Below are 57671 nucleotides of genomic sequence, written 5' to 3' on the forward strand. Positions count from 1 at the left end.
GCCGCGATGGGTGGCCAATATGGGGCTGGAATGGCTGGTGCGCCTGATGCGTGAGCCGCGCAGGCTGTGGCGGCGCTACGTGCTGGGGCTGCCGGTGTTCGGCTTCTATGTCCTTGTCTATCTGCAGCGCAGGCTCCGCCTGCGGGCAGCCTCCCCCCTCTCACGGAAACTCGCCGGGTAAACAGCATGAATTATGTTTCCATCCAGGGACGGAACCCTTCAATGTCATGGACCGCACAGGATGTCGGCCTCGTCATTCGCCAGACATGCCGCGCCTTCCTGCGGCACCGGATGCTGTTTGCCCTGACCGTGCTCGGCGTGGTGGGGGTAGGGGGCGCGGTCACGCTCTCGCTCAAGCCGCGCTACACGGCCACGGCCACGGTCGTGGTGGCGGGCCATGCGCAGCAGGATCCGCTCGCCCCCAACGGCCAGCAGCAGAACCAGGCGCCGCCAGATGATGAACTGGTCTCGACCGAGGCGGCGATGATCCATTCACGCGATGTGGCCACCGCCGTGCTGGCGCAACTGCCGCCGCCAGCCCAGCCTGCCCATGTCGGCCTGCGTGACCGGCTGTGCCATATGGGGCTGGGTTTTCTGTGCCATGCGGCAAAACCGGTGGACCCGCAGGTGCAGCGCATGCATGAGGAGGATGCCTTCCTCAACAGCCTGACCATAACACCCGAGCCGCGCACCCAGATCCTTGACATCAGCGTGGTCGATGGTGACCCGGTGCGGGCGGCGGCGCTGGCCGATGCGGTGGTGACGAATTACCAGCGCATTGCCCTTGCACGCCAGACAGCGGACATCAACCGCGTGGCGGCATGGCTCGACAGCCGCACCGCCGCCCTGCGCCAGCGCTGGCTCGATGCGGTGCAGAAGGCCAACGCCTTTGATAACGCCCACGGCCTGACCAACACGAACGAGGGCAGCACCTCCAGCCCGCTGATCGAGCGCCAGATTGCCGATACGGCCTCCAACCTCAGCCAGGCGCAGGGTCGCCTTGCCGCGGCCCAGGCCCGTGCCGATGCCCTGAAGGATGCGGCGGCGCGGGGCGATGCGCGCGCAGCCGTCGCCCTGTCGCAGGAGCCGATCCTGGTGGCGACCGCCAATTCGCTCATGCAGCTTGAAAGCACCCGTCAGGAGGAAGCCGCGACCTACGGCCCCCAGCACCCCCGCCTGCGCGCGCTTGATCAGCAGATTGCAACGACAAAGGCAAGCCTTGCCGCCGAGACGCAGGCCGCGCTGAACACCATCCGCGAGGACCAGATCTCCGCCCGCGCCGAGGTGGACCGCCTGAACGAAAACCTTGACCTGCTGCGCCAGAAGGCAGGCGGCCAGAGCGGCCCGCAGGCGGAATACCGCACCCTCGACCAGGAGGCGCAGAGCGCGCGCACGGTGTATGAAACCTTCCTCGAGCACGCCAAGGAAGTGGTGGACCGTGCCGCCCTGCTGCAGCCGCCCATCGCCATGGTGTCGCATGCCTCGGCGCCTGACGTGCCCAGCTTCCCCAACCGCAAGAAGCTTGGCATCGGGCTGTTTGCCGTAGCCCTTGCCGCCGGTGCGGGCGCGGTGCTGCTGCGGGACTATTTCACGGCGGGCTTTACCGAGATCGAGCGCCTGCGTGCCGCCATTCCGCTGCCGCTGCTGGCCGTGGTGCCCAAAGTGGGCGGCCGCAGCGAGCAGACCGTGCGCCGCCATGTGCTTGACCACCCCTATTCCCGCGCGACCGAGGCGGTGCGCAGCCTTGTCATGCAGCTTTCCATGCGGGTGCATGAAGGTGGCCAGCCGCTCTGCCTGGCCATTACCTCGGCCGGGCCGGAGGAAGGCAAGAGCACACTGGCGCTGTGGATGGCCGCCGTGGCCCGGCGTGGCGGGCAGAAAGTGCTGGTGATCGACGCCGACCACCGGCGCGGCATGCTCGACCATTACCTGACCGATGGCACCACGGGCCGCCCCTCGCTGGGCATGAGCGACCTGGTGACGAGTGGCGCGCGGGTGGCGGACGTGATCCGCACCGACCCCGAGGCCGGGTTTGATTATATTCCGGCGGGCCGGACCATCGAGCACGCCTTCAGCCCCGTCGAGATCCGCCGCCTGCGCGCGATGCTCGTTGAACTCAAGCATTCCTATGAACTCATCATCATCGACTGCCCGCCGCTGCTGGGGCTGAGCGATGCGCTGGTGCACGCGAACATGGCCGATCAGGTGATTTTCGTATGCCGGTGGAAGAGCACGGCCCAGCGTGCCGTCATGACCTGCCTGGAGCGGCTTGAGGCCTGTGGCGCGCACCTCGCCGGCGTGGTCGCCACCATGGTGGAGGATAACGCGATGGACGTGATGGGTTACAGTTACGGCAACAGGGATATCAGGATCCTGAGCCGTTTTGACGAACAGTAAGAAACGGGGGGATGAAACATTGAAAGTCCTGCATATCTGCCGCCAGTTCAGCCCTTCGGTCGGTGGGCTGGAAGACTCCCTGCTCAACCTTGCCCGCAGCCAGCGCCAGAGGTTGGGCATCGACGCCGAGGTGCTGACGCTCGATACCGTGTTCGGCCGCCCCGGCAAGCTGCCGCACAGGGATGTGGTCGATGGCATACCCGTTACCCGGCTGGCGTGGCGGGGTTCGACCAAATACCCGCTGGCGCCGCAGGTGCTGCGGCATATCGGCGGGTTTGACCTCCTGCATGTGCATGCGATCGACTTCTTCTTCGATTTCCTGGCCTGGACATGGCCGCTGCACCGCAAGACCATGATCGCCTCGACCCATGGCGGTTTCTTTCATACCGGCGCGCTGAGGCGGCTCAAGGAGGTCTGGTTCCGCACCATCACCCCCATCTCGGTGCGGGCATACAGGAAGATCGTGGCGTGCAGCTACAGCGATGCCGACCTGTTTCGCAATGTGGCGGCGGGCCGCCTGCTCACCATCGAGAACGGCATCAACCAGACCCGCTTCCGTGATGCGGCGTCGCGCACGCCCAACCGCACCATTCTCGCTTTTGGCCGCTTTGCGGTGCACAAGCGCCTCAAGCTCCTGTTCCAGCTTGTGGCCCTGCTGCGCGCCTATAACCCGGGCTGGAAGGTGATCGTGGCGGGGCAGGATTCCAACCTCACGGCTGATGACCTGCGCCAGCAGGCCCGCGCCTGCGGCATAGAGGACAGCCTGCGCATCGTGCCCGGCCCGTCGGATGCCGAACTGCGCGACCTGATGGGGGAGGCCAGCTTCTTTGGCTGCCTGTCCGCGCATGAAGGCTTTGGCCTTGCGGCGGTGGAGGCGATGTCGGCGGGGCTTGTGCCCATCCTGAGCAACATCACCCCCTTTGCCCGGCTCATGCAGCAGGGCGCGGCGGGTGTCATGGTGGACCCTGACAACCTTGCCCCCGGCGCGCGAGAGACCGAGGACATGGCCGCCGCCCTGCCAGAGACGGCGGATGCCCTGCGGGCGCGCAACATGGATGTGGCCAGCCGTTATGACTGGCACAGCGTGGCGCATGAATATGCGCGGCTGTACCAGCAGGTGCTGGGCCGGGCGCGGCCGGAAGCCAACATGGCCACGGCAGGGGCGGAGTGATGGCCAGGAGCAAGTTTTCCACCAATTTCCTGTTCAATGTCTTTGGCTCCATCTTCCCCATTATCGTCTCGCTGGGCACGGTGCCGTTCTACCTGCACCTGATCGGTACGGACCGGTACGGCATTGTCGCCATTTCATGGATTCTGCTGGGGTATCTGGGGTTTCTTGATTTCGGGCTGTCGCGCGCCTCGGCCAATGCGCTGGCGCAGCTGGGGCATGCCACCTCACGCGAGCGCTCGCCCGTGCTCATGACCGCGTTTTACAGCAACCTTGGCCTCGGTGCGCTGGGCGGGCTGATCCTGTACCCCATTGGCGATATGGTGCTGCTGCATTTCGTGCGCATACCGCCCGACCTGATGGCCGAGACAAGGCATGCCTATCCGTGGATGGCGGTGATGCTGCCGCTGGGCATGATCAATGGCGTGGCCACGGGGGCGATGGAATCACGCGAGCGCTTCCTGCTGTCCAACATGCTCAATTCCTCCACCACCATGGCGGGGCAGATCATCCCGCTGATCTGCATCCATATATGGGGGCCACAGCTTACGGTTGTGCTGCCTTCCATCGTGTTGTCACGGCTGGGCATGATCATGCTGTCCTACTGCGTGGTGATGGCGCTGGAATGGCCCATCCGCCCGCTTGACTTTGACGTGACATGGCTCAAGCGCCTGCTGGGCTATGGTTCGTGGGTCAGCATATCCAGCCTGATCAATCCGCTGCTTGATACCTCCAACCAGCTCATCATCGGTGCGACGCTGGGTGTTACATCGGTGGGGCAGTATACCGTGCCGATGAACCTGGCCATGCGCTCGCAGGTTGTGGCCACGGCGCTGGCCCGCACGCTGTTCCCGCGCCTGTCACGCGCCGAGCGGGGCGAGGCGGTGGATCTGACGCGGCGGGCCACGTCGTCGCTGACCTATGGCTTCGGCATGATCTGCGCGCCGGGAATCGTGTTTTCGGGTGCGTTCCTGCATATGTGGGTGGGCGGCAACTTTGCCGATGTTTCGCGCCCGGTGGCCGAGATCCTGATGTTCGGCGCCTGGACCAACGGTATCGCCTTCCTGCCATACGGGCTTTTGCAGGGGCAGGGGCGGCCGCATATCACGGCCAAGGTGTCGATGGTGGAGATCCTGCCGTTCTTTTGCGTGCTGTGGCTGTTCATCAAATGGTGGGGGCTGCCAGGGGCTGCGGCGGCGTGGACCCTTCGGGTCACGATTAATTTAATTGCACTTTACCTGCTGTCGGATTGCCTGTCACGGCAGACTTGGCGCCTTGTGCCAGGTATGATGATTATGACAGGGGCATTGATTGTGAGTCTGCTTGTTCCCATGACCTTGCTGGTCTCGGCGGGTGCTGCCGCCGTGGTGGGGCTGGCAATGGCCTTTGCCGCCTACCGGCTGGACCCGGGGCTGCATGACATGGTGCACCGGTTGGTCCCACGCGCGGAGGAAAAACCCCGCGTTACGATTACAGGTTAGGTTAGGGCAGGGTATGAAGGTAGTGTGGTTGCGTGGTCGCGGCGGGGTGCGGCGTGGCCTGCGGTATGGGTCGGTGGGGAGCATGGTGGCGCTGGGGGTGGGGCTGCATGCGCAGGCGGCCCATGCCCAACTGATCCAGCAGCTTTTTCCCTCTGATGTGCCGGGTTATTCCACCGACCTGACCGGCTCGGTCGTGACCCACCAGATGATGGGCCAGCAGAGTGACGGAATCGGCATGGGAAGCTGGCTGCTCAGGCCGAGTGCATCAGAAAACGTGGGTTACAACACCAATACGCTGGGCATTCCCGGCTCGGGCAGCCCGGCGGTGCAGACATCGGCCAATGTCAGCGCGAGTTCACGCTGGCGGCGCCATGCGCTCGGAGCCTCGGTGGGGATGGATGACCACCGCTATCCCACCCAGTCCATCGCCAGCTACACCAACTGGCATGGCAGCATTGGCGGCTCGCTCAACCTTGGCCGTGACACGCTTAGCGCTGCCTTCTCGCACTATCAGTACCACCTTTCGGCCACCAATCTGGGCGTGTACGGGGTGGTCTATCCGGTGCCTTACCAGGTCAATGACGGGCGGCTGAGCTATACCAAGGTGTTCGGGCGCTTCAGCCTGATCCCGGCTTTTGACTATCAGGATTTCTCGTTCGGCACGGCGCCTGGGCCGATTTCGATTGATTATGATTCGATCAGCCACAAGGTCGAGACCGGATCACTGACCTCGCGCTACGAGTTCTCGCGCGGGGATGCGCTTGTTGCCGTGCTGCGCGGATCGGCCGCGCAGTTCGACCAGGCGGTTCAGGCATCGACCAACAACTACGCCGATGGGGCGGGGTTTGTCGGGGTCGATTTCCGGCGTGGGCAGGTGTGGCAGTACCGGCTGCTTGTCGGTGGCGAGACGCGCAGCTTCAAGAATGGGTACAGCCCCTCGGTCAGCACGCCCACGTTCGAGGCCAATGTGGCGTGGATGCCGCGCCGGATCGATACCGTGACCCTGACCGCAGCACGGCATATCAGCGACCCGGAAACCCCCTTTGCCCGCAACCAGGTCATTACCGACGTGCGGCTGCAATGGGATCATGAACTGCGGCATAATGTGTTCGTGCGCGCCTATGGCGAGTTCGGCGAAAGCAGTTCGCAGTCCGGCCAGCAGGCGCAGGGCACGGCCGTGACGAGCCTTGAGGGTAGCCGGCTGCAAAAACAGATTCATTTTGGCGGAACGGTGTTCTGGAACATCGACCGCCATGTGCGTGCCTCACTTACCTATAACTATGTCAATAACGCCACATCAGGCGGAAACGTGAATTACCTGAACATCCCGGGGCGTCTTTCGACGTTTACGAGCAATACGGTACTATTGGGTTTTTCCATCTCCGGCTAAGGGGCCACATGGCCCCACCCCCGGAAAGAAGAAAAACAGCATTGAATGATTTGGGAGTGGCCATGTTTGCAATGATACGGAAAACGTGTCGGCCTGGAATACTGCACGCAATCGGTGCCACGGCTCTGCTGGCGCTGGGCTCATGCGCATCAGGGCGGGAACAGTCCTTTGCCCCGGTGGATGGCCGGGCCTATCACCTCGGGCCGGGCGACCAGGTGCGTGTCATTACCTATAATGACCCGCAGTTGAGCAATACTTTTACGGTGAGTGACAACGGCAATATCGACTTTCCGCTGCTTGGGGTCGTGCCGGCGGCAGGCGCGGCGCCGGGAGCGCTCGCGCAGCGCATTGCCGATGACCTGGCCAAGAAGGGCATTCTGTACCAGCCCAGCGTTTCGGTCGAGATTGCGCAGTACAGGCCCATCTACATCCTCGGTGAGGTCAATCATCCCGGGCAGTATCCCTACCAGCCGGGCATGACCATGCTCACCGCCGTGGCCCTTGCGGGCGGTTTTACTTACCGCGCCGTGACAGGGCACGCGACCGACGTGCGCCATGAAGACCTCGATACCCCCGCGCATGAAGGCCGCATCTCACGCGAGACGGTGCTGCTGCCCGGTGATGTCGTGACGATTGAAGAACGGTTCTTCTAGGCGCGTGCAGGCTGTTTCCGGGGGGTGGTTCAGGCTGCCCGGAAGCACCGCGTCAGTATAAATCAGTTTTTTTTTGTGAAGTTCGTGCCGCAAGGCTTCAGGGTATGTCGCCTGATTTAAAATAAAGGCGGCATCCGGAAACTTTTATTGTTTTTGTGTTGATGAATTGCTGTTCAGGCAATCTCTGAAGGGGGAATCTCATGCCCAGGGCCCGTTCCATCCCCAGCCTGACAGGAGTGCGTGGTGTTGCGGCGCTGTGGGTTTTCACCACCCATTTCTATGGTCTGGCTGCCGATATACTGCATATGCCATGGCTGTTGCACTCACTGTTCCTGTTCAACGGCTTTCGGGGCGTTGACCTGTTCTTCGTGCTGTCGGGCTTCATTCTCATGCATGTGCATGAGGCGCAGTTTCGCGTGCCCACATGGCGCGTAATACGGGACTTTTTTATTGTCCGTTTCTTCCGTGTCTATCCGCTCAATACAGTCGTGCTGCTGGCCATCGTGCCGCTGGTGCTGTTCGCGCCGGGTTACGTGGCCATGCAGCGTGCCTATACCGATCCCGCTTTTGCCTACAGGGCGCATAACCTGTCCTGGCCCGGCTTCGTGCAGACGCTGCTGCTGGTGCAGAGCTGGACGGTGCTGAAACTCGGGGAGTGGAATATCGTATCATGGACGCTGAGCGCGGAAGTGCTGGGGTATATCCTGTTCCCCATGCTGGCCATGGTGGCGATGCGCGTCACATCGGTGCGCAGTGCCGTGGCCCTGTGCACGGCCAGTCTGGTGGCGCTGGTGGTGATCCTGTTTGCCGCCCACCACGCCAACAACAATCCTACCGGCACGTTTGGCGCCATTCGCATGTTCTTCTGCTTTACGGCCGGGGTCGTGCTGTACCGCGTCTATCATCTGGCGCCTGACAGCACGGAGCGTTATGCGGCGGCCCTTACGCTGGGGGCGGTGGGGTTCATTGCCGCAACCCTGTTCTTTCCGGTTGTGCCGGTGTTTGACGTGTTCGGGTTTACCGCGCTGGTATTGGGCCTGGCCTATCAGCGTGGCGTGGTCAATACGCTGCTGGCCTCGGCGCCGGTCGTGTGGCTGGGGCGCATATCATTTTCGTTTTACCTTACGCATTACCTCATCATAGGCATTCTGGCCTGGTGCATGGGGCCGTGGCTGCGGCAGCTGGATTTTGCCGCGGGGCTTGTGGCGGTGGTGGCCATATTCGTCCTGTGCCTGCTGGTGGGGGTAGTCTGTTACCATCTGGTCGAGCGTCCGTCGCAGCGCCTGGGGCGGCGCATCATGCAGCGGATTGATGCGCGTGAAGCCCTGCTGCCCGCGCGCCATGTGGCCTGAACCGGCGCTGCGCCAGCCTTCTGCAGGGGAGGGCATGGTTAAAGGGATTTTGTTCATATTTATGACATATAAGCCCCCTTAACTGTAGCGTTAAGTAGTGATGGGGCTGATATGATTGCCAATATTTCCATCCGGCATGTCCATGCAAAATAATTGGCCTGCCGCACGGTTCCGGGTGTCTGGCCCGGTGGTCGCGGCAAGGGGAGGGAGTAGGAAATGCGAATACTGATAACGGGTGGCTGCGGGTTCATCGGCTCGGCGGTCGTGCGGTATCTGGTCCGGAATACCACGCATGAGATCGTCAATGTGGATGCGCTGACCTATGCCGCAAGTATAAAGGCAACGGAAGATGCCGCCGAGAGCGGCCGTTACCGGCTGGAGGTGGCCAATATTACCGACCAGCAGGCCATGGATCGGGTCTTTGCCCAGTTTGAGCCCGATGCGGTCATGCATCTTGCAGCCGAAAGCCATGTGGACCGGTCCATAGACGGACCGGGCACGTTTGTCAGCACGAACATCGTGGGCACCTATACGCTGCTCGAGGCCGCGCGGCGGTGGTGGACACAGCAGGATGAAGCCCGCCGCAGGGCCTTCCGCTTTCACCACATCTCGACCGATGAAGTCTTTGGCGCGCTCGAGATGGGTGATCCGCCGTTTAATGAACACACGCCCTATGACCCGCGCAGCCCGTATTCCGCCTCCAAGGCGTCATCCGATCATCTGGTGCGGGCATGGTACCATACATACGGCCTGCCTACTTTCGTTACCAACACCACGAACAATTACGGCCCGTGGCACTTCCCCGAAAAGCTGATCCCGCTGGTGACCATCAACGCCATCGAAGGGCGTGAACTGCCGGTTTATGGCAGCGGGCAGAACGTGCGCGACTGGCTGTTTGTCGAGGACCATGCCGAAGCGCTGGTCCGTGCGGTCGAGCGCGGGCTGCCCGGCGAGACCTACGCCATTGGCGCCCGCCAGCCCCGCACCAACATGCAGGTGGTCGAAGCCATCTGTGCCATTCTCGATGAACTGCGCCCCGACCTTGCAGGCCCGCATGCGCGCCTGATCCGGCATGTGCATGACCGTCCGGGCCATGATTTCCGTTACGAGATCGACCCCACCCATGCCGAGCAGGCGCTGGAGTGGCGGGCGAAGCATGATTTTGAGCACGGTATCCGCCGCACGGTGCAGTGGTACCTCGATAACCGCGCCTGGTGGGAGGGCATCCGTGCCGCCCGCTACGATGGCAAGCGCCTTGGGCAGACAGGTGACAAGATGGGAACAGCAGCATGAGCGAACAGGGTACGGCAAAGCCGACCAAGGGCATTCTTCTGGCAGGCGGATCGGGCACCCGCCTGCACCCGATGACGCTGGCGGTGAGCAAGCAGTTGCTGCCGGTCTATGACAAGCCGATGATCTTCTACCCGCTTTCCACGCTCATGCTGGCGGGGATACGCGATATCATGATTATTTCCACCCCTGTCGACCTGCCGCTGTTCCGCCGGCTGCTGGGCGATGGCGCGGATATGGGTGTGACCTTCACCTACCGCGAGCAGCCTGCGCCCGATGGCATTGCCCAGGCTTTTGTCATTGCCGATGACTGGCTTGATGATTCACCATGCGGGCTCATTCTGGGTGACAACCTGATCTTTGCCGACCACCTGGGCAAGCAGATGCGCGCCGCCGCCACCCGGCCCAGCGGGGCCACCGTATTTGCCTACCAGGTGCGCGACCCCGAGCGTTATGGCGTGGTCAGCTTCGGGGATGACGGGCATGCCATCGACATTATTGAAAAACCCACCAGCCCCAAATCCAACTGGGCGGTGACAGGGCTTTATTTCTATGATGGCCGCGTGCGCGAATATGCGCGCAGCCTCAAGCCTTCAGCACGCGGCGAACTCGAGATTACCGACCTCAACCGCCTTTACCTGCAGTCTGATGAACTGCATGTGCAGCGTCTCGGTCGCGGCTGTGCCTGGCTTGACGCGGGCATGCCCGACAGCCTGATGCAGGCCGGGCAGTTCGTGCAGACCATCCAGTCTCGCCAGGGGCTGCTGGTTGGCTCGCCACATGAGGTGGCCTTCCGCATGGGGTTCATTGATGCTGCAGGACTTGAAGCCTATGCCAAACGCATGATCAAGACCGAACTGGGTCAGGCGCTCATGGCCATCGCCCATGGTGAGGGATAACGCCTGGGCCGGGCCTCACATGCACATATCTGGCGGGGAATGACGGCCGTCTCTATCAGATCATAAAAGTTTCCGGATGCCGCCTTTTTGCAAAAAAAGGCGGCGTTCATATTTAAAAGAGCCTGATGCGCGTCATTGAGGCATGAAGGCGGATTCGGCAAGATAAAGAAAACCTGGCGGACTGGGCGGCTCGATTGCTGGGGCGCCTGTGTGCAGGTTCATGGAAGCAGGAGAGTATTCATGGGACGCGTATCGGGAAAAGTCGCGCTTGTCAGCGGCGCAGCACTCGGCATTGGCCGCGCCACGGCCCAGCTTCTGGCCCGCGAGGGGGCGAAGGTTGTCATCGCCGACCTCAAGGAAACCGAAGGTGAGGCCGTAGTGGCTGAAATTGAAGCCGCTGGTGGCGAGGCGATGTTCGTGACCCTCAACGTAACCGATGAGGCAAGCTGGCAGCAGGCCATGGCAGCCGTGCAGGCGCGTTTCGGGCGGCTGGACATTGCGGTCAACAATGCTGGCATCGCCTATAGCGGCACGGTCGAGCAGACCAGCCTTGAAGAGTGGCGGCGCGTGCAGTCGGTCAATCTCGATGGCGTGTTTTTAGGCACGCGCTACGCCATCGAGGCCATGAAGCCGCATGGCGGCGGGTCGATCATCAACCTGTCTTCCATTGAGGGGCTGGTGGGTGACCCCACGCTCGCGGCCTATAATGCCAGCAAGGGGGGCGTGAGGCTGTTCACCAAGTCCGCGGCGCTACACTGCGCCAGGGCGGGCTACAAGATCCGCGTCAACTCCGTTCATCCCGGTTATATCTGGACCCCCATGGTGCAGGGCCTGACCGCCGCGACCCCGGACCAGCTTGCCGCCCGGCAGAAGCTGATCGACCTGCATCCGCTTGGCCATCTTGGTGAGCCGGATGACATTGCTTATGGCATCGTGTTTCTGGCATCGGACGAATCAAAGTTCATGACCGGCAGCGAACTCGTTATTGATGGCGGCTATACCGCGCAGTAAAACGCGCGCGTCATAAAATAAAAGAAATCGGGTGCCGCTTTTTTTAAAGGCGGCATTCTTTTGCCATGCGCTCAGGGGCACCGCCGGGGCACGTAAGAAACCACGCGGTCAAGCATGATATCCATCTCGGGCCTCAGAACGGGGTCGATGCAGGTGGCCACATAGGCCCGCGCGCGCTGCTTTATGGTATTGGCGGAACGCAGGTTGATGGCCAGCATGTCGCTCTCCTCAATCAGGTCAGCAACGGTCATGCGCCGCTGGAAGGCAGTCTGTGCCAGGGTAAAGGCCAGGCGGTCGGCTACGGTTTTCATTTCCGCACGGCCAAAGGCTGACTGGCAGTTGGAAAGCTGCGCCTGTGCCTGCGCATAAAGCTGGATGAGCGGCAGCTTGCGGCTGCGGTGGAAGTGCTGCTGGTGCCAGCCGCGCGCCCACATATGCTCGCGCTGCGCGGTCTCGAATTCATGCATGTTCGCGCTGTCATCGCAGACGAGCGCATGCACCGCGCGCGCTGCAAGCCACGCGGAGGCAAAATCAGGGTAGGCCTGTCCGTTCCATAAGGGCTCGGCCCCATGCGAGCCGGTTGCAAACCGGAATGCACGCTGCCCGTCCACGCCATATAAAATGGAAACCGTGGGATCGGTCAGCGGATCATGCCCGAGTATGACGATGTGACCCCCATCGCCTGCATGCATGTAACGCTGCGCGGTAAAGGCATCGAGCAGGCTTTCATCATCCACACTGCGTTCGGCATGGTTCTTGACGTAGGTGAGGAACAGCGGGTTGTTCACCCCCGTCACCCCGCGCGGGCAGAAATCAAACCGCCACCACCGCGACAGCTTGATCAGATGGAACGCCAGCGCATTGCGCAGCCGGGTCAGCGCGGGGGTTGCCTCGCCGCTGTCGCACAGGGCCTGCACATCCCTGAAGCGCCGGGCCAGCACATTGGCCTGCCTGGCAAAAGGGTAATGGGGGTCAAGATAATGCAGCAGTTGTTCTGGGGTGGAATGTTCAAGGTGCCAGTCGGCCGTGCAGCCTGTTGTCTCGCTCATGGCATGGTCCCTGCGGGAAAGAAAAAGGGGCGGCATCGCCGGAACGCGGTGGCGATGCCGCATGAGTTTTCACGGCCTGTGCTGGGAAATCGACGGTTGGGAAAACTGCCTGATAACGCCGTGAGTAAGCTGATTGATAATGCAAACGAATATCAATTGCAATACGAAAATGGCAGGCATGAACCCTCTCACCTCCCATGCGTTGAGGGACGCAGGGCCCTGCCGCAGCCCCTGCGGCAGCATGGCGCTCGTGTCCGGCCCAGTGACAGACCACGGAGATCATGATGACAGACAAGGCAGTCGCAGCAGGTGTAGCCCACGTGCGGACCTATCTCGGCACGCCAACCGACCTCGCGCATGAGGCGGTGCGTGACATCGCGGCAGGGCTGAAGGCGGTTCTGGCCGATGTTTTTGCGCTTTATATCAAGACCAAGAACTTCCACTGGCATATGAGCGGCCGCCATTTTCGGGATTATCACCTGCTGCTTGACGAGCAGAGCAGCCAGATATTCGCCATGACCGACCCACTTGCCGAGCGTGCGCGCAAGATCGGCGGCAATACCCTGCATTCGGTGGGCGAGATCGCGCGCCTGACCAGGGTGGCCGATAACGATGCTGAATATGTGACACCCGAGGACATGCTGGCTGAACTGCGCGAGGATAACCTGGCCCTGACCGCCCGCCTGCGCGCCGTTCATGCCGTGTGCGACGAAGGCAATGACGTGGCGACAGCCAGCCTGCTCGAAAACTGGATCGACGAGACCGAGCGCCGCACATGGTTCCTGTTCGAATCCACCCGCCCGGCCTTTGGCGCAAATAGCTGACGGCCCTGCGCCCCATCTCCGGCGCGACAGGCAGGCCTGCATGACCTGCCTGCTTTCGCCGCCCGCAGGCAGATGGCGCGGGCGGCCCATGGCATAGTTTGGCTGTGGCTAAAGTGCACTCCGGATTATTGGTATCTTGAAGGAGCAGGTGTATCCGCTATCGTAACGTTTGAACGGAACGGTACAGGATAACAGGCACATGGCGGCAAATCGCTGGTTTATCGACAGTGAAACAGGCGAACTCGCTGACGTGCTGCTCTGCCCCCCCGATCATTATGCGTGGATACCGAGCAATGACATCGCCATCAGCAGCATGGCGCGTGGCGCGCGCATCGACCAGGCCGCGTTGGGCGCGCAGTTCCGTGAACTCATGGCAGTGCTGGAAGGCGAGCAGGTCGCCTGCCACTACCTGACCCCGCATGAGGGCATGCCCTACGAGGTCTATACCCGCGACAGTTCACAGACCACGCCATTCGGCACCGTGGTCACCCGCCTTGCCCGCCCCGAGCGCAGGGCCGAGATCAGGCCGGTTCATGAATTCTATGCCCCCGGCGAAATATGGAAAACCTGCACCGCAGGCCATATCGAAGGCGGCGACATCCATATCATCCGCCCCGGCCTGCTGGCGGTGGGCGTAAGCGGCGGCCGCACGGACGAGGCGGGTGCCGCCGAGTTCATAAGCTGGTTCGAGGCAGCAGGCTGGACATGCCGCATGATCCACTTCCCCAGGCACTTCCTGCATCTTGACGTCATCTTCACCATGGTGGCCGAGAACCTTGCCATCGCGGTGGTGGATGTGCTCGCCGATGAAGACCTGGACTGGTTCCGCGCCCAGGGCATCCGCCTGCTGCCGGTCAGTTACAAGGAGGCGATGCGCGACATGGGCTGCAACGTGCTGGCCCTTGGGCGCGAGCGCGTGGTCAGTCCGCGGCATTGCACGCGCATCAACCAGATGCTGCGCGCCGAGGGGCTGCGTGTGCTTGACCCGGACCTTGACCAGTTTTCACAGGGCGGGGGCAGCATTCATTGCATGACCATGCCGTTGCGCCGTAAATCTCTCCTGATGGCCTGAAGGGCCGCAGGACATGGAATGGGAGAAGAAATGCCAAGGCTTGTCATCAGTTCGGACGGACCTGCCGCCATGCCCGGGTGGCGCGCGGCCTTTCAGCACGTAGCCCCCGATCTGCCCCTTGCTGCCTGGCATGACCCGGCGCTGGAAATCACGGCGGACGATTACGCGCTGGTATGGGACCCCACGGCAGATGACCTCGCCCGCATGGGGGGCATGCGGGCCATTATCTGCACGGGGGCCGGGGTCAATCATCTGCTCGACAATCCGGCCTTTCCGCGGCATGTGCCCCTCGTGCGCATGGGGGGCGAACAGACTGCATCGCTGATGGCTGATTACGTGTTGTGGGCCACGCTCGGCCTGCTGCGCGGAGCGCGGACATGGGCCGTGCAGCAGAATGCGCATCGATGGCATAACCCGTGCACCAGCCCGCGCACCAGCAGCGAGACCCGCGTGGGCATAATGGGCATGGGCCACCTTGGCACCCATGTGGGCGGCGTGCTGCTTCAGGTCGGCTTTCAGGTTTCGGGCTGGCGGCGTTCGGCACAGGTGGTGCCGGGCATCCGCACTTTTGCCGGGCCGGAGCAACTGCCCGATTTTTTGCGTGATGTGGATATTCTGATCAACCTGCTGCCCAGCACGCCGCAGACGCGCGGCATGATCGATTATGCCCTGCTGGCGCAACTGCCGCGTGGGGCGGCCTTTATCAATGTAGGGCGCGGCGACCATGTGGTGCAGGCCGACCTGCTCCGCGCGCTTGATGAGGGCGTGCTCGGCGGCGCGGTGCTTGATGTGATGGAACCCGAACCCCTGCCACCCGATGATCCGTTATGGGCCCATGAGCGCGTGACCATTACCCCGCATGTGGCCTCCCATGCCTCGCAGGAGGCGCAGGCGCGTTATGTGGTGGAGGTGATCGGGCAGATGGAGCGTAACGAGCGGCCCGCCCTGCTGTGCGACCCCCGCAGGGGGTACTGATGGCGGCGCGAAACCGGCAGAAGATGTCTGGCAGGGAATGAAAGTTTTCGGGCACCGCCTTTTTTCAAAAAAGGCGGTGTTCTTCTGAAGCCTCTTGATGATGAGCGGTCGGATCACGGATTCCCGGAGTTGACCCTCATGCCAATACGGGCTTTTTTAAACGAACACGGCAATGGATTCTGCCGGACCATGCTGGTCGAACCGCTGCCCGCAAGGGCGCTGATGATTCCTGCCCACTGCCTTCAAGGCAACAAGGGGAGGAATCCGTGTAACGCATCGCACAGTCATGATCCACGGGCAGGCCAACACGCCTGTCATTCCATCCTGAATGCCGGATTTACCGAAATATCATGAATATTGCTGCACTTGCGCGGGCTGTGGCCCGCCAGTCGGGGGGGCTGCTCAAATGGGCCAGCCTGCTGCTGCCCATGGCGGCCTGCGTGGGCACGCTGTGCGCCGTGTTCCTGTGGCTGCTCGACCGGGCGGCGCAGACACGTCTGCTGCACCCGTGGCTGCTTTACGCCCTGCCGGTGGCGGGTGTTGCCGTCGGGCTGCTCTATCACGCCTTTGGCCGCACGGCGGAAGGGGGCAATAACCTGATCGTGGACCAGATCCACGAGCCCGGTGGCGGCGTGCCCCTGCGCATGGCGCCGCTGGTGCTTATGGGCACGGTAATCAGCCACCTGTTCGGGGCCTCGGTCGGGCGTGAGGGCACGGCGGTGCAGATGGGCGGCAGCATTGCCAGCACGGTGGGGCGGGCGTGGCGCCTGCGCAACCCGTACGAAATCCGGGTTCTGCTCATGTCCGGCATCGCGGCGGGGTTTTCCGCCGTGTTCGGCACGCCGGTGGCGGGCGCGGTGTTTGGCATGGAAGTGATCCGGGTAGGACGTATTGACTATGATGCCCTGGTGCCCGTGGCCGTAAGCGCCATCGTGGCGGACTGGACATGCCATGCCTGGGGCATGGAGCATGTGCCCTACCATCTGGCCTTTCAGGGCTATGCCGGGGCGGATGGGCATTTTTTCCATGCCGACCTGCTGCTGCTGGCCAAGGTCATGGTGGCGGCGGTTGCCTTCGGGCTGGCCAGTCTCGTGTTTGCGGAATCGGTGCACCGGCTGGCGGCCTGCCTGCGACAGGTATGCCCTGTTGCGTGGCTCCGGCCTGCCCTTGGCGGTATCGCGACCATAGCGCTGGTGTGGCTGTGTGGCTCGCGTGACTATCTGGGGCTGGGCATTGTCGCACCCGAGGCGGGCGGGGCGTCCATCAGCGCTTTCTTTGGCGGCGGGCACTACCCGCTGGCATGGGCGTGGAAACTGGTCTTTACGGTGGTGGTGCTGGCCGCGGGCTTCAAGGGGGGCGAGGTGACGCCGCTGTTCTTCATCGGGGCGGGGCTGGGCAATGCGCTGGCGCCGTTACTGCACGCCCCGGCGGACCTGCTGGCAGGGGTGGGCTTTGTGGCGGTGTTTGCAGGCGCAGCCAACACGCCACTGGCCTGCACGCTCATGGGGGTGGAACTGTTCGGCTCGGCGGATATCGTCTATTTCGCCACCGGGTGTTTCGTGGCCTATATGTGCTCGGGCCATTCAGGCATCTATCTGGCCCAGCGTATTGCCGTGTCCAAGTGGCACAAGGATGCCGCCGTAAGCGGCATGGCGCTGCGGCAGGCCCGCATGAAGGGATCAGGAACATGAACGCGATGCGTTGCCTGTGCGCCGGGCTGGGCCTGCTGGCCATGCTGCGCCCGGCCTGTGGCGCGCCTGTGGTGGCAGGCCCTTCACCCGCCGAGAGGCGGATCATCGACCGGCAGATCAGCCGCATTGCCGATCCCGCCACGCGCCGCGCGGTGCAGGGGCAGGACATGGCGTGGCAGATGACCACCTTTTTGTGCGAGAACGCGGCGCGCGCGGTGCTGGTGCGCATGGGCAGTCAGCCGCACCGTTTTTTCCTGCAGGATGCGGGGCCGGGCAGCCAGGTCGTGGCCAGCGCCGCGCTGGTGTCGGGGCGGGGGCAGTTCCTGCGGGCGGGCAATGGCATTGAGTGGGTGGGCTTTACATGGGCCTGCCATCTTGATCCTGCCACCGGGCATGTGGTGCGCCTTGACGTAACGCCCACCGGGCCAGTGCAGGCCGGGCCATGAAGGGCGGGATCGCGGGGCTTCTGGCTCTCACGCTATGGAGCCTGCCGCTACAGGCGCGGGCCACGGCAGTGCCCGACTGCAAGGCGCGGCAGATGGCTGTCAGCCTTGATGACGGGCAGGGCGCGTTCAATGGCATGATGCATGGCGGTACATGGCTTGTCGTGCGCAACACCGGCGCGCGGGCCTGCTCTGTTGCGTGGATGGGGCCGCTCTCGTTCGCGGATGGCCGCCACCACCGCGTTGCCGTGACATGGCGGCAGGCCGTGCCCGCGCCGGTAATGGTGCTGCCTGCGGGCGGGCAGATGAAAACCGCCCTGCGCTGGGTTTCGGGTGATGTGTTTGACCCCGGTGCCTGCACGACACCGGCAACGCTTGTGCTGCCCTTTCGGCACGGGCAGGTGCGGCACGCTTTTGCCCATGCCCTGTGCGGCCCCGCCAGCAGCGCCCCTGCGATCGAGCAACAGCCCTGGACCGAGGGGGCGCCTGAAGGCGGATAAAAGCTTCAGAAGAACGCCGCCTTTTTAAAAGAAGGCGGCACCCAAGAAACTTTTATGCTCTTACCCTCAGCGCGTCAGGGCCTTGAAGTTGCGGGTCTGCTCGGTCAGCGCAACCTCGACAGGCAGGCGCTCCATGCTCGATGCACCATAAAAGCCGTGGCAGCCCGGGCAGGCGGAGAGCACTTTCTGGGCATCGGCCGGCATGGCGATCGGCCCGCCATGGCACAGTATGATGATGTCGGGGCGCACGCTGCGCGCGGCCTCGATGATTGCGTTGATCTGCGTAATGCAGTCATCCAGCGTCAGCGCCGTCTCCGCGCCGATGGCGCCGCCCGTGGTCAGCCCCATATGGGCCACCAGCACGTCAGCGCCCGCCTTGGCCATGTCCACCGCCTGGGCGGGGTCGAACACGTAGGGCGTGGTCAGCAGGTCTTTTTTATGGGCGCGGGCCACGACATCCACCTCAAGGCTGTAGCTCATGCCGGTTTCCTCAAGGTTTTTGCGGAAATTGCCGTCAATCAGCCCCACGGTGGGAAAGTTCTGGATGCCCGAGAATCCGACCCGCTTCACCTCATCCAGAAACACATCAAAATCCACGAACGGGTCGGTGCCGTTCACTCCGGCCAGCACGGGGGTGCTGGGCACGACGGGCAGCACTTCGCGCGCCATGTCCATCACGATCTGGTTGGCGTTGCCATAGGCCAGCAGGCCCGCCAGCGAGCCACGGCCCGCCATGCGGTAACGCCCGGAGTTGTAGATGACGATCAGGTCGATGCCGCCCGCCGCCTCGCATTTGGCGGACAGGCCGGTGCCCGCGCCACCGCCCACGATGGGGGTGCGCGCAGCGATCATGCTGCTAAAGCGGGCCAGGATTTCACTACGGGGAATACGGGGCATTATTGGGGATCTCCATAAAGATGCGAAAATTCATGCGCCAGCGCTGCGGCAAAAGCCGGGTCGTTGATCGCATGGGGAAGGCGGATCAGCCGACGCCGCGGGGTCTGCTCCAGTGTTTCGGCCAGGGCTGCATAAAATGCCTCGTCAGCAGCGGGGTCATGAAATGGGCCGCCGGGCTGGTCCAGCACCGAAAACCCGCCCTCAGGGTAGAGAAAGCGCACTTCGCCGGGGCAGCGGTTGAGCTGGTGGCCGATCATGTGGCCCATCGCCCGGCATTCCGCTTCATTCGTGCGCATCAGCGTGATCTGTGGGTTGTGCTCGACAAACACGCGATCTCTGTAGTGGGTGGGCACGGTGGCGCGGGCGCCGAAATTGACCATGTCCAGCCCGCCGCAACTGCCCACGTAAGGCAGCCCCGTGCGGATGACGGCGCCGAGCCGGTCGGCATCGCACGCAAAGATGCCGCCTGCCACGTAATCGCAGAACTCGGTCAATGTCGTGTCGATGAAACCGCTTATCATCCCGTCATCGGCCAGCCGTTCCATGGCGCGGCCGCCGGTGCCGGTGGCGTGAAACACAAGGCAGTCAAACCGCCGTGAAAGCTGGCGCACGACCTGCTCCACGCATGGTGTGGTCACGCCAAACATGGTCAGGCCAATGGCGGGGCGCGGGTCGGGCATGGGGTGGCAGGGGGTACGCGCCATGCCCGCCATGGCATGCGCCGCATTGCCCAGCACCACGCGTGAGATGCGGTTCAGCCCCTCCATATCCGTTACCGGATACAGCATGGCGATGTCAGCCCCGCCCACATAGGGCGCGGTATTGCCCGAGGCCACGGTCGAGACCACCAGCTTGGGCAGGCCAATGGGCAGCGCCTGCAGGGCCGGGGCCACCAGCGCCGTGCCGCCCGAGCCGCCAATGGCCAGCACGCCGCGCATGTCGGTGCGCGTGCATAAAAACAGGCGCAGCGCCTCGGCCATGGCCGCAATGGCCCGCCCGCGGTCGCCACAAAAGACGTATTCTTCTCCTCGTGGATGATGGCGGGCGACCGCACGGGCGCTGATATCCGCCTCGTGCCCCGCATGCCGCGTGCCGATATCGACAATCAGCGCCGTGACCCCGCTCTCGCGCAGGGTCTGGCGCAGATAGGTCAGTTCGGCCTGCTTGGTGTCACAGGTGCCCAGAATGTAAACATGGCCTGCACTCATGTCATGCCTCCGCCCGCTGGCCGCTCAGCAGCGCCAGCACAATGCCCGCGCCCAGCGTGGCGCATGCCCCACCCAGCACGAACACCACCGGGTAGCCGCACCGGTCGGCCAGCAGGCCCGCCAGCGGACCGGTGGCGCCATAGGCCAGATCCTGAAATGCCGCGAAGCCACCCAGCGCGGTGGCCCGCATGGCCGGCGCGACCAGCCGCACTACCTCGACCCCCAGGGCGGGAAAGACCATGGAGCACCCCGCCCCGGTCAGTAATGCGCCCGCCAGCGCCAGCACGGGCGAGGGGGCAAGCCAGAGCAGGTACTGCCCCGCCGCCTCGACCACCAGCGAGAGCAGCGCAACACGCAGTCCGCCAATCCGGTCAGGCAGGTGCCCGCACATGAAGCGCCCGGCCACGAAGGCTGCGCCAAAGCAGGTCAGCCCCAGCCCGGCTCCAGGCCAGTGCGCCGCAATGAAGCGCAGCGGCAGGAACGCGCCCAGTGCCGCAAAGCCCACACCCTGCAGGGCCACCGCCATGCCCTGCCAGCGAATGGTGCCCAGCACCTGCCAGAACGGCGGCCTGCCGCCCGCATGGGTCGGGGTGGCGGGTATGGTGTGCACCAGCGCCAGCCCCACCAGCGGCAGCAGGGCGGAAACCCCCATGAGCGCGCCTAACCCTGCCTGCTGGTACAGCGCCAGCCCGATCGGGCCGCCCACGGCAAAGGCGCCATACATGGCCGCCCCCGTCCAGGCCAGCACGCGGCCCGCGCGCGCCTGCCCCACCAGGCCGATGCCCCAGCCCAGCATGCCAACAATGGTCAGGCTTTCACCCACGCCCAGCAAAAGCCTGCCCACGATCACGATGGCGTAGCGCGCGGCGTTGCTCAGGCCAGGGAGTGCCGCCAGCACGCAGATCAGGCTGGCGGCCACATACACCATCAGGCCCGTGCGCATGCAGGGCCTGCCGCCTTGTGTATCGGCCATCTGGCCCGCATGGTTGCGGCTGAGAATGGTGGAAAAAAAGGCGATGCCCACCGCAAGCCCCGCCAGCCCGTTGCCATAGCCCGGCCAGTGCAGCACCGCCACCGGTATGGCGGCCAGCGGCAATGCCACGGCCATGTAGGCAAGGAACAGCGCAATGGCGAGGCGGCCAAGCTGACGAAAGGGTGCGGCCTCAGAGTTCACGGGTGATGTGTACCTGCAATGGGGCGGCCAGTGCCGTGGCGAACGTAGCCTTCATGGCCTGGAAGTGCGGTGTTTCTTCATGGGCAATCAGGGCTTCGGGGCTGGCCCAGCGCTCGACAAACACAAAAACGGCAGGGTCGTTGATGTCCCGATGGCATTGATAGGACAGGTTGGTGGATTCCTGCCGCGACAGCGCCACGCAATGGCGGATGGCGTCAAGTGCTGCCGTTTCGTGCCCCGGCAGGACGCGGAGTGTTGCAATGACCGTGATGGGCTGCGCTGTCATTAAAAATATCCTCGCCTGATGGGGTTCATGGTGTGGCGAGCATAAAGGGGTGTGACACTTTCCTTCCACGAAGAAAGTGTCACGTGACACTATTATCCATGCCATCAAGCACATGGCGCAGCCGGTGCAGGGCCTCACGCAGGTCAGGCAGGGCGGTGGGGCCAAGGCACAGGCGAATGCCCGCGGGCGCATCGGCTTCCGTGCAGGCCATGAAGGGCTGGGGCAAGGTGACTTTCACGCCCTGTTTGGCGGCCTCAGCCCCAAGCCACCGCGCACGGGCCAGTGGCATGGGCATCCACGCATGGAAGGCGTCATAGCGCGGTGGCGTAAGATGCGGACCAAGCACGGCGCAGGCCAGCGCGCGCCGTCGCCCCGCCTCGCCACGCAGCGACTGCCGCACGGAGGCCGCCGTGCCATCAAGCATCCACTGCGCCATCATGGCATAGGACAGCGGGGCGATCATGAGCGATGCGTTCAGCAGCGCGTCACGGGCCGCCTGCATGAATCCCCGTGGCGGGGCGAGTGCCCCGATCCGCAGGCCGGGGCTGAGGGTCTTTGACAGGCTGCTGACATAAAAGGTCCGCTCTGGCGCCAGCGTAACCAGCGGAGGCAGGGCCGTGTCATGCACGCAGTCATATACGTCATCCTCAATCACCAGCGCATCATGGCTGCTGCACAGGCGCGCGATGTCATGCCTGCGGCCCGCGCCCATGGTGGCGGTGGTGGGGTTGTGCATGGTCGGCGTGACATAGAGCAGGCAGCGCCCGGGGGCATGCTGGCGCAGGGCGTGCCCGAGCGCTTCTGGCAACAGGCCCTGCGCATCCATTGGCAGGCCCTGCACATGCATGCCCGCCTGCCGGGCAAGGCCCAGCATGCCGGGATAGGTCAGGGCCTCGGTCAGCATCACGGGGGTGGCCCTGCGCGCGGCTGCAAGTGCTATGCCAAGCGCCTGCTGCGCTCCGCTGGTCAGCAGCAGGCGCTCGGGCGGGATCTCCACGCCGAGTTCCGCCAGCCAGTGGGCCATGATACGTCGGTGTTCGATATGGCCCGCCACGGGCGGATAGACATTGAACAGCGCCGGGTCGACCGTGCGGGCAAGACGGGCCAGCGTGCGGGCCAGCGCCCGGTCGCTGAACATGGGTGGCGGCATGTTGGCCGAAAGGTCGAGCACCTGCCCCGTGCCGTTGGGGCTGGCGGCGACAAAGGTGCCCCGCCCGCGCACGCTGCGCACCAGCCCGCGCCGCTCAAGCGTGGCATAAGCCCGCGTGACGCTGCCAATACCGATGCCAAGCTGCCAGGCCAGCGGGCGGTGCGCGGGCAGGCGGTCGCCTGATTGCAGTCGGCCACCGAGTATGTCACCGGCCAGGGCATCGGCCAGCCGTTCGGCGGGTGGGCCATCGCCTGCGGGCAGGCGCGGCTGCCATGGGGAGCGCAGGCGCATGGCGTGACAGACCTGAATCCTGTTGGGGTGGCCCAGCCATAGCAGGTCGGGGCAGGGGGCGGAACCGGTGCTGTGCGATTGCCGCTTTCTGGCGCCAGATATGACGCGATCGGTATGATGAGGCAGGTACCCCATGTCGCCGCGCGGTGGTGATGCGCATGAACAGCCGGAGGGCGTGGAAAAGAACGGCTTTGCGCCATGACGGAGGGGCCGTGGCGGACAGGGATGATGTCGTGTGGGTCATGGCCGGGCTGTGTTCATCCTTGAGTGTGCCTCATGGCTTGCGTGCAGGTTGGCTTTGAGGCGGAGACGGTATGTATTTTTCTGGTGCCGATGTGTTGTGATCCCGCCAGCCATGGCGCTGGCATGGCGTATGGAACCGCGTGGGGAGATCAGGCTGGCGCCTGGGGTCATGGCGACGGATACGCCGTGGAGGCAAGGGGTGGGGCCGGGCTGGTATCCGCAGTGCACTGGGGGGCTTTTGATGCCGGGTGGCGACTGGTCCGTATGGCATGCTGCCGGATCGCCCGCGCTGGCGGGGCGAGATGGGAATGGCTCACAGACCTTAGGAATTATCGCACCTATAATATTTTATATTCTGATTATGCGTGATATCGGCGGCGTGGTGGCCCGTCTGGCGCAGAGGGCATGCCCTCATGCTGGCCGGTTTCATCCGTGGTGTTGGGGCAGCCCTATGGCGATGCGCGGGGGTTGGGTCGTGCTGCGTGATGGGGCACGATGGGGGTGCTTTTAACGGAATAATGTTCATCATGCGCTCTCCACGCCGTATTCGCCCCTTTGCCATGGGTCTGCTCTGCGCAGGCATGGCCTGCACGCCTGCCGTGGCCGCGCCGGGCCTGTTGCCGCAGCCCGTGCAGTACCAGCCGCAGGGCAGCGCCTTACCGCTTGCGGGCGGGGTGCAGGTGCAGTGGCTGGGCGTGCGTTCCCCCCTGCTGGAGCGGGCGGTGGCACGCTTCGAGCAGCGTCTGGCGGCCCTGAGCGCACGCCCGGCTGTGGCGGGCACGCCTGCGGGGCTGGTGCTGCGCATCAACTGCCAGCACGCTGATCCGGATATGCTCTCCATTCATATGCGCGAGCACTATCAGCTGCGAACGGGGGCCGATGGCGCGGCACTGATGGCTGATGGCCCGGCGGGCGTGCTGCGCGGGCTGGCGACACTTCTGCAACTTGTCGAATCCGGTGAGGCGGGGCCGGTACTGGATGGGGCCGAAATTGATGACAGCCCGCGTTTTGCATGGCGTGGCATGCTGGTGGATGTCAGCCGTCATTTCATGTCGCCCGCGGCCCTTGAGCGGCAGCTCGACATGATGGAACTGACCAAGCTCAACGTGCTGCACCTGCACCTGTCTGACGGGCAGGGCTTCCGGGTGGAAAGCAGGGTCTATCCGCGCCTTCAGCAGGTGGCGTCGCACGGGGAATACTATACCCAGCAGCAGGTGCGCGACCTTGTGGCCCATGCGGCGGATCGTGGCATCCGTATCGTGCCGGAATTCGATGCGCCGGGCCACAGCTACGCCATGCTGCTGGCCTATCCGCAATATGCCGCCCAGCCTGTCACGAGCCCGCTCGACCCCAGGCGGGTGGTGCGCGCCGCATTCGACCCCACTAACCCCGATACTTATGTGTTTCTGGCCCGGCTCTACCATGAAATGGCAGGTCTGTTTCCTGATGTCTATTTTCATGTGGGCGGCGATGAGGTGCGGCCCGATGAATGGACGGCAAACCCCCGCATCAGCGCTTTCATGCAGCAGCATGGCTATGCCGGCGCCCCCGCCCTGCAGGCCGCCTTCACCCGCCGCGTGCAGGCCATTGTGGCGCATGAAGGCAAGACCATGATGGGCTGGGATGAACTGCTCGATGCGCCAGTGCCCCCCGGTATCGTGATCGAGCCGTGGCGTGGCTCGCGTTATACGGCGCAGGCCACGGCGGCGGGGCACCCGGTCGTGGTCTCGGCAGGGTATTATCTCGACCTGCTGCTGCCCGCAGCTGATTATTACCGCGTTGACCCGCTGGACCCGCTGGGCAATGGCCTGCCGCCCGATCAGGTGGCCGCAGCCCATGCGCCCGCCCTTGCACCCTTTGCCCTGGACCCCGCCGCTTCCATGACTACGGCGCAGGATGGACTGGTGCTGGGTGCGGAGGCGGCATTATGGACCGAGATCGTGAGCGAGGAGATGCTTGATGCCCGCCTGTGGCCGCGCGCAGCAGCCCTGGCCGAGCGCTTCTGGTCGCCCGCCGCGGTGCGGGATGAAGCCGCATTGGCCCGCCGCCTGCCAGTAGTGCAGGCGGAACTGGACATACTGGGCAATCGCGCCGCTGCCGATCGCCACCGCATGATGGCGCGCCTTGCGCCCGATGGCCTTGCCCCGCTTGCCACCCTGCTGGCCGTGACCACCCCGGTGCGCAACTATGCGCTCAATCATGTATTTGGTCCGGGCCATGTGGCGGCCACATCCATTCCGCCCGCGCTTGACCGGGTGGCTGATATCGCCGCGCCCGACAGCTTTCAGGCCGCCGCCTTTGCGCGGGATGTGGCGGCTTATGTGGGCGGCCAGCATGATCTCGCTCCCAGCCTGCGCACCCGGCTGGAAAACTGGCGCGATAACGATACGCGCCTGCGCGGGGTCGTAGCCACGCGCCCGGCCCTGCGCGAGGCCCTGCCTGCCTCGGGCCAACTGGCGGAACTGGCCTCGGTGGGGCTGTATGCGCTTGATGGCACGCTCGCCGCGCATCAGGTGCAGGTGGCCGCAGTGCTACAGACGGCGCAGGCCCAGTTCAATGCTTCGGCCTCGATGCTGGCGGTGCGCACAAGCCCGCAGCCAGCAGGTGACCTGCTCCAGGCTATTACGCCTGCTGTTGCGGGCCTGGTGCAGGGACATATGTAAAAAGACCGCTCCCTGTTTGAAAAAAGGCGGGGAGGGCGCCGTTACTTGCGCCTGCGCGTGGTTGTGGCGCGGATATAGAAGGCGGTGGTAACAAGCAGCCCCACCACCCATGATATGTCCACCCCAGGCAGGCGACGGGCCAGGCTGCCGGTATGAAACCCGTTCTGCATGAAGGGCACTTCAATGGCGACGCCGATGCCATAGGCGCACAGGGCGGGAATGTTGCAATAGCCATACGCTCCGCCATCGCGGCGAAAAAAGGAGGCGACATCATAACGGCCCCGGCGCAGCAGGTAGTAATCGGTCAGGTTGATGGCTGTCCACGGCACCATGATGGCCATGAGCAGGTCGAGGAAAGCGGCATAGGATTTCATGAAGCTGTCGGCCATGCCCAGCGCCATGCCCAGCGCGATCGCCACCAGCGTGCAGGTGACAAGGAGGCGTTCACGTAGCGCGGACCGCCAGTCCGGCATGAAGGTCTGGAGCACGGTTATGGCCGAGAGCGCGCCGCCATACAGGCTCATGGCATTGCCCAGTGCGATGGAAAGCGAAAGCACGATCATGACCGGTGTTGCCTGCTGCCCCGCCAGCTGCGCCAGCGTGGTGGCCACCGATACGCCCGGCCCGTGCAGTGCGACCATGCAACCCAGTATCATGGATAGCGCCGTGCCAACGACCGTACCGATATAGGTGGTGAAGAAGGCGGTGCGGCGACCGGCTTCATCGGCGGGCAGGTAGCGTGATGAATCCGACACATACGGCGCATAGGCGATCTGCCACAGCGCCGCAGTGGAAAAGGTGCTGAAAAACCCGGCGACCGAACCATGCATGTCGCGTAGTGTGCCGGGCGGAAAGGCCTCATAGCCCAGCCACAGGCAGTACAGGATAATCGCCCCCGCCACCCAGCTTACCACTTTCGACCAGGCATGGATGGTGTGGTAGCCCATGCAGCACGGCACAAGGCTCAGTAAGGCAATAAGCAGGATCGCGTTGCGCCGCCCGGTTATGGGCAGGGCGGCATGGAGCGCCTGACCGCCCACCACGAAGTTCGAGGCCACGAAGCCAATATACATGAGCACGACAAGACCGATGATGGGCACCGCGCCATAAAAGCCGAACTGCCCCCGGCTCTGCACCATTTGCGGCACACCCAGCATGGGCCCCTGGGCGGCATGCAGCGCCATGAACACGGCCCCTGCCAGGTTGCCCAGAACGACGGCGATAGCCGACCACGTAAACGACAGCCCGAACAGCCCCGGCCCAAGCGCGCCGGTCACTACCGTGAGCAGGGTCAGGTTGGTGCTGAACCAGACCGCAAACAGGTCGCGCGCGCGGCCATGGCGCTGGTCGGGTGGAATCTGGTGTATGGTGTGGGTTTCAAACGCCGTGCTCATCAAACGCGTTATGCCTGAGGAACGGCTTTATGGATATATGTCCACCACGATATTGATCGGTTTTCGATACGATTTGCCCGTGTCGCCACGGCTGATGCAGCGCGGCGGCACGGGGCAGGTCGTTACTGGAACGGATTGCCCGAATAGGACGGCGCGGTATAGCCCGCAGGCGGCACCACGTAATGCGGCGCGCTGTAAGTGGGGGTATGGCTGGGTATGCCGGGAGTTGAAAGACCTTCCTGTGCGGGCATGGAGCCGGTTGTGATGCCTGTGCCTGTGCCTGTGCCTGTGCCTGTTCCCGTGCTGATGTCCGTCGGCGTGGTTTGCAGGGGCGGGTAATTCGTGGTGGCTGAAGGCGCCACGCCACCCGTGCCCCGATAGCCATAAGCCGGATCGCTGGCCGATGGCAGGCGACCGGCAGGGGTGGTGATGGCCCCGGTGGTGTCATAATCACTGGCGGAATAGCGGCCCACGCAGTTCTTGCCACGCTCGGCGGTGTGAATGGCCTCAAGCTGGCCCTTCAGTTCGCCAATTTCCTTGTGCCTGTCACCGCCTGCGCTGCCCACGGGCACGCCAATCAGGGCCACCCCCCATGCATCGGACTGGTGCATGCGGCGCTGGTGCATTTCGGCGGAGGCAAGGTTTTGCGTATCCGTCTGGTCCATCTGGGCCAGCTGGGCGCAGCTCTGGCGCATGAAGGGTTCGGGGTCGGTATATTGTGCGCTGATATCCGATGGATTGGAGGCGCATCCAGCCATACCCAGAACACTCAGGCACAGGAGGGTCTTTTTCATAGGGTTCCTGTCAGTCGGTCAATGTTACCTCGTGTAACAGACACCGGGCGGTCAACCCCACAGGAAAAATCGGGTAGCTGTGTTGTCCGGGCCTGTCCGCCGATACCGCATGAAGTATAAGACCCGCCCTGTTTTTTTGGCGTTAACAGGTCAGGATGGAGGTGCGGTATTCGCATCATTGTGATCGTGTTTGCCGCGATGTCCTGCGTCATGCCCACATTAGATGATGCACAAGGTCGCATTCAGGCGCTACCTGCTTTTAACAGGAAGCTGCACCAGAAATTTGCTTGTGATTGCCGGATGTTGTTGGATGCATCACTGGCGATGTGTCAATGAAGCCAGCCAGCGCGTTGCAAAATCACGTTGCTGCTGCACCGTTCCAGTCCTGTCGGGCGGGGCATGATCAAATATATCGACAATATTGCGGCGGTCTGCCTGTTCTCCCTGCCTGATGACATACACTTTCCTGCCGCCACTCATGTTTCTGGACATGCCCGATGCCATGATATCGGGGCGTGCACCGATGCACAGAAAACGTATTCCCTCTTTTTCAAGCGCAAGGTGCATGGTCTGGAAAGCTGAAAAAAGATCGGGAGCTTCATATCGCCTGGCCCATTTTTCTGGATGGATGATATTCACGAACCACGGATATTGTGTGGAAATTTCGAGAAGAATGTTCTTTACATCCCCATTTTCTGAAATTACTTTTATTTTTTTATATTCAGTCATAATTCAGGCCTTTGATTGGAAAGTAAAATTTTATATTGAATGTGGGGGAGACGTGATTTGGTTAAGGTTGGTGATGTTTTTTACATCAATACGACAAAGGGAAGATGATATTTTCAGTATGTAAAGCACTACCCCCGCTTTTCATATCTTATCCGCGTTTTTGAAGGGATCTACCCTGATGAAGACCAGAATATATCCGACATAGTCCGTTCTCCAGTCGCTTTTCTGATATTCTTTCCCCTCGGTGCGGCTGATAGACGGAAAGAGGTGCATAAATGCGGGCACGTTCCGCTTGATGATGAAAGTAAGAAAATACCTGTATTCCGCACGGGTGTTCCCCATCCTCAAACAAACAGGGTCGAGATATGGTGTTTTTCAGATGAGGAAAAGGAATGGATAGTAGAAAACATTACTGATGAGCAGCGTAAACTGCCCATTAAAATGATAGCGAATGCTCTTTCCCTGATAGACAAGATAGATAACGGATGGAGGCCGGAGAACCACCCATGGTAATGGCAGGCACATTACGTTATCCGTAATTGCAATTGCCAAAAAAGCTGAATGAAACCAGGCAAGGCCTGCGGCAATGGCGCGATGTTCGTGCCTGCGATATGAAGGTGACTACAGATCGCATAATTGTGTCAATATTTCATCATAAACAGTATTGTTGAGATTGATATGGTAAAAATTGGAGATATTTTTTATATGGATACCAATAAGGGGAGGGCATATCTGCAATACATAAAGCGCGTTAAGAAATTTGGATGGATGATTAGGGTTTTTCGGGTTTTTATACCGAAAATTATCCTGATGCTGCAGAAATATCAAAATCTCCCGTAGCATTTTTAACGTTCTATCCAATATTTTCGGCTGTCAGGCAGAAGCTGGCCCATAAAGTCGGGCACGTTCCACTCGATGCGGAAAGTCAGAAAATACCGATATTTCGGTACGGCCTACCCAACCTCAGAACAAGAAAGGTTTCCGTCTGGTGCTTCTGGGATGGTGAAAAAGAGTGGGCTGTTGAAAACATTACTGACGAACAGCGTAAACTGCCCATAAAATGGATCGTGAATTATCAAGCTTTGAAAGAAATGATAGAAGATGAATGGCGCCCTGAAAAATGCCTGTGGTGATTGAAAATAAACTATATTGAATATAAACCTGTGTTTTACACCGCATAACAGGAAAACAGACAGCGCCCGATACACCACGCGCCGTTCCCGCACCCATCGTTGTGGTGGCCCATCTCAACGCCCGCCTCCAGCCGGTTCAGCGGGGCAGTGTTTTTGAGGATCCGCTCGATGTCATGCTTCATGAAATGGGCATTGGCGAAGTCGTGGGCCCAGGCACGGCCCTTGCGCCCGATCCGGTCGGCATTCCGCCTGTGATATCGAGATTGCGGTCGAGGATGCCTCACAAACCGTGCTGAAACAGGTCATGCAGGCCCTTGATGAGCTTGGCGCGCCAAAGGGGTCGGAACTGCGCCTGCCGGGCACGGCAGCCCCCATCGCGTTTGGCATGATGGAAGGCATGGCTATTTTCATGAACGGCACCGACCTGCCAGCCGAAACCTATGCCCGCTCCGATATCAACAAGACCATTTCAGGGCTTCGCGCGGCCCTTGGCCAGACGGAGGCGCTGCAAGGCTACTGGGAAGGTAGCCGTGAAACGGCGCTCTATTTCTACGGCAGCAGTTTTGCAGCCATGCAGGCTGCGGTTGCCGACTACATTCAATCTGATCCACTCTGCGCCCGGTGTCGCATTGAACAGATTGCATAAGCGCAATGGAGCGGGGGCTGCATGCCTGCAAAAAGCCCCCCGATTGAGAAAACAATCATAATAAAGAAGTTTTTGGTGAAGTCTTTTTCAAAAATCTTCAAATAACATAAGATCCATTCCAGTCTTGAACCTACCGCCCCGGCTGGTTGGTGGCGTAATCGCTGATACCCCACAGTCGGTCATGCACGGCACGGTAATAGGCGCGTTCATCATAAAGCGGCACGTCAAGGCTCAGGTCACGCGCGGTCAGCCTGCCGATGGCGGCGGTCGCCTGATAGGACGAGAGCACAAGATTGCCTGCGCTGCGTACCAGCGCAATCTGGGCCTGGAGCAGGGTTTCCTGCTGCTGGAGCACGGAAAGCGTTGAGGTGGTGCCGACCATCACCTGCCGCTGCATGCCGTGCAGAGCGGCGGCATCAGCCTCGACGGCGGCGCGGTTGCTTTCTATCGCGGCGCGGTTGGCCTGCATGCGCTGCCAGCTCGCCGCGGCCAGTTGCACGGCGGCGCGGCGCTTTACATCCACCGTATGGGCGGCCTCGTTGGCCTGCTGGCGGGCCATGCGCACGGCGGCATATTCGCCCCCGCCCTGATAAAGCGGCATGGAGGCGTTGACGAGGGCGTATTTGTTATCGTTGAGCGAGCGGCCTTCGTCCTGGTTGATGCCATGCATATAGGCCGCCTGCGCGCTGACAGTGGGCATGAGGGCGGCAAAGGCCACACCCACGGCATCTTTTTTCGCCGCCTCGTCAAACAGGGCACCAATGACGTCGGGGTTGTTCTGCACCGCCTGCGTCATGGCGTCCTGCTCGGTATGAAGCGGCAGGACCAGGGGCTGCGGCGGGGCCAGGCCATCGGGCGCGTCAACCCCCACAACCTGCCGGTAGGTGGCGCGATCGGCCTGCAACGTTCCTTCGGCCAGTTGCCGCACCGCGCGGGCATTGGCCAGCGCGCCTGCCGCCTGGGCCACATCGGTGTGGGTGATCTCGCCGCCATGTGCACGCAGTTCGGTGGCATGAAGCTGGGCGGCGTAAACCTGCTCGTTGTTGATGTCGATGCGCAGGATCTGCTCATCTTCCACCACATTGATATAAGCATTGACCACATCGGAGAAGACCTGCTCCTCAGCCGCGATCAGCCGCGCGCGCTCGGCCATGACCGCATGGCGCGCCTTGTGCGTGCTGGCCGTGGTCTTGCCGCCGGTATAGATGGGCTGGGAAATGCTGACCCCGCCGGAATAGCCGGGGCTTTCATACCGTCGGGCATAGCCGCTTTCCCCTGATGTCGGCGCCATGCGCATCAGGCCGGAATAATAGGACATGCTCGCCGTGCCGGTAATCGTGGGGCGCCAGCCGCCCAGCGCCTGGGGCACCTGCTCATCGGTCGCGCGCAGGGTTGCGCGTTCCTGCCGCAGCACCGGGTTGCCCAGATAGGCCGCGGCAAGTGCCGCACTCAGCGTGCGTGGCGCATCTGCCGCCTGCGGCACGCGCGCCAGTGCCGTGCCGCTGCACAGAAGTGCTGCACTTCCGGCCCCGATTGCCCAGTTTCCCTTCATGTCCGCCCCTGCCAGCCTGATATGCGAGGCGGCACCATGACAGCCCGCCCCGGCCAGTCTTACCCGCAGGATGTTGCGTGCGGGTTAACCGGCTAGAACACGAAGGCGGGGGCAGGGGCCAGTTCAGGCAACAGGGGCACGGCTGCCTCGAACAGCGGCTGCACCGCGCTGCCCTGCTCTGTAGCGGCAACGCGGCTGACCGATGTCACGCCCGATGCCGGGCAGATGGGAGCGATGATGCGCCCGCCCTGTGCAAGCTGCGCCACAAGGGCCTGCGGCACCGTGCGCACCGCGCCATCAATGAAGATCAGGTCATAGGGGGCCGAGGCCGGAGCGCCCTTGACCAGCGGCCCATCGCACCACTGCACGCCGGGCGCGCAGGCGGCGCACAGGGCCTTGCCAGTGGTGGCCAGGCGCGACTCCGATTCGAGGGCGATGACATGCAGTTCAAGCGCCATCGCGCCCAGCAGGGCCGCGAGGTAGCCCGTGCCAGCCGCAACGACCAGAACCCGCTCGCCGTGCCGCAGGTCGGCCACCTGCAGCATGCGCCCCGTTACCCGTGGCTCGGTCAGGTAGCGTCCTTCGCCGAGCGGCAGGTTCTGGTCGCAATAGGCGAAGGCCCGCAGTGCATCGGGCACGGCGCGCTCACGTGGCACGGCGCGCATGGCGGCGATAATGGCGGCATTGCCCACCTGTGAGGGGCGAATCTGGGCATCGACCATGCGTTGCCGGGCCGCGACAAAATCGAGTGGCGCGTAATCGGGGTCTGTCCTGTCCATAACGTTTCCTTGAAACACGCTGCCCCGCAGGGTGCTGAAGCCGCAACCCGGCCGGACGGGCGAAATCTTTTCCGGCTTTTTTTGTATTTATGCGCCGCTTTGATCGGGAAACAACAGCAACGCCGCACACAACGGCTTGACCTGAGATGCATTTCAGCGGATATACCCCGTGCACCGCCGAGGTCTGGTGGCAGAATGGTGATGCAGCGGACTGCAAATCCGCGAATGTGGGTTCGATTCCCGCCCAGACCTCCAATCTTTCCCTGACAGGGAAGGACAGGCGTTGACATAATTCCCGAAAATCTGCCGTTTTCTTCTCTCTGGCCATAGTAGCCGATGACAGGGAGAGATGCCGAATGACAGGCATGCTGGGGGTATCCGTGGGGGTATCGATGCTGCCTGATGCAGCGCCCCGGCCTTGCCGCATCCTCCATCAGCGCATGATCTGCCTCCCGGCATAAAGATTACGGGGGCAGGCGTTCCCTTCGCGCCGGTTTGGGGTATATCTGCCCTTGGCCGGGCGCGTTGTCCTGCCCTGCGTCTGATTATGGTGGATCTGGTTTTTCGTGATGCTTGACAAGTCGTTCTCCCCCGCCGGGACCGAAACCTCCCTCTATGCCCTGTGGGAGGCCAGTGGCGCGTTCAGCGCCCGGCCCGATAGCGCGGCAAAGCCCTATACCATCATGATTCCGCCGCCCAATGTCACGGGCACGCTGCATATCGGCCACGCCCTGACCATGACGTTGCAGGACACGCTCATCCGCTGGCGCCGTATGCAGGGGCGCGACACGCTGTGGCAGCCGGGCACCGACCATGCGGGCATCGCCACCCAGCTTGTGGTCGAGCGCATGCTGCAAAAGGAAGGCACGTCGCGCCAGGAAATGGGCCGCGACGCCTTTGTCGGGCGCGTGTGGGACTGGAAGGCCGAATCCGGCGGCGGCATTACAAGGCAGCTCCGTCGCCTCGGCGGCTCGCTCGACTGGCAGCGCGAGCGCTTCACCATGGATGATGGCCTGTCGGATGCGGTCAAGGAGGTGTTCGTCACCCTCTACCGCGAGGGGCTGATCTACCGCGACCGCCGCCTTGTCAACTGGGACCCCGCCTTCCGCTCCGCCATCTCCGACCTCGAGGTTGATAACCGCGAGAGCCGAGGCAGCCTGTGGTATATCCGCTACCCCGTGGAGGGCCAGCCGGGCCGCACCATCACGGTCGCCACCACCCGCCCCGAGACCATGCTCGGCGATATGGCCGTGGCCGTGCACCCCGAGGACGAACGCTTTGCCGATCTGGTGGGCAAGAACGTCATCCTGCCGCTGACCGGCCGCCGTATTCCCGTCGTGGCGGATGAATATTCCGACCCCACCAAAGGCAGCGGCGCGGTCAAGATCACCCCGGCCCATGACTTCAACGATTTCGAGGTCGGGCGTCGCCACAGGCTCGACATGCCCAGCGTGCTCGATGAGGAAGCCCGCATCACCCTTGCCGAGATTGAAGGCGAACTCCGCGCCGAGGCGGGGCTGTCCGACCCCGCCTTCGTGCGCACTCTGGCAGGCATGCCGCGCGATGAGGCGCGCAAGGTCATGGTGGCCGAGCTTGAGCGGCTGGAATGGCTGGAAAAGATCGAGCCGCACACCAATCAGGTGCCGCATGCCGAGCGCAGTGGCGCGGTGGTCGAGCCGCGCCTGACCACGCAGTGGTACTGCGATGCCAAGACCCTTGCTGGCCCCGCCATCGAGGCGGTGGAAACCGGCAAGATCGAATTCGTGCCCAGACAGTGGGAAAATACTTTCTATGCCTGGATGCGTGACATCCAGCCCTGGTGCATCAGCCGCCAGCTCTGGTGGGGGCATCGCATCCCCGCCTGGTATGGCCCCGATGGGCATGTGTTCGTCGCCCGTGATGAAGCCGATGCCACAACGCAGGCCCGCGCCCATTACGGACAGGACACGGCGCTTACGCGTGATGAGGATGTGCTCGACACATGGTTCTCCTCCGCCCTGTGGCCGTTCTCCACGCTGGGCTGGCCGCAGCAGACACCTGAGCTGGCGCGCTATTACCCCACCGATGTGCTGGTCACGGGTTTTGACATCATCTTCTTCTGGGTTGCGCGGATGATGATGATGGGCCTGCACTTCATGAAGGATGTGCCCTTCCGGCAGGTGTTCATTCACGGGCTGGTGCGTGACGAGCGCGGGCAGAAGATGTCCAAGTCCAAGGGCAACGGCATCGACCCGCTGGAGATGATCGACAGCTACGGCGCGGATGCCATGCGCTTTTGCATCTGCTCGCTCACTGGCCTGGGCCGTGACGTGAAGCTTGGCCCGAAAAAGGTGGAGGAATACCGTTCCTTCATCACCAAGATATGGAATGCCGCGCGCTTTTGCGAGATGAACGGCGTGGCCCCGGTTGCAGGCTTCAGCCCGGCCTCCGTGCAATCCCCGCTGGGCCGCTGGATCCTGGCCGAACTGGCGCAGGCGGTGGAAGAGGCCACGAAAGCGCTGGAAGCCTTCCGCTTCGATGAATATGCGGGTGCCTGCTACCGCTTTGTGTGGAACTGCTTCTGCGACTGGTTCCTTGAGCTGGCCAAGCCGGTCTTTGCCGCGGGCGACACGGCGGAGGCCGTCGAGACCCGCGCGGTGGCCGCCCATGTGCTGGGCACCATCCTGCGCCTGCTCCAGCCCGTGACCCCGTTCATGACCGACCGGCTGTGGCAGCATTTCGGCTTTGGGGGTGAGGGTTCGCTCATCACCGCACCGTGGCCGCAGCCCGAACATCTGGAAGGGGCGAAGGACGCGCGCGATGAGATGGAATGGCTGATCCGCTTCATTTCCGCCATCCGCACCGTGCGCTCGGAAATGAACGTGCCGCCCTCACGCCTCGCCCCCGTGCTGCTGCGTGATGCATCTGCCACCACCGTGGCGCGTGCCGCCAAATGGGCGGAAGCGATTGGCCGCATGGCCCGTGTGTCCGAGGTGCTGCCGCTTGCGGGCGAGATGCCGCAGGGTGCGGCCCAGCTTGTGGTGGATGAAGCAACGCTGGTCATTCCGCTGGCCGGGATCATTGACCTGAGCGTTGAGCGCCAGCGGCTGGAAAAGGAATGTACCAAGGTGGATGGCGAGATTGCCAAGGTTGAGCGCAAGCTGGGCAATGCCGATTTCGTCGCCCGTGCCAAGCCGGAAGTCGTGGCCGAAAACCGCGAGCGGCTGGAAGCGTTCCAGGCAGAGCGCGTGCGGCTGAAAGCGGCACTGGCGCGGATTGCTTGACGGAACAGAAGTTTTTGGGTGCCGCCTTTTTTCAAAAAGGCGGCGTTCTTTTGAAGCTTTTTGAAAAAAGCTTCACCAAAAACTTCTGGAACATTCTCTTCACATCATTTTGGGGAAGGAAGCTGCCATGACCGAAAACGCATTGGAGACACTGGTGCTGGGTGGGGGCTGCTTCTGGTGCATCGAAGCGCCGTTCAAGGAACTGCGCGGTGTGCATGGAATCGAGCCGGGTTACGCCGGTGGCCATACGCCCAACCCGACCTACGAGCAGGTCTGCACGGGCCGCACCGGGCATACCGAGGTGGTGCGTGTGACGTTCGACCCCGCTGAACTGTCATGTGCCGACCTGCTGCGCATCTTCTTTGTCATGCATGACCCCACCACGCTCAACCGGCAGGGCAATGACGTGGGCACGCAGTATCGTTCGGCCATTTTCTGGCAGGATGCGACGCAGGAAAAAACGGCCCATGCCGTGCGCGATGAAATTGCAGCCCAGCATGTCTGGCCCAACCCGATCGTGACCGAAATTGCGAAGCTGGACCATTTCTGGGCCGCCGAGGATTATCATCGCGACTATTTTGCCCGTAACCCCGGCAATCCGTATTGCAGCGCGGTCATCCCGCCCAAGATCGCCAAGATGCGCCGCCTGTTTCGTGACCGGCTGGTGGATTCCGCCGGTTAATAGCCTGGAATCAGAAGAACGTTTTTAGTGAAGCTTTTGTCAAAAAGCTTCCGGGCTTTCATCCATCAGCTCCGATCCGTCGGGTCATCATCCAGAAAAAGCTGGTCAGCTTCCTCATCAAAATCGAACAGTTCCGCATAACGCGCCCAGCCGATCAGGGTCTGGAGCGTCTGGCGGGCATAGTTGGGCGACATGCTGTCCTCAAGTTCATCACGGAAGCGCTCGGCGCTGGCGCGATGGTTGGGGCGTTCGTCAAGCACCGCGCGGATGGTGCGCACCATGGGAATGTTGTGCAGCATGCTCTGCCACAGGATGTGCTTGCGGATGTCGTGCTCGCTTTGCACAAAGCGCATGCCCTCGGGCGTGAGCAGGATGTCGCCATCCTCAAGTTCGGCAAAGCCCAGCAATTGCAGGGATTCGCCAAGCGGGAACAGGTCATCTAGCTCAAGCTGCAGGCGGCTGGCGAGCAACGGCAGGTCGGCGCGGCCATGCAGCGGGTCGGCGGCCAGTGTTTCCATCATGCCCACGATGGTGTTCATCGGCAGTGCTGGCAGGGCCACGGCATCAGCCGAGATCTGGACATGCCGCATGTCCGGGTCGGTCATGTCCGCCTCAGACACGACCGGCGCGCGCCGCGTCATGAGTGCGTAGATACGGTCCACGAACTGGCGGAAGGCCATGTCCTCACGGTTGCGGGGGTGCTCGAAGGGTACCTGAAGCTCATAGGCCACCCGCCCGGGGTTGGAGGAAAAGATGAGGATGCGGTCGCACATCAGCACCGCTTCTTCGATATTGTGAGTAACCAGCAGGATCGACTGAATGGGCAGTTTCTTTTCCGCCCACAGTTCCACAAGGTCGGTGCGCAGGTTTTCCGCCGTCAGCACGTCCAGCGCCGAGAAGGGTTCGTCCATCAGCAGCAGGTCGGGCCGGACAACAAGGGCGCGCGCCAGCCCCACGCGCTGGCGCATCCCGCCCGAAAGCTCCTTGGGGTAGGCATTCTCATACCCGCCCAGGCCGATCAGGTGGATCGCGTCTTCCGCCAGTTTCTCGCGCTCGGCCGGGGCCACGCCCTGCGCCTCCAGCCCCAGTTCCACGTTTTTCTGCACCGTCAGCCACGGGAACAGCGCAAAGGACTGGAACACCAGGGAAATACCTGCCGCAGGCCCTTCCAGCCGCTTGCCCTTCCAGATCACCTCGCCGCCGGTGGGCGGCAAAAGCCCCGCGATAATGCGCAGCAGGGTGGACTTGCCCGAGCCCGAGCGGCCCAGCAGCCCCACGATCTCGCCACTGCGGATGCTCAGGTTCACGCCATCGAGCACCACAAGGTCGGTTGAGCTTTCCTTGGGGTAGGCCTGCCTGCAGTTGACGATCCGGACAAGTTCCGTGCCGGTCTGCTTCGGGCTGGGGGAGGCGGCTTGCTGCGGCATCAGGTGCTCTCAGTCAAAAGTGTAATGCCGGGCGGCATAATTGGATAACGGGCGCCATACGGCGCGATTGAGCAGCAGCACGAAGGCCGCCATGACCGCCATGCCCAGCCCGACCTGGTCGGTGGCTCCCGCCACGGTGGCATGGGCAATATAGGCGCCCAGCCCCTGCGCGCTCAGGGTGGTGTCGCCCCAGCTGGCCACCTCCGTGGCGATGGCGGCATTCCAGGCACCGCCCGATGCGGTCAGGGCGCCGGTGATGAAATAGGGCGTAATGCCCGGCAGCATCACCCGCCGCCACCACAGCCAGCCCCTGACGTGGAAGTTGCGCGCGGCCTCGAGCAGGTCGCCGGGATAGGACGAGGCCCCGGCCACGATATTGAACAGGATATACCACTGCGTGCCCAATAACATGAGCGGGGTGAGCCATATGTTGCTGTTCAGGTGCCAGTGCACGATCGCGACCACGACAAGCGGAAAGAACAGGTTGGCGGGGAAAGCGGCCATGAACTGTGCCGCCATCTGCGCGTGCCGCGCCCGCCGGGGCGACAGGCCCAGCCATATCCCCGCAGGCACCCAGATCACGGAGGCGACCAGCACCGTAATCATGACGCGCAGCAGCGTCAGCCCGCCCAGCGCCATGACATGCAGCACCTGCCCCGCGCTGTAATGAGCGTGGGAAAAGGTCCATGTTTTCCACCCCAGGGTCAGGGCGCACACGACAATCCCGGCAATCCAGGCTGCATCCATCAGGCGGGGGGGTATGAGCGCGCGTGCGGGGGCGGAGGGGCGCGGGCCAAGGGCCAGCCAGCCGATACGCGTCAGCCCATCACCCACGCGCAGGCAGAAGCGGCGCAGCAGGTGCGTGCGGCGCAGCAGCACCAGCACCCACGGGTCAGGCGCTGCAAGGGTTGCGCCATCATCGGTCTGGAAACGTGCCGACCATGCCACGAGCGGACGGAACAGCAGCTGGTCATAGGCCAGGATTACGGCCAGCATGGTGAGGATGGCGTAGAAAATGGCCGCAAGGTTCCGCTGCTCGATCGCAACCCCCACATAGGAGCCGATGCCGGGCAGGGCGATATCGGTATTGCCCACCGTGATCGTCTCGGAATAGACAACCATGAACCACCCGCCGGACATGGAGATCATGGTGTTCCATACCAGCGCGGGGATGGCGAAGGGCACTTCAAGCCGCCAGAAGCGCTGCCAGGGTGTGAGGCCAAAGCAGCGGGCGGCTTCCTCAAGGTCGGGCGGCACGGTGCGCAGCGACTGATACATGGCAAAGGCCATGTTCCATGCCTGACTGGTGAAGATGGTGAAGATGGCGGCGAGTTCCGCCCCCATCATCCGCCCCGGAAACAGCCCGAGGAAGAAAATGACCGTAAAGGTGAGAAAGCCCAGAATGGGCACCGACTGTAAAATATCGAGCAGCGGCACCAGCACCTGTCCCGCCCGCCGGCTCTTGGCGGCCCAGACGGCATAGGTGAAGGTGAACACCAGCGACGCCGCAAGGGCTGCGAACATGCGCAGCGTGGTGCGCACGGCATAGCCGGGCAGGTAGGCGGGGTTGAGGTGGATGGTCCCGGCCTCGCTTGCGGGAATGGGCACGAGCATGTGGCGGCCCGCCGTAGCCACCACGACCGCGCCCGCCATGATGGCAAGCAGGCCGAGCAGGTCCGCCAGATTGGGGCGGGCGCGCAGGTTTCCCGGTTGACCGCCTGTGCTCACCCTGCCGTGCCCGTGCTGCCAAAGCCACCCGCGCCACGGGTGGTTTCATCAAGCTCGGCATATTCCACCCACTCGCCACGCACCACGGGGGCGAGCACGCCCTGGGCAATGCGCATGCCGCGCTCGACCACGAAGGGCGCATCGCCCGCATTCATTACGATAATGCCGATCTCGCCGCGATAATCCTCATCAATCGTGCCCGGCGCGTTGGGCAGGGTCACGCCATGCTTGAGCGCAAGCCCCGAGCGGGGGCGGATCTGGAGTTCATAGCCACGCGGCAGCGCCACGCACAGCCCCGTGGGCACCAGTGCGCGCCCACCTGGCGCAATGCTCAGCGGTGCGGTCACGGCCGCGAGCAGGTCCATTCCGGCAGCTCCGTCAGTGGCATAGGCGGGCAGGGGCAGGTCATGCGCGTGGGCCAGACGGCGGACCTGAATGGGGAGGGGGGAAAGGCTCATGAAGTGTGTCCGTCAACATGCGGGGAGTTGAAAAAGGCGGCAATGCGGGCGACCAGACGCTGCGCCACCTGCATCTTGTCCAGCCGGGGCCAGTGGGTGCAGCCGGTGGCGTCAATCAGGTCGATCTCGTTCTCAGCGCCGCCCATGATGCCGCTTTCAGGGCTGACATCATTGGCCACGATCCAGTCGCACCCCTTGCGCAGGCGCTTGGCGGTGGCGTGTTCGACCACATGCTCCGTCTCGGCGGCAAAGCCCACCACCAGGCGCGGCCGGGTGGGGGCGGGCTGGCTCAGCGTGGCCAGAATGTCAGGGTTTGGCACAAGATGCAGCGCGGGCGGGGGCTGTCCTGCGGCTTTCTTGATCTTCTGCGGGGCTTCAGCGACATGCCAGTCCGCTACGGCAGCGGCGCAGACGGCAATATCGCACGGCAGGGCCTGCTGGCACGCCGCCAGCATGGCGCGTGCGGTCTCGACGCGCAGGGTGTGCACGCCCGGCGGGTCGGGCAGGGTGGTCGGTCCGCTGACCAGTGTTACGTCAGCCCCCGCTGCCGCCAGCGCACGCGCAATGGCATAACCCTGCGTGCCTGATGAGCGGTTGGCCAGATAGCGCACGGGGTCGATCGGCTCATGCGTGGGGCCTGCGGTGACCAGCGCACGGCGGTCCGCAAGCGGCTGTTCGCCCTCAAGCCGGGCCATGATGGCGGCGAGAATGGAGTGGGGCTCGGCCAGTCGTCCCGGCCCGTGCTCGTTGCACGCCATCAGCCCGGTTTCGGGGCCAACGAATTCCACGCCGCGCGCTGCAAGGGTCGCGATATTGGCCTGTGTGGCGGGGTGCTGCCACATCCGCACGTTCATGGCGGGGGCGGCCAGCACCGGCGTATCGGTGGCCAGCAGCACGGTGGTGGCGAGGTCATCGGCCAGACCTGCGCTCATGCGGGCCAGAATATCGGCAGTGGCGGGGCAGACCACGATCAGGTCACTGCTGCGCGACAGGGCTATATGGCCCATCTCGCTTTCATCGGTCAGGGAGAACAGGTCGCTGAACACGCGCTCGCCACTCAGGGCCTGAAGCGCGAGAGGTGTGACGAATCGGGCGCCTCCTTCCGTCAGCACCGTGCGCACGCGGATGTCGCGTTCCCTGAGCCTGCGGATGAGATCAAGCGCCTTGTAGGCGGCGATTCCCCCACACACCACCAGCAGGACAGAACGGTCTGCCCGTGCCCCCATCAGATCTTCCAGCCGGAATGGATGGCCGCGATCCCGCCCGAGAGGTTCTGGTAGGACACACGCTCAAGCCCTGCCTCGCGCATCATGTCGGCCAGGGTTTCCTGATCGGGGAACATGCGGATGCTTTCAGCGAGGTACTGGTAGCTCTCGCGGTCACCCGCGATCGCCGCACCCATGCGCGGCAGCACGTGGAAGGACCAGGCATCATATACGGGTGCAAAGGCCGCGACCTGCACGCGCGAGAATTCAAGGCACAGGAACCGCCCGCCGGGGCGCAGGATGCGGCGCGCCTCGCGCAGCACCTGCAGCTTGTCGGTGCAGTTGCGCAGGCCGAAGGCGATGGAGACGCGATCCACCGAATTGTCGGCCAGCGGAATGGCCTCGGCATCAACGGCCATGAAGTTGAGGCCCGACACCAGCCCGCGCTCCATCGCGCGGTTGCGGCCTACCGTGAGCATGCTCACGTTTATGTCGGACAGGATGGCGGGGCCACCCCCGCCGCGCAGCCAGCCGAACGAGATGTCACCCGTGCCACCGGCCAGATCGAGCAGCGACAGGTCGGGGTGGGGGGCGAGTTCGTTGACGAAAATCTTCTTCCACGCGCGGTGGATGCCCAGCGACATCACGTCGTTCATGATGTCGTATTTGGAGGCCACGCTGTCAAAGACTTCGCGCACCATGGATTTCTTCTCGCGCAATGGCACATCGCGGAAGCCGAAATCAGTGGTATCCGCATGGCGGTCATCGGGACGGCCGGCGGAAGGAGAGGGATGGTATGGCTGGCTATTGTCGGTCATGATGCACAGGTATAACCCCAGATGAGGCCATGCCGGAACTCCCTGAAGTCGAAACTGTGATGCGCGGGATGCGAGTGCATCTTGAAGGTCACACTATTTCCCGCGCCAGCACGCACCATACGGGGCTGCGCTGGCCGTTTCCCCCCGGTCTGGCCCAGGCGCTGGAAGGACAGCGGATCGATGGATTCGCCCGGCGGGGGAAATATATCCTCATCACCCTTTCGGGTGGGAATGTGGTCGTGCTGCATCTGGGCATGTCCGGGCGCGTGCTGCTCTCGCGCCCCACGCAAGCCGAGCGCGCGGCCCCGGCCGCCCTGCACGAGCATCTGGTGATCGAAACCGGGGAGGGGGCGCGCTGCGGGCTGGTCGATCCGCGTCGCTTCGGCATGGTCGATCTGGTGCCGGTGGCGGGTGTGGAAGGTCACCGCCTGCTTGCGGGCATGGGCCCCGAGCCGCTGGGCAACCGCTTTGATGGGCCATGGCTTGCGGCAAAAGGCCGGGGGCGGCGCACCAGCATCAAGGCGCTGCTGCTTGATCAGCGCGTGGTGGCGGGGCTGGGCAATATCTATGTGTCCGAGGCGCTGTTCCGCGCACGCATTCACCCCGCGCGGGCGGCGGGTGAGATCAGTGGCGCGGAATATGATGAGCTGGCGACGCAGGTCCGCGCCGTGCTCGGGGAGGCGATTGCCGCAGGCGGCTCAAGCCTGCGTGATTATGTGCAACCCGATGGGGAACTCGGCTATTTCCAGCATGCGTGGCGCGTTTATGGGCGTGAAGGGGCAGGATGCCCCGATTGCCCCGGCCCGCCTGCGTGTGATGGGGTGGAACGCATCACCCAATCGGGGCGTTCGAGCTTTTTCTGCCCCCGCCAGCAGGAGGCATGAGACGATTTAGGCAAAGACTTGTCTTGACGAATACGGTCAGGGTGGACTAGATCGCCAGCCTGATATGGGATGTCCGCACGATCGGGTGGCGGACCGCCGTAACCTGATTTATGCAGATGAACTGAGAGCAATGGCCAATACAGCATCCGCGCGCAAGCGCATCCGTCAGAACGAACGCCGCAACGCCCGCAACACCGCGCGCCTCTCCCGCGTGCGCACCTTCGTGAAGAAGGTCGAGACCGCGATCGCCACCGGCAAGAAGGACGACGCCGTGGTGGCCCTGCGTGAGGCACAGCCCGAAATGCAGCGCGCCGTTGGCAAGGGCGTTCTTCACGCCAACACGGTTGCCCGTCGTATTTCCCGCCTGTCCGCCCGTATCAAGTCGCTCGCTGCTGCGTAAGATACGGCTGGTTTCTTTCATCTGAAAGAAGGCTGGAAGTAATAAAAGAGGTCGTCTGTCGCCATTATTGGCGATGACGGCCTTTTTTTGTTATCCACATCTTGCGGGTGTGAACGGGTTTTGGCGGGGGCGGGGCAGATTCCCGTTGCTTCGCCCGATTCCGTGCTCTAAATTATGGGGATAATTCCAGCGTCATCGGTGGTTCCGGCCGAAGGGTCGGGCTGTGGGTCGTGCCGATGGCACGGCTTGTGGCCTGTCCTGTCGGGGAAGGGCCGGTGGCGCGGGGTGGTGGAATGGAGCGGGGTTTACGGCAGGGGCATGCGCGCGGGCGGTGTCCTTTTCGTGCCCCATGTGGCGGGGAGCGGATATGACGGGCGGACTGGAAGGCTACGACGCGGTTGCGGAAGCCAACGCGCAGAAAAGTGTGCTCGCCATCCACTGGTCGCGCATCTGCGAGCGGCTGAAGGCCGAGGTGGGCGAAGTCGAATACCGTACATGGCTGCGCCAGATCACGGTTGGCCCGGTGGAGGAGGACGAGATCACCCTTTACCTGCCCACGCGCTTCCTGCGCGACTGGGTGCGCGGGCAGTATGGCGACCGCCTCGGCGCGCTGTGGCATGCCGAAGTGCCCGCCATCCGCCGCGTCGAGTTGCAGGTGGCCCGTCCCTCAGCCCAGCCCGCCCCCGATGCCGTGGCGCAGGAAGCATCAGCCGCCCCGGCCGCTGCCGCCCCGAGTGAGCCGGCGGTGCCCGCGGTAGCGCCCGTGGCGGCTGAAAGCCCACGGCAGGCCGAGGTGCGCAGCGACCTCGCAGCCCCGCTCGAGCCGCGCTTTACGTTTGATACCTTTGTCGTGGGCAAGCCCAACGAGTTCGCCTATGCCTGCGCCCGCCGCGTGGCCGAGCGCCCGTCCAGCCCCGGCTTCAACCCCCTGTTCCTTTATGGCGGCGTGGGTCTGGGCAAGACCCATCTCATGCACGCCATCGGGGCGGAACTGCTGCGTGGCGGCAAGGTCTCGGTGGCCTATATGTCGGCCGAGAAGTTCATGTACCGCTTCATCGGGGCCATCCGCTCGCAGTCCACGCTCGAATTCAAGGACCAGTTGCGCTCGGTTGACGTGCTGATGATCGATGACCTGCAGTTCCTCATCGGCAAGGACAACACGCAGGACGAATTTTTCCACACCTTCAACGCACTGGTCGATGCCGGGCGGCAGATCGTGGTCTCGGCCGACAAGTCGCCCTCCGACCTGTCAGGGCTTGAGGACCGGCTGCGCACCCGGCTGGGCTGCGGCATGGTGGCTGATATCCATGCCACTACCTTCGAGCTGCGCATCTCCATCCTCGAGGCCAAGGCCGCGGCGTCCGGTGTTGTGGTGCCGGCCAAGGTGCTGGAATTCCTCGCGCACAAGATCACGTCGAACGTGCGTGAGCTTGAGGGCGCGCTCAACCGCCTGATCGCGCATGCCAACCTGTTTGGTCGCCCCGTCACGCTGGAAGCGACGCAGGATGTGCTGCACGACATCCTCAAGGCGCATGACCGGCGCGTGACCATCGAGGAAATCCAGCGCAAGGTGGCCGAGCACTGGAACACCCGCCTGACCGACATGTTCTCCGCCCGCCGGGGCCGGGCTGTGGCGCGGCCGCGCCAGGTGGCGATGTATCTTGCCAAGCAGCTGACCAGCCGCTCCTACCCCGAGATTGGGCGCAAGTTCGGCAACCGCGACCACACCACCGTCATGTATGGCGTGACCAAGGTGGAGCAGCTGATGGCCCAAGACCCCGCCTTTGCCGAGGATGTGGAACTGCTGCGCCGCATGCTGGAAACCTGAGCCGCATTTCGGGCGCGCGCCCCTTTACCGCTGTTGCTTCAGGCTGCTAGACAGGTCTCCCCCGTTTTGTGCTTTTTTGGGTGCTGCGGGATGTGGAGGATATCGTACCGATGAAGTTGAAGGCTGACCGCGTAACGCTGCTCAAGGCACTGGCCCATATCCAGAGCGTTGCCGAGAAGCGCAATACCATCCCCATCCTGGCCAACGTGCTGATCAATGTCACCGATGGCGCAATGACGCTTACCGCCACCGACATGGAAATTGCCGTGGTCGAGGGCATGGCGGCCGAAACGCTGCGTGATGGCGCGGTCACGGCGCCGGCAGCCGTGCTGTACGAAATCGTGCGCAAGCTGCCCGATGGCGCGCAGGTCGAGTTCGACCACGCCGGGGGGGATGCGCCGCTGGGCCTGCGGGCGGGGCGTTTTGCCACCAGCCTCAACGTGCTCGATGTGGATGACTTCCCCTCCATGATGGCAGGCAGCCTGCCGCATGAATTCAGCATTCCGGCCCAGGTGCTGCGTGGCCTGATCGACCGCACGCGCTTCGCCATCTCCACCGAGGAGACGCGTTACTACCTCAACGGCATTTTCCTGCATGTGGCCGAGGGTGAGGCCGGGCAGGTGCTGCGCGCGGTTGCAACCGACGGCCACCGCCTCGCGCGCGTCGAGACCGAACTGCCGCCGGGCAGTGAGGGCATGCCCGGCGTGATCGTGCCGCGCAAGACCGTGGGCGAACTGCGCAAGCTGCTTGATGAAGGGCCGGAGCAGGTCGATATCGCCCTGTCAGACACGCGCATCCAGTTCACCATCGGCAACATCACGCTTACGTCCAAGCTGATTGATGGCACGTTCCCCGAATATGAGCGCGTGATCCCGCATGGCAATGACCGCATCCTGCGCGTGGGCAAGAAGATCTTCTCCGATGCCGTGGCCCGTGTCGCGGCCATCAGCCAGGAGCGTTCGCGCCCGGTCAAGCTGAGCATGGCGCATAACCTGCTTACCCTGTCCGCCGCCAGCCAGGATCAGGGCTCGGCCACTGAGGAACTTGATGAGAATCACGTGTCCTATGACGCGCCGCCCATCGAGATCGGCTTTCAGGCCCGTTATCTCAATGACATTACCGACCAGGTGGAAAAGGAAGTGGAATTCGCGTTTTCCGACAGTTCCGCGCCTACCATCGTGCGGGATGTGGACAGCCCCTCGGCGCTGTACGTGCTGATGCCCATGCGCGTTTGAGCGCAGGCCCCATTACGGCGGCATGGCCTGTATAACGCGGCTGACGCTGACGGATTTCCGGAACTATCGCCGCCTGTCATGGCAGGCGGCGCAGCCGGTTACGGTCATTACCGGGCCGAATGGCAGCGGTAAGACCAATCTGCTTGAAGCCGTGTCGCTGCTCGTTCCCGGTCGTGGGTTGCGGGGCGCGCGCATGGATGAACTGCCCCGCCATGGCGCGGCCCTGTGGGGTGTTGCAGCGCAGGTGGAGGCGATGGACGGGGATGAGGCCCTGTCCGTGCAACTCGCAACAGGGGCCGATCCATTGCGACCCGAGCGCCGGGTGTTCCGGGTGGACGGACAGGCGCTGCGCAACCGCGATGGCGTTGGCGAATATTTCTCGGCCGTATGGATCACGCCGCAGATGGATCGCCTGTTCCTTGAAGGGGCAGGGGGGCGGCGGCGTTTTCTCGACCGGCTGGTGCAGGCGCTTGAACCCGGCCATGCCCGTGAACTCGCAGCCCATGACCGCGCCATGGCGCAGCGCAGCCGCCTGCTGGCCCAGCGCAACCCCGATTCCGGCTGGCTTGCCGCCCTTGAGCACACCATGGCCCGCCATGCGGTAGCCACCGTGGCCGCGCGGATGGACATGGTCAGCCGCCTCAATACCGATGAACAGGCGCTGGCCGATGGTTTTCCCGCCGCCCGGCTGGAACTTGAATGCGATATTGCCGCCCATCTGGCCACCCAGCCAGCCCTTGCGGTGGAGGACTGGCTGGCCGGGCAGATCGCGCATACGCGCGGTATTGACCGCCAGCGCGGCGGTAGCCGTTTTGGTGCGCACCGCACAGGCCTTGCCATGGCCGACCGGGTGAGCGGACGCGCCGCCGCCCAGTCCAGCACCGGCCAGCAGAAGGCGCTGCTGCTGGGCATCGTGCTGTCGCATGCGCGCATCCTTGCCGCGTGCCGGGGGCAGGTGCCCATGCTTCTGCTCGATGAGCCGCTGGTGCATCTGGATGAAGCCCGCAGGCAGGCCCTGTTCCGCGCCGTGGGCCGCATGCGCACTGGCGTGTTCCTGACCGGAACGGACGCCGAACAGTTCGCCCCGCTGCGTGGCCGTGCCGCATTCGAGACACCAGGCGCGGGTAATCTTGCCCATGAGGCCTGATTTGCGTGGGGAATGCTGGTTCCGCCGGGCGGTTGGGGCTATAATGCATTCTGATATTTTGTTGTTATCCGCTGTGGAGCATCTGCCGGCATGTCCGATCAATCCAGTCCCGATCAGAAACACGATGCCGAGGCCAGGGGTACAGTAGCGCCCGTGCCTGATTATGATGAGGCATCCATCTCGGTGCTGCGGGGGCTGGATGCGGTGCGTAAGCGCCCCGGCATGTATATTGGTGATACCGATGACGGCTCGGGCCTGCACCACATGGCCTTTGAGATCATTGATAACGCGGTGGATGAGGCGCAGGCCGGTTTCGCCACCGGCTGCGTCGTCACCCTCAATGGTGATGGCAGTGTGACCGTGCGCGATGACGGGCGCGGTATTCCTACCGGCATGCACCATGAGGAAGGGGTGAGCGCTGCGGAAGTGGTGCTGACCAAGCTGCATGCGGGCGGCAAGTTCAACCAGAATTCCTACAAGGTTTCCGGTGGTCTGCACGGCGTGGGCGCCGCGGTGGTCAATGCCCTGTCCGAATGGATGGAAGTGCGTATCTGGCGCGATGGCAAGGAGCATGTCATCCGCTTTCAGGGCGGTGAACGTGATGAAGCGCTGCGCGTGGTGGGTGAAAGCTCCGAGCCGCGCGGCACGCAGGTCACCTTCAAGCCAAGTGCCGAGACCTTTGCCAAGGTGGAGTTCGAGTTCCCGATTCTCGAGCGCCGCCTGCGCGAGCTGGCCTTCCTCAATTCCGGGCTGAAAATCGTGCTGCGCGATGAGCGGCACGAACCTGCGCGCGAGGAGAAATTTTATTACGAGGGCGGCCTGTGCGCCTTTGTGGAATGGCTCGATCAGGGCAAGACCGCCATCGTGAATCCGCCCATTACCGGCAGCCTCCAGAACGAGGAAAACGGCATCAAGGTCGAGTTTGCGCTGACATGGAATGACAGCTTCCATGAAACCATGCTGTGCTTCACCAACAACATCCCCCAGCGTGATGGCGGCTCGCATCTGGCGGGCTTCCGCCAGGCGCTGACCCGCGTGGTGGGCCGCTATGCCGAGGCCAACGCCACCAAGAAGGACAGCCACGCCCTGAACGGCGAGGACATGCGCGAGGGCCTGACCGCCGTGCTCTCGGTCAAGGTGCCCGACCCCAAATTCTCATCGCAGACCAAGGACAAGCTGGTCTCGTCCGAGGTGCAGCCGGTGGTGCATGCCGCCGCCGCTGACATGATCTCCCACTGGTTCGAGACCCACCCCAAGGAAGCCCGGCACATCGTGGCCAAGGTGATGGATGCCGCCGCCGCCCGTGAGGCCGCCCGCCGCGCGCGTGAACTTACCCGGCGCAAGGGTGTGCTTGATATTTCCTCGTTGCCCGGCAAGCTTGCGGACTGCCAGGAGCGCGACCCGGCCAAATCCGAACTGTTCATCGTCGAGGGTGATTCGGCAGGTGGCACGGCCAAGCAGGGGCGTGACCGGCGTTTCCAGGCTATTCTGCCGCTCAAGGGCAAGATCCTGAACGTGGAGCGCGCGCGCTTTGACCGCATGCTCGGTTCGGCTGAAATCGGCACGCTGATTACGGCACTCGGCACCGGCATCGGGCGGGGCGATGTGGAGCATGGCGGCTTCTCGATCGAGAAACTGCGCTATCACCGCATTGTCATCATGACCGACGCCGACGTGGATGGCTCGCACATCCGCACGCTGCTGCTCACCTTCTTCTTCCGCCAGATGCCCGAGCTGATCGAGAACGGGTACCTGTATATCGCCCAGCCACCGCTGTACCGCGCCAAGCGCGGCAATGACGAGCGTTACCTCAAGGATGACGCGGCCCTTGAATCCTACCTGCTCGACAAGGCGCTGGCCAATGCGGCGCTGCATTATGCCGATGGGCGTGAGGTGCAGGGGGAGGCCATGCGCGCCGAGGTGCATTTCATCCGTGACGTAACGCGCGCGCTCTCGCTCCTGTCGGCCCGCGTGCCGGTGTGGATTCTGGAACAGGCGGCCATTGCGGGCGTGCTGCGCCCGGACCTGAACACGGTGCCCGAGCGTATTGTGGACCTGCAGGCGCGGCTTGATGCCATCTCGCCGCCTGCCGAGCGTGGGTGGAAAGTGGCTGTAAGCGAAAGCGGGCTGGAAATGGCGCGCAGCGTGCGCGGCGTGGGCGAGGTCTACCGGCTTGAGGCCACCACCCTGCGCAGCGCGGAAGTGCGCTGGCTGGCCGAGCGCCATGAGCGGCTGGTGAAGGATTTTGCAGGCCCTGTCAGCCTGGTGCTTGATGGCACGCCGCACGCCTTCCACGGTCCGGCCTCGCTGTATGAGCGGATTCTGGCGCAGGGCCGCAAGGGCCTGTCGATCAACCGCTTCAAGGGCCTCGGCGAGATGAATGACGAGCAGTTGTGGGAAACCACGCTCGACCCCGCCATGCGCACGCTGTTGCAGGTCAAGGTGGGCGATATTGAAAACGCGGCGCAGGTCTTCTCCACCCTGATGGGCGATGTGGTGGAACCACGCCGTGACTTTATCGTTGGCAATGCGCTCAAGGTCGCCAATCTCGACGTGTGATCGCGCTCAGGCAGGCCGCAATTCACCTGCCAGATGCGGCAGTTCGGTAATGGAATCGGCGCCGACCGTGGCTCCGGCTTCCATTTCCGGTCGCCCGTAGCCCCAGCGGGCGAACACGACGGGCACATGCGCGCCGATGGCGCTGGCCACGTCGTTATGGTGGTCGCCGGTCATGATGGCGCGGGCAGGGGTGCTGCCCGCCTGTTCAATGGTGCCCAGCAGGTGGCGCGGGTCGGGCTTGCGCACGCCAAAGCTGTCACCTCCGCCTACACTGACGAACCATTTTTCCAGGTCCATGACCTTGAGGATATGCCGCGCCGCCGCAACAGGCTTGTTGGTGCACACCGCCATGTGCCAGCCCGCCTCGCGCAACGCCGCCAGTGCTGCGACCGTGCCGGGAAAGGAGCGGGAGCGATCGGTTGAATGCGGGGTGTAACGGGCCATGTAGCGGGCAATGGCCTCAGGGCGGTCGATGCGGGCGGCGGCGGGGCCAGCATGGTCGAGCAGGCGGCTGACCAGCACGGCCACCCCATCACCAATCATCGGGCGCACTGCGGCGGGTGTTATGCCCGGCAGGCCGTATTGCGACAGCAGCCAGTCGGCGCAGGTCGCAAGATCGGGCAGGCTGTCGATGAGCGTGCCATCCATATCAAAAACTGCCAGACGGGGGAGGGATGATGTCATCATGAACGCCTTTGACTGTCTGGCGTTCAGCAAGCCTCACCACGCAATGGCCTGCAAGTCATAAGAGATTGTCTGAACGTATGTCATTGATAAAAAGGAAGAAAATTTTTTTGGGTGTCGCCTTTGTCCAGGCAGGCTTCAGTGCTCCAGCGCTTTTTGAAAAAAGCTTCACCAAAACCTTTTACAATTTCAGGGTATTATTGAGGCCTGTCCTGTTGAACAAATGGGAGCTGCAAAATTTCATGTTTCTTATCAACCTGTTCTTTTCGGGCGGTCGTGCCGTAGCACTCCGACATTCGAAGTGATGCGCCCCCGCGCGGATAAGGGTTTGACAGGGCAGTCAGGTGCGGAGTACCCGCACACTGCCATGAACACCGACACAAAGACCGCTATATCCGCCTCGCCCATGTCCACCGCCATCATTCTGGCGGCCGGTCGCGGCACGCGCATGAAATCGGAGCGGCCCAAGGTCATGCATCCGCTCGCGGGGCAGCCCATGCTGCGCTACCTGATTGATAATGCAGCCGAAGTGTTTGACCGGATTGTTGTCGTCGCCGGGCCGGACATGGCTGATGTGGCAGCCCTCGCCGCCCCGCACGCGGTGGTGGTGCAGCATGACCGCCTGGGCACGGGCCATGCCGCCCGCCAGGCCGAGGCCGCGTTTGGCACGGGTGATGTGGCGGTGCTGTATGGCGATAACCCGCTGATAACGCCGGGCACCATGCGTGCCCTGCTGGCCCGGCGCCGCAGCGATGATACCGGCCTTGCCCTGTTGGCCATGGAACCGGCTGATCCCGCGCGCTACGGCCGTGTGGTCACGCGCGACGGGCTGGTGCAGCGGATTGTGGAATGGGCGGATGCCACGCCCGCCGAACGCGGCATTGGCCTGTGCAATGCGGGCGTACTGTGCGCTGATGCTGCCGATTTCGGGCGCTGGCTTGCAGAAATTGATAATAATAACGCGCAGGGCGAATATTATCTGGGTGATGTCGTGGCGCGTGCCGTGGCCGAAGGGCGCAAGGTGCGGGCTGTCGTGGCACCTGAGGATGAACTGCGCGGCATCAACTCGCGGGCCGAACTTGCCCAGGCCGAAGCCTGCGTGCAGGCCCGCCTGCGCCTTGCGGCCATGGCAGGCGGCACGACCCTCGTGGCCCCCGATACCGTATTCCTGTGCGCCGATACGGTGTTCGAGCCCGATACGGTGATCCACCCCCATGTGGTGTTCGGGCCGGGCGTGCATGTCAGGCGCGGCACGGAAATCCATGCGTTCTCGCACATTGAGGGAGCAACCATCGGTCCCGATGCCCAGATCGGCCCCTATGCCCGCCTGCGGCCTGGCACCGATGTGGGAACAGGCGCGCGCGTGGGCAATTTTGTTGAGCTCAAGGCCACCACGCTCGGCGCGGGGGCCAAGGCCAACCATCTGACCTATCTGGGCAATGCCACGGTGGGGGCTGCGGCCAATATCGGCGCGGGCACCATTACGTGCAATTATGATGGCGTGTTCAAGCATCGCACGGAAATCGGGGCCGGGAGCTTCATCGGGTCGGATTCGGTGCTTGTCGCCCCCGTGCGGTTGGGTAAAGGGGTGATTACGGCGGCGGGCAGCGTAATTACCCATGACGTACCGGATGATGCGCTGGCCATTGGCCGGGCGCGGCAGGCGGACAAGGTGGGTTATGCCCGCGTGTTCCGCCAGCGGCTGAAGAACAGGAAGGAACAGGGCTGATGTGTGGCATTGTAGGGGTTGTTGGCAGCAATCAGGCCACGCCGGTCATTCTCGATGCCCTGCGGCGGCTGGAATATCGTGGCTATGATTCCGCCGGTATCGCAACACTGGAGGACGGCCATGTCGAGCGCCGCCGGGCGGCGGGCAAGCTCGACCATCTGGCCTCCCTGCTTGCCCGCGTGCCGCTGCCCGGCGTAACCGGCATTGGCCACACGCGCTGGGCCACTCATGGCGCGCCAACCGAGAACAACGCCCACCCGCATGGCACGGAACGCGTTTCGGTGGTGCATAACGGCATTATCGAGAACTTCGAGGAACTGCGCCGCGAGCTTGAGGCGGCAGGCCAGGTCTTCTCGACCGATACCGATAGCGAGACCATCGCCCAGCTGGTCGACTACCATCTGCAGCGCGGCCTTTCCCCGCGTGAGGCGGCGCATGAATGCCTCAGGCGGCTGGAGGGGGCCTATGCGCTGGCCATGATCTTCGCAGGTCATGACGGCATGGTCATCGGCGCGCGGCATGGCGCGCCGCTTGTGGTGGGCTTTGGCGATAACGAGATGTTCCTCGGCTCCGACAGCCTGGCGCTTGCCCCGCTGACCCGGCGCATCGCCTATCTTGATGATGGGGACTGGGTCGTCATCACCCCCTCTGGCGCTGCGTTCTTTGACATGGCGGGCAAGCCGGTCGAGCGCCCGGTCAGGCTGACGGCGCTGATCGCGGCCGCGGTGGGCAAGGATGGCTATCGGCATTACATGGAAAAGGAACTGCACGAGCATCCGGTGGTGATCGGCCAGACGCTCCAGCGCCTGATCGACCCCGCCATCCGCCGCGTGGTAATGCCCGACCTGCCGTTTGACCTTGCCACCATTCCCCGCGCCGTCATCACCGCCTGCGGCTCGGCGTTCTATGCGGGCATGATCGGGCGCTACTGGATCGAACAGTATGCCCGCCTGCCGGTCGATATCGACGTGGCGAGCGAGATGCGCTACCGCAACCCGCCGCTGGTCGGCGGCGGTCTGGGGCTGCTGATCTCGCAGTCAGGCGAGACGGCGGATACCCTGGCGGCGCTTCGCGGCATGCGGGCGGCGGGGCAGCATATCGTCTCGGTGCTCAATGTGGAGCAGAGCACCATGGCGCGGGAAAGCGATGCCGTGCTCGGCACCGTGGCAGGCCCCGAAATCTCGGTGGCGAGCACCAAGGCATTCACGGCGCAGCTTTCGGTATTGGCGTGCCTGACCATCGCCTTTGCCCGCGCACGCGGCATGATCGACGCGGCGCGTGAAGAGCAGATGGTGACCAGCCTGCTCGACCTGCCAAGCAAGGCGACCGAGGTGTTCGAGCGCCATGACGAGATCCGCTGCATGGCCGCCATCGTGGCTGGTGCGCGCGATGTGCTGTATCTGGGGCGCGGCGCCATGTTCCCCGTGGCGCTCGAAGGGGCGCTCAAGCTCAAGGAAATCACCTATATCCACGCCGAGGCCTATGCCGCGGGCGAGATGAAGCATGGCCCCATTTCGCTGATCGACAGCACCGTGCCGGTCGTGGCCACCGTGCCGTCGGGGCCGTTGTTTGAAAAAACGCTGTCCAACCTGCAGGAAGCCAAGGCCCGTGGTGGCCGCCTGCTGGTGTTTACCGACATGGCGGGCGCGCCCCGCCTGCGCGAGATCGCGGAATGCGTGGTGGCGATCCCGACGGTGGATGAGTTTGTCGCACCTATCCTGCAGACCATTCCGGTGCAGATTCTGGCCTATGAGGTGGCTCTCATCAAAGGCACGGATGTGGACCAGCCACGGAATCTGGCCAAATCCGTTACTGTTGAATAGACACGCGCAGGCACGCTGGCACACTCGCCGCCAGCATGGATGAACCAGCACAGGGGCACGGCAAGCACATGACGGCACCAACGGCATTCTCCCAAGGGTCGGGTCCGCGCGTTCTGGTGCGGGGCGCGGGGGTTTCGGGGCTGACGGCGGCTGTGACCCTGGCCGGGCGTGGCGCGCGGGTGGTGGTGCATGAATGTGGCCCGCGCGTGGGCTGGGGCGCCTCATGGAAGGCGGGCGGCATGCTCGCCCCGTGGTGCGAGGCCGAATCCGCAACGCCGGAGGTGACCGCCCAGTCCCTCGCCTCGCTTGACTGGTGGGATGCGCACGTGCCCGGCGTGGACCGCAACGGCACGCTGGTCCTTGCTCCCCCGCGGGATGTGCGCGAGATCATGCGCTTTGGCCGCCGCACCTCGCATTACGACACCATTGGCGAGGCCGAGATCACCCGGCTTGAGCCGGACCTGGCCGATCGCTTCTCGCGCGCGCTGTTCTTTGCGGGCGAGGGCCACGTCAACCCGCGTGATGCGCTGGCGGCTTTGGCCGCGCGCGTGGTCGGGCTTGGCGGTGAAATCCGTTTCAACGTGCCGGTGGATGAACGGCCCGCGGGCTTTGACTGGGTGGTGGACTGCACCGGCATCGCCGCGCGCGATCAGTTGACCGACATGCGCGGCGTGCGCGGCGAGATGCTGCTGCTGCGTTGCCCCGACGTGACGCTGCACCGCCCGGTGCGCATGCTGCATCCGCGCATTCCCATTTACATCGTGCCCCGGGCCGACCATGTGTACATGGTGGGGGCGACCATGATCGAGAGCGAAAACGCAGGCCCCATGACCCTGCGCTCGATGGTTGAAATGCTGGGTGCGGTCTATGCCCTGCACCCCGCCTTTGGCGAGGCCGAGATACTCGAAACCGGCACAGGCCTGCGCCCCTCCTACCCTGACAACATGCCTGCCGTGCGCCATGAGGGGCGGCACATCCATATTAACGGCATGTATCGCCACGGCTTCCTGCTCTCGCCCGTGCGGGCAGCGGAGGCGGCCGATATCGTGTTCGGCGCGGCGTGAGCAGCCCCTACAGGAGCGTTCCATGCAGATACTGGTAAATGGCGAGCGCCATGACGTGCGGGCCACAACCCTGAACGCCCTGCTTGACGAGATGGGCTATGACGCCACGACCCGCATCGCCACGGCGGTGGATGGCTGCTTTGTCGCGGCCACCCGCCGCGCGGGCTTTGCGCTGCACGAGGGCGCGCAGGTGGAAATTCTGGCCCCCATGCAGGGAGGATAACCGCAATGACCCTTTTCTATGGCACTGAACTGTCGTCGCGCCTGATGCTGGGCACGGCGCAGTATCCCTCGCCTGAAATCCTGGCTGATGCCGTACGCCGGGCCGGGGCCGGGGTGGTGACCGTCTCGCTGCGGCGCGAGGCGGCGGGCGGGCGCGCAGGCCAGGCATTCTGGGAGCTGATCCGCGGGCTTGACGTGCCCGTGCTGCCCAATACGGCGGGCTGCCACACCGTGCGCGAGGCCGTGACCACCGCGCAGATGGCGCGCGAGGTGTTCGGCACCGACTGGATCAAGCTCGAGGTAATTGGCGAATCCGACACATTGCAGCCCGACATGTTCGCCCTTGTCGAGGCTGCCCGTATCCTGACCGAGGACGGCTTCAGGGTCTTCCCCTACATGACCGAGGACCTGGTGGGCGCCGAGCGCCTGCTGCGCGCGGGCTGCGAGGTGCTGATGCCCTGGGGTGCGCCGATCGGTTCGGGCAAGGGGCTGAACAACCTGTTTGGCCTGCGCGCGCTGCGTGCACATTTCCCCGATGTGCCGATGGTGGTGGATGCAGGCATTGGCGTGCCTTCTCATGCCGCACAGGCCATGGAGCTGGGCTATGATGCGGTACTCATCAACACGGCAGTGGCCAAGGCGGGCAACCCGGCGGAAATGGCCCGTGCCTTCGCCATGGCGGTCGAGGCCGGACGCATGGCCTATATTGCCGACCCGATGGAAGAACGCGACATGGCCGTACCCTCCACCCCCGTTATCGGGCAGGCCGTGCTATGAGCCACGCCCCGCTGCCGTCGCGCATCTATCCGGTTGTCGACGAAGCCCGCTGGGTTGGCCAGCTTGGCCAGGCGGGCGCGAAACTGATCCAGTTGCGCCTCAAGGATATGGCGCAGGCAGACCTGTTGCGCGAAATCCGCGCGGGCATTGCGCAGGCGCGGCAGCATGGCGTGTGCCTCGTGCTCAATGATTACTGGCGCATCGCGATCGCGGAAGGGGTGGATTACATCCATCTGGGGCAGGAAGATCTTGATACGGCGGACCTGCCCGCCATCCGTGCCGCCGGGATCAGGCTGGGTGTCAGCACCCATAGCGAGGCGGAACTCGAGCGCGCGCTTTCGGTCCGGCCCGATTACGTGGCCCTTGGGCCGGTCTGGCCCACCAAGCTGAAAAAAATGCCGTGGGGACCACAGGGCACGGAAAAACTGACCGTGTGGAAGCAGCGCATCGGTGACCTGCCGCTGGTGGCGATTGGCGGCATTACGCTCGAGCGTGCGCCTTCATGCATTGCGGCGGGGGCGGACTGTGTCTCGGCCGTGTCGGATTTCATTCGCATGCCCGACCCGGCGGGGCAGGTAAAGGCCTGGCTTGCCGCCACCCGCGC

The 57671-nt window shown here is 63.6% G+C and carries 50 protein-coding genes, 1 tRNA gene and 1 riboswitch (2 of these 52 only partly in view); of the genes, 34 read left to right on the forward strand and 17 right to left on the reverse strand.

From position 1 onward, the window contains the following. The 10 genes from CDI09_RS04280 to CDI09_RS04325 all read left to right on the forward strand — a co-directional run. Positions 1-181, forward strand: the end of a protein-coding gene (locus CDI09_RS04280; protein WP_205836613.1) for a WecB/TagA/CpsF family glycosyltransferase. It extends 635 nt beyond the left edge of the window; only the last 181 of its 816 coding nucleotides appear in the window; its start codon lies beyond the left edge, outside the window; it ends in the stop codon at positions 179-181. 41 nt (positions 182-222) lie between these two features. Then, positions 223-2397 (forward strand): GumC family protein, encoded by a 2175-nt coding sequence (locus tag CDI09_RS04285; protein ID WP_078526983.1) that lies wholly within the window; start codon positions 223-225, stop codon positions 2395-2397. Positions 2398-2416: 19 nt separating this feature from the next. Continuing rightward, positions 2417-3568 (forward strand): glycosyltransferase family 4 protein, encoded by a 1152-nt coding sequence (locus tag CDI09_RS04290; protein ID WP_078526985.1) that lies wholly within the window; start codon positions 2417-2419, stop codon positions 3566-3568. After that, positions 3568-5046, forward strand: a complete 1479-nt coding sequence (locus tag CDI09_RS04295; RefSeq protein WP_078526987.1) for a flippase — start codon at positions 3568-3570, stop codon at positions 5044-5046. The genes CDI09_RS04290 and CDI09_RS04295 overlap by 1 nt, the downstream gene beginning before the upstream one ends. 13 nt (positions 5047-5059) lie before the next feature. After that, positions 5060-6436, forward strand: coding sequence for an outer membrane beta-barrel protein (locus CDI09_RS04300; protein ID WP_078526989.1), 1377 nt, complete (start codon positions 5060-5062; stop codon positions 6434-6436). A 62-nt stretch (positions 6437-6498) separates the two neighbouring features. After that, positions 6499-7089 carry a polysaccharide biosynthesis/export family protein gene (locus tag CDI09_RS04305; RefSeq protein WP_078526991.1) on the forward strand — a complete coding sequence of 197 codons (591 nt, stop codon included), beginning with the start codon at positions 6499-6501 and terminating at the stop codon, positions 7087-7089. Positions 7090-7289: 200 nt separating this feature from the next. Further along, positions 7290-8441 (forward strand): acyltransferase family protein, encoded by a 1152-nt coding sequence (locus tag CDI09_RS04310; RefSeq protein ID WP_078526993.1) that lies wholly within the window; start codon positions 7290-7292, stop codon positions 8439-8441. 216 nt (positions 8442-8657) lie between these two features. Beyond that, complete coding sequence (gene rfbB / locus CDI09_RS04315; protein ID WP_078526995.1) at positions 8658-9734, forward strand: dTDP-glucose 4,6-dehydratase; 1077 nt, start codon at positions 8658-8660, stop codon at positions 9732-9734. Then, positions 9731-10630 (forward strand): glucose-1-phosphate thymidylyltransferase RfbA, encoded by a 900-nt coding sequence (gene rfbA, locus CDI09_RS04320; protein ID WP_078526997.1) that lies wholly within the window; start codon positions 9731-9733, stop codon positions 10628-10630. The genes rfbB and rfbA overlap by 4 nt, the downstream gene beginning before the upstream one ends. A gap of 240 nt (positions 10631-10870) precedes the next feature. After that, positions 10871-11641, forward strand: a complete 771-nt coding sequence (locus tag CDI09_RS04325) for an SDR family oxidoreductase (protein WP_078526999.1) — start codon at positions 10871-10873, stop codon at positions 11639-11641. Positions 11642-11712: 71 nt separating this feature from the next. Here CDI09_RS04325 and CDI09_RS04330 read toward each other — a convergent pair whose 3' ends face one another. Further along, positions 11713-12690: a hypothetical protein gene (locus CDI09_RS04330; protein WP_078528124.1), complete on the reverse strand. Its 978-nt coding sequence runs from the start codon at positions 12688-12690 to the stop codon at positions 11713-11715. Positions 12691-12971: 281 nt separating this feature from the next. Between CDI09_RS04330 and CDI09_RS04335 the strand changes: the two genes are divergently transcribed. The 6 genes from CDI09_RS04335 to CDI09_RS04360 all read left to right on the forward strand — a co-directional run bounded on the left by CDI09_RS04335 (position 12972) and on the right by CDI09_RS04360 (position 18195). After that, positions 12972-13514 (forward strand): Dps family protein, encoded by a 543-nt coding sequence (locus tag CDI09_RS04335; protein WP_110571192.1) that lies wholly within the window; start codon positions 12972-12974, stop codon positions 13512-13514. 199 nt (positions 13515-13713) lie between these two features. After that, positions 13714-14586: a dimethylarginine dimethylaminohydrolase family protein gene (locus CDI09_RS04340; RefSeq protein WP_078527001.1), complete on the forward strand. Its 873-nt coding sequence runs from the start codon at positions 13714-13716 to the stop codon at positions 14584-14586. A gap of 30 nt (positions 14587-14616) precedes the next feature. After that, the gene (locus tag CDI09_RS04345) at positions 14617-15561 is read left to right on the forward strand and encodes a 2-hydroxyacid dehydrogenase (protein ID WP_078527002.1); all 945 of its coding nucleotides are present in this window, start codon (positions 14617-14619) and stop codon (positions 15559-15561) included. 159 nt (positions 15562-15720) lie between these two features. Next, positions 15721-15800: riboswitch (Fluoride riboswitch) on the forward strand. A gap of 111 nt (positions 15801-15911) precedes the next feature. Next, positions 15912-17252, forward strand: coding sequence for a voltage-gated chloride channel family protein (locus CDI09_RS04350; RefSeq protein WP_078527003.1), 1341 nt, complete (start codon positions 15912-15914; stop codon positions 17250-17252). After that, positions 17249-17698, forward strand: a complete 450-nt coding sequence (locus tag CDI09_RS04355; protein ID WP_078527004.1) for a hypothetical protein — start codon at positions 17249-17251, stop codon at positions 17696-17698. Before CDI09_RS04350 ends, CDI09_RS04355 begins: the two co-directional genes overlap by 4 nt. Further along, a complete protein-coding gene (locus CDI09_RS04360) occupies positions 17695-18195 on the forward strand; it encodes a DUF4232 domain-containing protein (RefSeq protein ID WP_078527005.1) in 501 nt (166 codons plus the stop codon). The genes CDI09_RS04355 and CDI09_RS04360 overlap by 4 nt, the downstream gene beginning before the upstream one ends. A 66-nt stretch (positions 18196-18261) precedes the next feature. Here the strand turns inward: CDI09_RS04360 and CDI09_RS04365 are convergent, their stop codons facing one another. The 5 genes from CDI09_RS04365 to CDI09_RS04385 form a co-directional block, all read right to left on the reverse strand. Further along, positions 18262-19092, reverse strand: coding sequence for a phosphoenolpyruvate hydrolase family protein (locus CDI09_RS04365; protein ID WP_078527006.1), 831 nt, complete (start codon positions 19090-19092; stop codon positions 18262-18264). Then, entirely contained in the window at positions 19092-20300 is a 1209-nt protein-coding gene (locus CDI09_RS04370; protein WP_110571193.1) for a Tm-1-like ATP-binding domain-containing protein, read from the reverse strand. Before CDI09_RS04370 ends, CDI09_RS04365 begins: the two co-directional genes overlap by 1 nt. Before the next feature lies 1 nt (position 20301). Next, on the reverse strand, positions 20302-21474 hold the full coding sequence (locus tag CDI09_RS04375) for an arabinose transporter (RefSeq protein WP_078527007.1): 1173 nt from the start codon (positions 21472-21474) through the stop codon (positions 20302-20304). Next, the gene (locus tag CDI09_RS04380; RefSeq protein ID WP_078527008.1) at positions 21464-21760 is read right to left on the reverse strand and encodes a putative quinol monooxygenase; all 297 of its coding nucleotides are present in this window, start codon (positions 21758-21760) and stop codon (positions 21464-21466) included. The genes CDI09_RS04375 and CDI09_RS04380 overlap by 11 nt, the downstream gene beginning before the upstream one ends. 79 nt (positions 21761-21839) lie before the next feature. Then, complete coding sequence (locus tag CDI09_RS04385; RefSeq protein ID WP_236944509.1) at positions 21840-23336, reverse strand: aminotransferase-like domain-containing protein; 1497 nt, start codon at positions 23334-23336, stop codon at positions 21840-21842. Between the two features lie 635 nt (positions 23337-23971). Here CDI09_RS04385 and CDI09_RS04390 point away from each other — a divergent pair. After that, on the forward strand, positions 23972-26107 hold the full coding sequence (locus CDI09_RS04390) for a beta-N-acetylhexosaminidase (protein ID WP_110571201.1): 2136 nt from the start codon (positions 23972-23974) through the stop codon (positions 26105-26107). Between the two features lie 41 nt (positions 26108-26148). Here the strand turns inward: CDI09_RS04390 and CDI09_RS04395 are convergent, their stop codons facing one another. The 3 genes from CDI09_RS04395 to CDI09_RS17535 form a co-directional block, all read right to left on the reverse strand. Then, on the reverse strand, positions 26149-27501 hold the full coding sequence (locus CDI09_RS04395; protein ID WP_078527011.1) for a purine-cytosine permease family protein: 1353 nt from the start codon (positions 27499-27501) through the stop codon (positions 26149-26151). Positions 27502-27623: 122 nt separating this feature from the next. Continuing rightward, the gene (locus CDI09_RS04400) at positions 27624-28295 is read right to left on the reverse strand and encodes a hypothetical protein (protein WP_078527012.1); all 672 of its coding nucleotides are present in this window, start codon (positions 28293-28295) and stop codon (positions 27624-27626) included. A 315-nt stretch (positions 28296-28610) separates the two neighbouring features. Next, a complete protein-coding gene (locus CDI09_RS17535) occupies positions 28611-29024 on the reverse strand; it encodes a hypothetical protein (RefSeq protein WP_078527014.1) in 414 nt (137 codons plus the stop codon). A 1422-nt stretch (positions 29025-30446) separates the two neighbouring features. On the opposite strand from CDI09_RS17535, the gene CDI09_RS04420 reads away from it, so the two are divergent. After that, positions 30447-30803 (forward strand): hypothetical protein, encoded by a 357-nt coding sequence (locus CDI09_RS04420; protein ID WP_146220804.1) that lies wholly within the window; start codon positions 30447-30449, stop codon positions 30801-30803. A 130-nt stretch (positions 30804-30933) separates the two neighbouring features. Here the strand turns inward: CDI09_RS04420 and CDI09_RS04425 are convergent, their stop codons facing one another. Both CDI09_RS04425 and CDI09_RS04430 read right to left on the reverse strand, forming a co-directional pair. Then, positions 30934-32355 carry a TolC family outer membrane protein gene (locus tag CDI09_RS04425; RefSeq protein WP_078527022.1) on the reverse strand — a complete coding sequence of 474 codons (1422 nt, stop codon included), beginning with the start codon at positions 32353-32355 and terminating at the stop codon, positions 30934-30936. Between the two features lie 92 nt (positions 32356-32447). Then, positions 32448-33134 (reverse strand): protein-L-isoaspartate O-methyltransferase family protein, encoded by a 687-nt coding sequence (locus tag CDI09_RS04430; protein WP_078527024.1) that lies wholly within the window; start codon positions 33132-33134, stop codon positions 32448-32450. A 181-nt stretch (positions 33135-33315) separates the two neighbouring features. On the opposite strand from CDI09_RS04430, the gene CDI09_RS04435 reads away from it, so the two are divergent. The 4 genes from CDI09_RS04435 to msrA all read left to right on the forward strand — a co-directional run bounded on the left by CDI09_RS04435 (position 33316) and on the right by msrA (position 37079). After that, positions 33316-33389: transfer RNA gene (locus CDI09_RS04435), tRNA-Cys, on the forward strand. A gap of 314 nt (positions 33390-33703) precedes the next feature. Then, positions 33704-36397, forward strand: coding sequence for a valine--tRNA ligase (locus CDI09_RS04440; RefSeq protein WP_078527026.1), 2694 nt, complete (start codon positions 33704-33706; stop codon positions 36395-36397). Next, positions 36394-36528 (forward strand): hypothetical protein, encoded by a 135-nt coding sequence (locus tag CDI09_RS18775; protein WP_265001028.1) that lies wholly within the window; start codon positions 36394-36396, stop codon positions 36526-36528. Before CDI09_RS04440 ends, CDI09_RS18775 begins: the two co-directional genes overlap by 4 nt. Then, the gene (gene msrA / locus CDI09_RS04445; protein WP_078527028.1) at positions 36525-37079 is read left to right on the forward strand and encodes a peptide-methionine (S)-S-oxide reductase MsrA; all 555 of its coding nucleotides are present in this window, start codon (positions 36525-36527) and stop codon (positions 37077-37079) included. Before CDI09_RS18775 ends, msrA begins: the two co-directional genes overlap by 4 nt. A 65-nt stretch (positions 37080-37144) precedes the next feature. Here the strand turns inward: msrA and CDI09_RS04450 are convergent, their stop codons facing one another. The 5 genes from CDI09_RS04450 to CDI09_RS04470 all read right to left on the reverse strand — a co-directional run bounded on the left by CDI09_RS04450 (position 37145) and on the right by CDI09_RS04470 (position 42715). Next, entirely contained in the window at positions 37145-38506 is a 1362-nt protein-coding gene (locus tag CDI09_RS04450; protein WP_078527030.1) for an ABC transporter ATP-binding protein, read from the reverse strand. A 9-nt stretch (positions 38507-38515) separates the two neighbouring features. Next, positions 38516-40159, reverse strand: coding sequence for an ABC transporter permease (locus tag CDI09_RS04455; RefSeq protein ID WP_205836724.1), 1644 nt, complete (start codon positions 40157-40159; stop codon positions 38516-38518). Between the two features lie 71 nt (positions 40160-40230). Continuing rightward, entirely contained in the window at positions 40231-40692 is a 462-nt protein-coding gene (dut, locus tag CDI09_RS04460) for a dUTP diphosphatase (protein WP_078527033.1), read from the reverse strand. Then, the gene (gene coaBC / locus CDI09_RS04465) at positions 40689-41918 is read right to left on the reverse strand and encodes a bifunctional phosphopantothenoylcysteine decarboxylase/phosphopantothenate--cysteine ligase CoaBC (RefSeq protein ID WP_078527035.1); all 1230 of its coding nucleotides are present in this window, start codon (positions 41916-41918) and stop codon (positions 40689-40691) included. The genes dut and coaBC overlap by 4 nt, the downstream gene beginning before the upstream one ends. After that, positions 41918-42715, reverse strand: coding sequence for a class I SAM-dependent methyltransferase (locus CDI09_RS04470; protein ID WP_078527037.1), 798 nt, complete (start codon positions 42713-42715; stop codon positions 41918-41920). Before CDI09_RS04470 ends, coaBC begins: the two co-directional genes overlap by 1 nt. Positions 42716-42744: 29 nt before the next feature. Here CDI09_RS04470 and mutM point away from each other — a divergent pair, with 29 nt between their 5' ends. From mutM to gyrB, 6 genes are all read left to right on the forward strand, one after another. Further along, positions 42745-43599 carry a bifunctional DNA-formamidopyrimidine glycosylase/DNA-(apurinic or apyrimidinic site) lyase gene (mutM, locus tag CDI09_RS04475; RefSeq protein WP_078527038.1) on the forward strand — a complete coding sequence of 285 codons (855 nt, stop codon included), beginning with the start codon at positions 42745-42747 and terminating at the stop codon, positions 43597-43599. A gap of 130 nt (positions 43600-43729) precedes the next feature. Beyond that, positions 43730-43999: a 30S ribosomal protein S20 gene (rpsT, locus tag CDI09_RS04480; RefSeq protein WP_078527040.1), complete on the forward strand. Its 270-nt coding sequence runs from the start codon at positions 43730-43732 to the stop codon at positions 43997-43999. 367 nt (positions 44000-44366) lie between these two features. Then, complete coding sequence (dnaA, locus tag CDI09_RS04485) at positions 44367-45827, forward strand: chromosomal replication initiator protein DnaA (RefSeq protein ID WP_078528128.1); 1461 nt, start codon at positions 44367-44369, stop codon at positions 45825-45827. 110 nt (positions 45828-45937) lie between these two features. After that, on the forward strand, positions 45938-47062 hold the full coding sequence (gene dnaN / locus CDI09_RS04490) for a DNA polymerase III subunit beta (RefSeq protein ID WP_078528130.1): 1125 nt from the start codon (positions 45938-45940) through the stop codon (positions 47060-47062). Between the two features lie 22 nt (positions 47063-47084). After that, complete coding sequence (recF, locus tag CDI09_RS04495; RefSeq protein WP_078527042.1) at positions 47085-48209, forward strand: DNA replication/repair protein RecF; 1125 nt, start codon at positions 47085-47087, stop codon at positions 48207-48209. 90 nt (positions 48210-48299) lie between these two features. After that, positions 48300-50768, forward strand: a complete 2469-nt coding sequence (gene gyrB / locus CDI09_RS04500) for a DNA topoisomerase (ATP-hydrolyzing) subunit B (protein WP_078527044.1) — start codon at positions 48300-48302, stop codon at positions 50766-50768. Positions 50769-50774: 6 nt separating this feature from the next. On the opposite strand, the gene CDI09_RS04505 is transcribed toward gyrB, so the two are convergent. Further along, complete coding sequence (locus CDI09_RS04505; RefSeq protein ID WP_078527046.1) at positions 50775-51455, reverse strand: HAD hydrolase-like protein; 681 nt, start codon at positions 51453-51455, stop codon at positions 50775-50777. Positions 51456-51819: 364 nt separating this feature from the next. On the opposite strand from CDI09_RS04505, the gene glmU reads away from it, so the two are divergent. From glmU to CDI09_RS04540, 6 genes are all read left to right on the forward strand, one after another. Next, positions 51820-53181: a bifunctional UDP-N-acetylglucosamine diphosphorylase/glucosamine-1-phosphate N-acetyltransferase GlmU gene (gene glmU / locus CDI09_RS04515; RefSeq protein WP_078527050.1), complete on the forward strand. Its 1362-nt coding sequence runs from the start codon at positions 51820-51822 to the stop codon at positions 53179-53181. Continuing rightward, complete coding sequence (gene glmS, locus CDI09_RS04520) at positions 53181-55004, forward strand: glutamine--fructose-6-phosphate transaminase (isomerizing) (RefSeq protein ID WP_078527052.1); 1824 nt, start codon at positions 53181-53183, stop codon at positions 55002-55004. The genes glmU and glmS overlap by 1 nt, the downstream gene beginning before the upstream one ends. A gap of 68 nt (positions 55005-55072) precedes the next feature. Then, positions 55073-56068, forward strand: a complete 996-nt coding sequence (locus tag CDI09_RS04525; protein ID WP_078528132.1) for an FAD-dependent oxidoreductase — start codon at positions 55073-55075, stop codon at positions 56066-56068. 22 nt (positions 56069-56090) lie between these two features. Further along, positions 56091-56291 (forward strand): sulfur carrier protein ThiS, encoded by a 201-nt coding sequence (gene thiS / locus CDI09_RS04530; RefSeq protein WP_078527055.1) that lies wholly within the window; start codon positions 56091-56093, stop codon positions 56289-56291. 5 nt (positions 56292-56296) lie between these two features. Further along, positions 56297-57067, forward strand: a complete 771-nt coding sequence (locus CDI09_RS04535; protein WP_078527056.1) for a thiazole synthase — start codon at positions 56297-56299, stop codon at positions 57065-57067. Further along, on the forward strand, positions 57064-57671 hold the 5' portion of the coding sequence (locus CDI09_RS04540; protein WP_078527058.1) for a thiamine phosphate synthase. 16 nt of this gene lie beyond the right edge of the window; only the first 608 of its 624 coding nucleotides appear in the window; its start codon is at positions 57064-57066; its stop codon lies off the right edge, out of view. Before CDI09_RS04535 ends, CDI09_RS04540 begins: the two co-directional genes overlap by 4 nt.

The organism is Komagataeibacter nataicola, assembly GCF_003207795.1.
Taxonomy (GTDB): Bacteria; Pseudomonadota; Alphaproteobacteria; order Acetobacterales; family Acetobacteraceae; genus Komagataeibacter; species Komagataeibacter nataicola.

What these genes read in the sequence shown, in the direction of transcription:
- CDI09_RS17535 (WP_078527014.1), bottom strand. Translation starts at nt 29,024, where the DNA reads ATGACTGAATATAAAAAAATAAAAGTAATTTCAGAAAATGGGGATGTA.
- CDI09_RS04450 (WP_078527030.1), bottom strand. Translation starts at nt 38,506, where the DNA reads ATGCCGCAGCAAGCCGCCTCCCCCAGCCCGAAGCAGACCGGCACGGAA.
- dut (WP_078527033.1), bottom strand. Translation starts at nt 40,692, where the DNA reads ATGAGCCTTTCCCCCCTCCCCATTCAGGTCCGCCGTCTGGCCCACGCG.
- CDI09_RS04440 (WP_078527026.1), top strand. Translation starts at nt 33,704, where the DNA reads ATGCTTGACAAGTCGTTCTCCCCCGCCGGGACCGAAACCTCCCTCTAT.
- CDI09_RS04505 (WP_078527046.1), bottom strand. Translation starts at nt 51,455, where the DNA reads ATGATGACATCATCCCTCCCCCGTCTGGCAGTTTTTGATATGGATGGC.
- gyrB (WP_078527044.1), top strand. Translation starts at nt 48,300, where the DNA reads ATGTCCGATCAATCCAGTCCCGATCAGAAACACGATGCCGAGGCCAGG.
- thiS (WP_078527055.1), top strand. Translation starts at nt 56,091, where the DNA reads ATGCAGATACTGGTAAATGGCGAGCGCCATGACGTGCGGGCCACAACC.
- CDI09_RS04350 (WP_078527003.1), top strand. Translation starts at nt 15,912, where the DNA reads ATGAATATTGCTGCACTTGCGCGGGCTGTGGCCCGCCAGTCGGGGGGG.
- CDI09_RS04470 (WP_078527037.1), bottom strand. Translation starts at nt 42,715, where the DNA reads ATGACCGACAATAGCCAGCCATACCATCCCTCTCCTTCCGCCGGCCGT.
- glmS (WP_078527052.1), top strand. Translation starts at nt 53,181, where the DNA reads ATGTGTGGCATTGTAGGGGTTGTTGGCAGCAATCAGGCCACGCCGGTC.
- rfbA (WP_078526997.1), top strand. Translation starts at nt 9,731, where the DNA reads ATGAGCGAACAGGGTACGGCAAAGCCGACCAAGGGCATTCTTCTGGCA.
- CDI09_RS04365 (WP_078527006.1), bottom strand. Translation starts at nt 19,092, where the DNA reads ATGCCCCGTATTCCCCGTAGTGAAATCCTGGCCCGCTTTAGCAGCATG.
- CDI09_RS04535 (WP_078527056.1), top strand. Translation starts at nt 56,297, where the DNA reads ATGACCCTTTTCTATGGCACTGAACTGTCGTCGCGCCTGATGCTGGGC.
- CDI09_RS04330 (WP_078528124.1), bottom strand. Translation starts at nt 12,690, where the DNA reads ATGAGCGAGACAACAGGCTGCACGGCCGACTGGCACCTTGAACATTCC.
- glmU (WP_078527050.1), top strand. Translation starts at nt 51,820, where the DNA reads ATGAACACCGACACAAAGACCGCTATATCCGCCTCGCCCATGTCCACC.
- CDI09_RS04525 (WP_078528132.1), top strand. Translation starts at nt 55,073, where the DNA reads ATGACGGCACCAACGGCATTCTCCCAAGGGTCGGGTCCGCGCGTTCTG.
- CDI09_RS04335 (WP_110571192.1), top strand. Translation starts at nt 12,972, where the DNA reads ATGATGACAGACAAGGCAGTCGCAGCAGGTGTAGCCCACGTGCGGACC.
- CDI09_RS04285 (WP_078526983.1), top strand. Translation starts at nt 223, where the DNA reads ATGTCATGGACCGCACAGGATGTCGGCCTCGTCATTCGCCAGACATGC.
- CDI09_RS04325 (WP_078526999.1), top strand. Translation starts at nt 10,871, where the DNA reads ATGGGACGCGTATCGGGAAAAGTCGCGCTTGTCAGCGGCGCAGCACTC.
- CDI09_RS04310 (WP_078526993.1), top strand. Translation starts at nt 7,290, where the DNA reads ATGCCCAGGGCCCGTTCCATCCCCAGCCTGACAGGAGTGCGTGGTGTT.
- CDI09_RS04370 (WP_110571193.1), bottom strand. Translation starts at nt 20,300, where the DNA reads ATGAGTGCAGGCCATGTTTACATTCTGGGCACCTGTGACACCAAGCAG.
- CDI09_RS04390 (WP_110571201.1), top strand. Translation starts at nt 23,972, where the DNA reads ATGCGCTCTCCACGCCGTATTCGCCCCTTTGCCATGGGTCTGCTCTGC.
- CDI09_RS04360 (WP_078527005.1), top strand. Translation starts at nt 17,695, where the DNA reads ATGAAGGGCGGGATCGCGGGGCTTCTGGCTCTCACGCTATGGAGCCTG.
- CDI09_RS04395 (WP_078527011.1), bottom strand. Translation starts at nt 27,501, where the DNA reads ATGAGCACGGCGTTTGAAACCCACACCATACACCAGATTCCACCCGAC.
- coaBC (WP_078527035.1), bottom strand. Translation starts at nt 41,918, where the DNA reads ATGGGGGCACGGGCAGACCGTTCTGTCCTGCTGGTGGTGTGTGGGGGA.
- CDI09_RS04425 (WP_078527022.1), bottom strand. Translation starts at nt 32,355, where the DNA reads ATGAAGGGAAACTGGGCAATCGGGGCCGGAAGTGCAGCACTTCTGTGC.
- rpsT (WP_078527040.1), top strand. Translation starts at nt 43,730, where the DNA reads ATGGCCAATACAGCATCCGCGCGCAAGCGCATCCGTCAGAACGAACGC.
- CDI09_RS04345 (WP_078527002.1), top strand. Translation starts at nt 14,617, where the DNA reads ATGCCAAGGCTTGTCATCAGTTCGGACGGACCTGCCGCCATGCCCGGG.
- CDI09_RS04305 (WP_078526991.1), top strand. Translation starts at nt 6,499, where the DNA reads ATGTTTGCAATGATACGGAAAACGTGTCGGCCTGGAATACTGCACGCA.
- CDI09_RS04300 (WP_078526989.1), top strand. Translation starts at nt 5,060, where the DNA reads ATGAAGGTAGTGTGGTTGCGTGGTCGCGGCGGGGTGCGGCGTGGCCTG.
- mutM (WP_078527038.1), top strand. Translation starts at nt 42,745, where the DNA reads ATGCCGGAACTCCCTGAAGTCGAAACTGTGATGCGCGGGATGCGAGTG.
- rfbB (WP_078526995.1), top strand. Translation starts at nt 8,658, where the DNA reads ATGCGAATACTGATAACGGGTGGCTGCGGGTTCATCGGCTCGGCGGTC.
- CDI09_RS04455 (WP_205836724.1), bottom strand. Translation starts at nt 40,159, where the DNA reads ATGGCGGGCGCGGTCGTGGTGGCTACGGCGGGCCGCCACATGCTCGTG.
- CDI09_RS04340 (WP_078527001.1), top strand. Translation starts at nt 13,714, where the DNA reads ATGGCGGCAAATCGCTGGTTTATCGACAGTGAAACAGGCGAACTCGCT.
- CDI09_RS04385 (WP_236944509.1), bottom strand. Translation starts at nt 23,336, where the DNA reads ATGGGGTACCTGCCTCATCATACCGATCGCGTCATATCTGGCGCCAGA.
- CDI09_RS04355 (WP_078527004.1), top strand. Translation starts at nt 17,249, where the DNA reads ATGAACGCGATGCGTTGCCTGTGCGCCGGGCTGGGCCTGCTGGCCATG.
- msrA (WP_078527028.1), top strand. Translation starts at nt 36,525, where the DNA reads ATGACCGAAAACGCATTGGAGACACTGGTGCTGGGTGGGGGCTGCTTC.
- recF (WP_078527042.1), top strand. Translation starts at nt 47,085, where the DNA reads ATGGCCTGTATAACGCGGCTGACGCTGACGGATTTCCGGAACTATCGC.
- CDI09_RS04430 (WP_078527024.1), bottom strand. Translation starts at nt 33,134, where the DNA reads ATGGACAGGACAGACCCCGATTACGCGCCACTCGATTTTGTCGCGGCC.
- CDI09_RS04295 (WP_078526987.1), top strand. Translation starts at nt 3,568, where the DNA reads ATGGCCAGGAGCAAGTTTTCCACCAATTTCCTGTTCAATGTCTTTGGC.
- CDI09_RS04380 (WP_078527008.1), bottom strand. Translation starts at nt 21,760, where the DNA reads ATGACAGCGCAGCCCATCACGGTCATTGCAACACTCCGCGTCCTGCCG.
- dnaN (WP_078528130.1), top strand. Translation starts at nt 45,938, where the DNA reads ATGAAGTTGAAGGCTGACCGCGTAACGCTGCTCAAGGCACTGGCCCAT.
- CDI09_RS04400 (WP_078527012.1), bottom strand. Translation starts at nt 28,295, where the DNA reads ATGAAAAAGACCCTCCTGTGCCTGAGTGTTCTGGGTATGGCTGGATGC.
- dnaA (WP_078528128.1), top strand. Translation starts at nt 44,367, where the DNA reads ATGACGGGCGGACTGGAAGGCTACGACGCGGTTGCGGAAGCCAACGCG.